Here is a 56,396-nt window from a genome sequence, read left to right on the forward strand (position 1 = left end):
CGCCGCCGTCGAACAGAGCGGCAAGGGCGACCTCGCCGCACTCCTCGCCGGCGGCGACACCTGGACCGTCGTCGGCTGAACCCCGCGACAGACGCACAGGCCCGGGCTCAGGCCCGGGCCTCGTCGTATGCCTCGCGCGCCTGCTCGACCTCCCCCATCCGCCGCTCGGTCCACAGCGCCAGCGCCCGCACCTGCTCCGCGGCCTCGCGGCCGAGCTCGGTCAGGGAGTAGTCGACGCGGGGCGGGATCACGGGTTGCGCGACGCGGTGAACGAACCCGTCCCGCTCCAGGGTCTGCAGTGTCTGGGTGAGCATCTTCTCGCTCACCTGCCGGATCTCGCCGATCGCCCGGCGCAGCTCGCTGAACCGGTGCGGGCGCTCCAGGAGCCGGATCAGCACCAGCACGCCCCAGCGGCTGGTGACGTGCTCCAGAACCAGCCGGTACGGGCACATGGCCTCGCCGTCGGGCCTGCCTGCGGGCTCCCTCACACTCTCTGCCATGTGGGTACCTTACTTCAAAGTGGGTACTTTCCAGCAGTTAGTGCCCCTCCTAGGGTGAGTGGCAACCCCTGCCACATGCACGCGTATGGAGGAAACCCACCATGGGCATCGTCATCACCGGAGCCACCGGACACCTCGGCCGCCATGTCGTCGAGCAGCTGCTGCGGAAGGTCCCGGCCCACGGGATCACCGCCGTCGCCCGGGACGCGGAGAAGGCCCGCGGCCTCGCGGAACGAGGAGTGCGGATCGCGCTCGCCGACTACAACGCGCCCGCGACGTTCGACACCCTGTTCTCCGCCGGCGACAAGGTGCTGCTCATCTCCGGCAACGAGTTCGACAAGGACCGCGTGGCCCAGCACCAGGTCGTGATCGATGCCGCGAAGGCGGCCGGGGTGGCGCTGCTCGCGTACACGAGCGCGCCCGGCAGCCTGACGGCCGCGCTCGCCGACGACCACCGCGCCACCGAGGCGGCGGTGCTGGCGTCGGGCTTGCCGTACGTGCTGCTGCGCAACGGCTGGTACCACGAGAACTACACCGAGAACCTCGCCCCTGTGCTGGAGCACGACGCGGTCGTCTCGGCCGCCGGCGAGGGCCGGGTCGCCTCCGCCTCGCGCGCGGACTTCGCGGCCGCCGCCGTGGCGGTGCTGACCGGCGAGGGGCACGAGAACAGGACGTACGAGCTGAGCGGCGACGAGGCGTGGAGCTTCGCGGAGTACGCGGCCGAGCTGAGCCGGCAGACCGGCAGGGAGATCGCGTACAAGCCGGTGCCGTTGGAGACCTACCAGGGCATTCTGACCGGCGCCGGCCTGCCCGAGCCGATCGCCGCGATCCTGGCCGGGGTGGACGTGTCCATCGCGAAGGGTGAGCTGGCCGTGCGCACCGGCGACCTCTCCCGCCTGGCCGGGCGCCCGGCCACACCGCTCTCCGAGGCGATCGCCACCGCACTCGAGGGCTGACCTGGCACCGCCGGTCCCGGCCGTCATGACCGTATGGCGATACGGCCATGACAGGCGGGCCCGGTCGGCGCTACCTTCGTGCGGTGGGCTGGAGCGCGAAGGAGGAACCGGTGTCCGGAAAGTCGAGGGGCGAGAGCCGCATAGGCCTGCTGAACGGCATCGCGGCCTATGGGATGTGGGGCCTCGTTCCCCTGTTCTGGCCGCTGCTGAAGCCCGCCGGCTCGGTGGAGATCCTCGCCCACCGGATGGTCTGGTCACTCGCCGTCGTCGCCGTCGCGCTGTTCTTCGTCCGCCGCTGGGGCTGGGCCGGGGAACTGCTGCGGCAGCCGCGGCGCCTCGGGCTCATCACCGTCGCCGCGACCGTCATCACCGTCAACTGGGGCGTCTACATCTGGGCCGTGAACAACGGTCAGGTCGTCGAGGCGTCCCTCGGCTACTTCATCAACCCGCTGGTCACCATCGCGATGGGCGTGCTGCTGCTGAAGGAGCGGCTGCGGCCCGTGCAGTGGGCGGCGGTCGGGATCGGCTTCGCGGCCGTGCTCGTCCTCGCCCTCGGCCACGGCCGCCCGCCGTGGGTCTCGCTCGTCCTCGCGTTCTCCTTCGCCACCTACGGCCTCGTGAAGAAGAAGGTGAACCTCAGCGGGCTCGAGTCGCTGACTGCGGAGACGGCGGTCCAGTTCCTGCCCGCGCTCGGCTATCTGGTGTGGCTGAGCACGCACGGCGAGTCGACCTTCCACACCGAGGGCGCCGGGCACGCGGCGCTGCTCGCCGCGACCGGAGTCGTGACCGCGCTTCCGCTGGTCTGCTTCGGCGCGGCCGCGATCCGCGTGCCCCTGTCGACGCTGGGGCTGCTGCAGTACCTGGCCCCGGTGTTCCAGTTCGCGCTGGGCGTCCTCTACTTCCGTGAGGCCATGCCGCCCGAGCGCTGGGCCGGGTTCGCACTGGTCTGGCTGGCGCTGACGCTGCTCACCTGGGACGCCCTGCGGACCGCGCGCCGGGCGGCCCGTGCGCTGAAGGCCGAGAGGATCAAGCCGGCCACCACCATCGCGACCGGCACCGTCAGCGCCGCGCGGAAGGCGGAGAGCGTGGCCTCCGGGCCCGAGGCGGTCGTCGACGCCAAGCCGTAGACGGCGGTCACCGCAGAGATTCCGATCGCCGACCCGAACTGCGTCGCGGTGTTCAGCAGCCCGCTCGCCAGGCCCTGCTCCTGCTCCGCGACGCCGTCCGTCGCCGCGATGGTCAACGGCCCGTAGGCCAGCGCGAACGCGGTGCCCGCGATGATCAGCGCCGGGAACATGGCGGCGTACGACCAGTCCATCCCGACCGGCAGGAACAGCCCGTACGCGACGACCGCCAGCACGAAGCCGCCGAGGATCACGCGGGCGTTGCCGAAGCGGGCGACCAGTTTCGGGGTGAGCGTCGGGGCGAGGACCGCGTCGCAGCCCATGACGACCAGCGCGATCGCGGTCTGCAGTGACGACCAGCCGCGCAGTTCCTGAAGGTACAGCGTCACCACGAACTGGAATCCGAAGAAGGCGCCGACGAAGAGCAGCGCCCCGAGATCCGCGCGCACCACGGAGCCCTTGCGCAGGATGCCGAGCCGGACCAGTGGCGCCGTGGCCCGCCGTTCGACGGCGACGAAGGTGACCGCCAGCGCGGACGCGGCAAGCGCCGCCACGGCGGTGAGCGGCCAGTCGCGCAGTCCGTGTTCCAGCCGTACGACGGTGTAGGCGGCCAGCAGCATGGCGCCGGCGGCGGTGACCGCGCCGAGCAGGTCGAAGCCGCGTCCGTCGCGTGGCACCACGGCCGGCGCGGGCACCAGGCGGACCGCCGCGACCAGCAGCGCGCCCGCCAGCAGCACCGGGGCGAAGAACACCCATCGCCAGCCGATCGCGGTGAGCAGCCCGCCGATGACCAGGCCCAGGGAGAAGCCGCCGGCCGCGGTGCCCGCGAACACCAGCAGGGCCTTGTTGCGCTGCGGGCCTTCCTCGTAGGAGGTGGTGATCAGGGACAGCGCGGCCGGGGTCATGAACGCCGCCGCGACGCCGGTGACGAACCGCGCCAGGACGAGCATCCACCCGTCGGTGGCGAATCCGCCGAGCCCGGAGAAGACCAGGAAGACGGTCAGCCAGATCAGGAACATCCGGCGGCGGCCGAGCAGGTCCGCGGCCCGTCCGCCGAGCAGGGTGAAGCCGGCGTACCCGAGGACGTACGCGCTCATCACCCAGGCCGCGGTGCCCGTCGACAGCGCGAGGTCGGCTCTGATCGTCGGGATCGCGACGGCCATCATCGCGACGTCGATGCCCTCCAGAAAGATCGTTCCGCACAGCACGAGCAGCAGAGCCCAGGCGCGGGTGCCCATGGCAACACTCCAGGAGTAGACGGGGGGTCGGTTACCGGAGTGAGGGTCGGTTCCCTCTTGTAACCATGGCCAGCCTGCGGCAGACTCGGCAGACATGGAAGTAGGCACTTCTAAGTCACCGAGTAACTGCGAGAGCACCGTGGACTACGGCGACGCCGACCCCTTCCAGTGGGACACCCGCGAGGGCTGCGAGGTGCGGCAGATCCTGGACCGGGTCGCCGACAAGTGGTCGCTGCTCGTCATCGCCCTCCTGGAGAACCGCAAGCTCCGCTTCACCGAGCTGCGCCGCGAGATCGACGGCGTCAGCCAGCGCATGCTGACGGTCACGCTGCGCCAGCTGGAGCGGGACGGCCTGGTCACGCGCACGGTCCATCCCGTCGTACCGCCGCGCGTCGAGTACGAGCTCACCCCCCTGGGCGCCACCCTGCACGCCACGATCCAGTCCCTGGTGACATGGACGGAGGAGCATCAGCGGGAGATCGCGGCGGCGCGGGCGGCCTACGACGCACGGGAGACGCGGGCCGCCGAGGCCGGGTAGGACCTGCTCTACTGGACGGTCCTCCGGGCGCGGTGGAGCCGGTGGCGCCCGGGACCCACGCGCGGGTGCCGTCCGGCGCGAGGCGGGCGGCGAGCGAGGGCGGGGCGGCGGCCGCGTTGCCGACATCCAGGTGGCGGGGTGTGAGCGGGCGGCCGTGGGCGCGCTCCGCGGTGATCACGGTCAGGGCGTCGCGCAGGCCACGGGCGCGCGCGAGTTCCTCCTTGGCGACGGTGAGGCCGAGTCCGCCGGCAGCCGGCTGCGTTCGGCCCAGGTGACCAGGTCGGCGGGCCGGTGCAGCGCCTCGTGACGCGCCAGGGCGCCCGGGCCGCCGGTGGTGAGCAGTTCCAGACAGCGCGCGCCGGGATCGAAGCGGTAGGGCCTGCCCGCGTACGAGATCAGGGTCGGCCCGGGTGACGCCGCCCGCGGAACCGGCGCTTCCCATGGACGCTCACTCATGCAACCAATATCAGTGGTCACATGACCGAAAAGGCATCCACTCCCGTGCACTGGAAGCTCGTCATCGACGCCGCCGATCCGCACGCGCAGGCCGACTTCTGGGCCGCCGCGCTCGGCTACGAGGTCGAGGACAACAGCGCCCTGATCGAACGGCTGCTCCAGCTCGGCGCGCTCCCGGTCGCCGCCACCGTGGACTTCCACGGGCGTCCGGCCTTCCGGGACCTGGTCGCCGTACGGCATCCGGACGATCCGTACGAAGAGGAGAGCGGTACCGGGCTGGGGCGCCGGCTGCTGTTCCAGCGCGTTCCCGAGTCCAAGACCGGCAAGAACCGGCTCCACCTGGACCTGCACCCCGGCGAGGGGCGCCGGGCGGACGAGGTGGAGCGGTTGCGAGGCCTGGGAGCGACTTCGGTGCGGGAGGTCAAGGAGGCCGGTGGGGAATGGGTGGGAATGACCGACCCGGAGGGGAACGAGTTCTGCGTGCAGTAGGCCCGGCCCCGGATCGCGGACGGTCGCTGCGGGTGCCGCTCAGCCGCCGGAGGCCCGGCCCGCCCGCGCGGCGAGCCGGTCCATGCGGGCGCGGGCGGATTCGAGCTCCTCCACGTCGTCGGCGGCCGGGCCGGCCTCGGCGGCCAACTCGGTCCACAGACCGAGCAGTTCGTTCCCCAGCTCCAGGCCGAGCTCGGGGTCGCGCACGGCCCGCCAGGCCGTGGCCGCGCTGTACACGTTTCCGTAGGCGCCCTCCGCGTCGTGCGCACGACGGTGACTACGGGCCACGTCCAGGGAGAGCCGGAAGGCACGGACCGGGTCGGCCGCCAGGTAGGCGACGTACGCGGTGAGTTCGAGCAGCCGGAGCAGTTCGGGATGGCCGGGCGGCAGGCCCGACGACGCCTCGCCGACGGCCTGCTCCGCGAGAGCCGCCGCCGTCTCTATACGCCCCGCCTTCACGGCTTCGCCGATGCGGGCCGTGGGCCCGGCGAGCAGGGGGGAGGCGGGGCTCGCACCCTCGTCATCCGGTCCGAGGATGGCCTCGGCGACCGCGTCGAAGCCGCGGGGCGGGGTGGGCTTGGGGTCCGGATCCAGGTCCGCCGCAGCGAGCGGTTCCGGATGCGGCCTCGCGTCCATGACGGGCGGCGGCCCGAACTCGCCCAGAGGCTGCGGCTCCTGGATCGCCCGCAGCCGGAAGGTCGGCGCGGAGGCGGGCCCGGCCGCGGAGGCCGGCGGCGTACGCAGCACGTGCGTGGCGCTGTCCTGCGGCGTCTGGGCCGGGGGCTGTGCGGGCACCTGGTCCGTGGGGGCCGCCTGCGGCGGGTGAGGCGACGCGGGGGCAGGGGCAGACGCCGGCGGCCGATGGGGCGAAGCCGGGGCAGCCGCCTGCGGCGAGTGCGGCGGCGCGGGCCGCGGCGGCGGGGGTACGGCTTCCTGCGCCGAACCCGTCGCACGTGGCGCGTCGCGCTGTGCCTGACCCACCGGCGCGGTGCGCGGCGGCGTGGGTGCGGCTTCCCCCGCCGACCCCGGCGGCACCGGTACGGCTTCTCCCGCGCCGCTCGTCGGCACCGGCTCCGCCGTGAAGCAACTGGACCCGTCCGGGTGAACCTCGAGCGGTACGACGTAGCCGATCCGTTCGTCGTGAACCGTGGCGAGGACGGGACGGCCGGTGGCGAGGGCGATGCGATGGAGGTGGTTCAGGACCGTCTGCTGGAGCTCCTCGCCGGGCGCCGGGAAGACCGGGACGCCGCCGATCGAGGCGCCGGCGGTGCCGGCGGCGCCCGGTCCGGCGCCGGGCACGCGGACGTCGATCACCGCTCCCCCGCTCCCGTACTGCTGTTCCCGCTTCTTCTCGCGGCCTGGTCGAGACATCGGTTTCCTCACTCGCCGGGGTCCACGCCTCGGCGGACCCTACCGTCGAGTCTCACCGCTTTCGCCCGATACACGCGTCACCGGGGCGTCACAGCATCGTCCCAAGACCCGGCACCCCCGTCACGGAGCCCTCCGGCGTCCAGCGAAGATCGGTGGACGGCGATCGCCGGCCGACGACGGAGAGGAGCGGGCATGCGGACGGGTACGCGACAGGGACCGGAGATCTGGATCCGCGGCCCGGTGGCCGCGGCGCCGGCACCGGACCCCTCCCCCGTCTCCTCCCGCACGGTCCGGCGCTTCTCCTGGGTCGGCACGCACGGCGGGGCCGGAGTCTCGACACTGGCCACGGTGTACGGCGGTCAGGACTGCGCACGCGCCTGGCCCGGCGCGGACGATCCGCAGTCGGTACTGCTCGTCGCCCGCACGCACGCGACCGGACTGGCCTGCGCCATCCACGCCCTGGAGCTCTTCCGTCGTGGGGAGGCTCCGGTCGGGCTCGACCTGGACGCCGTCGTCCTGGTCTCCGACGCTCCGGGCCGGCTGCCACGGCCCCTCGCCCAGCGGATCAAGCTGATCGAGTCGGTCATCGACGTGTACCGGGTGCCGTGGGTTCCGGCGTGGCGGCTCGGCGACCTGAGCGGACGGCCGCCCCGCGGGACTGAGGCTCTGGTCCGGCTGACAGCGGCGGCCGGCTGAGGGACACGCCGACGGAGGCCTCCGCTCGGACTCGGCCGCGTCGCTCTTCATCGTGGGCGCCTCCCTGGACACTGGACGCGATCTGCATGCGTGTGCATATACTGCACAAGCGCTTAATCGTCGTACGCCGCACATCCCGGAATCCCTGGGGGACACCATGACCCGACGCTTCCTCTTCGTCCTGGGCAGCAGCCGCAGCGACGGCAACACCGAACTGCTGGCCCGCGCGGCCGCCGATCAGCTCCCCGCCGACGTGGAACAGCAGTGGATCGACCTCGCCGCGCACCCGCTGCCCGACTTCGAGGACCTCCGGCACGACAACGACCACGTCCGCCCCACGGAGGGCGAGGTCGCGCTGCTGCTCGACGCCACGCTCGCCGCGACGGACATCGTGATCGCCTCCCCGCTCTACTGGTACTCGGTGTCCGCACACGTCAAGCGGTACCTCGACTACTGGTCGGGCTGGCTGCGCACGCCCGGCCTCGACTTCAAGGCGACGCTGGCCGACCGCACGCTCTGGGGCGTCACCGCGCTCGCGCACGAGGAGGCCGAGGTCGCCGGCCCGCTGATCGGCACCCTCAGCAACTCGGCCGCCTACATGGGGATGCGCTTCGGCGGAGTCCTGCTCGGCAACGGCAGCAAGCCCGGTGACGTACTGAAGGACACCGAGGCCCTCACCCGCGCCAAGACGTTCTTCGCGCAGGAGGCGCCGCTCGCCCGGTTCCCGTACGAGGCCGCGTAGCGCCCGCGGCTACGCGGTGATGTCCTTCGCCGTGAACCGCGCCCATGCCGCCGAGTACGCCTACGCCCGCTTGCCGGCCGCCGCCGGCAGCCCGACCCTGTCCAGCGCGGCGGCGACGCGGGCACGCCGGGTGCGGGGGTCGGCGGACGGGTCGGCGGCGTCGTACCTCAGGAGGTTGTCGCGTCCGGAGAGGAAGCCGTACAGGGCCGGACCCTCGATGAGGGCGCCCACGTGCGGGAGCACGGCGCGCGGGGCACGGGGCGCCCCAGCACGTGCGCCGTGCCCGACGTGGGCTCGATCAGGCCCATCAGCATGCGGATGGTCGTGGTCTTGCCGGAGCCGTTCGGACCGCGGAGCCGAAGACACTGCCCGCCGGCACCGTCAGGTCGAGACCGTCGACCGCGAGCTGTCCGCCGCGGTAGCGCTTGGTGAGCGCGCGGCTCACCTGCGGCGTCCCGCGAACCCATGCCCCGGCGCCGACTCCGGGCTCTCGTCCCGGAGTCGGCGCCGATCCGGCTCACTTTCCCGGCCGGGCGGTCACCCGGCTCAGCTCCCGGGCTTGGCACTCACCCGGCTCACCGGCTCACCCGCCGGGCCTGGCACTCATCCGGCTCACTTCCCGGAGTCGGCCGCCTTCACCAGCGCGTCCTTGGTGACCGCGCCGACGTAGACCTTGCCGTCGTCCGTGATCAGGGCGTTCACCAGGCGCGTCTTGAAGACCGTGCCCGAGCCGAACTTGCCCTTCACCTCGTCACCCAGCGAACCCAGGAAGCCGCCCGCGGCACCCAGCTCGCCCATGTCACCGCGTCCTGCGCCGGAGGCCGCGCCCTCGGCACCCGAGTCGAGGACCGCGACGGAGGTCCAGCCCTCCCCTATGACGTTCAGCCCTTCGAGGCCCTCGGCGAGCTCCTTCTCCTCGGGGCGCTGCGAGCGCTCCGGCGCCTCCACGCTGCCCTCCTCGGTCACCTTCGCGCCCTTGGGCGGGGTGAAGTCGAAGGTCGACGCGGCGGGCTTGTCGAAGCTGACCTGCGTGAAGCCCGCGTCCACCACGGCGGCGCCGCCGCTCGCCGGGGTCAGCGTGAACTTCAGCGGGGTCCCGGTCTCGGCGTCCACCGCCACGCTGATCGCGCCCACCGTGGAACCGGACTGCTTCGGCTCGATGACCAGCTTGTAAGCGTCACGCCCCGCCACCTGCGCGGTGCCGTCGACCGTCACGGACGTGGTGTCGTCGACCGCCTTCAGCGCCTCGTCGGTCAGGTCCTCGGGCGTGGCCGGGACCTTCTCCTCGCGCCGCTCGGTGCCCTCGGCCGCGGTGCCGTGGTAGACCTCGTTGGACGCGCTGTCGTAGCCCCAGACATCCTTGCCGTTGTGGATCAAGCTGTACTCGGCGGCGTCCTCCAGCAGCGACACCTTCTGCCTGTCGGGGCCGTCGGCCGCGACGCGCAGGGTGTGCGTGCCGGAGGCCAGCTCGGTCAGCTTGGCCGACGGGTCGGCGGAAGAGCCCTCCCCGCCGGACGGGCTCGCGCCGGACATCAGGTCGCCCTCGAGACCGCCCAGATCGGGCAGTCCCAGATCGGTGCTGATCTTCACCGTGCCGGACAGCTGCTGCACGTCCGACGCGGCCATCTTCTCCAGGAGTTCCTGCGCGGTGATCTTCGGCAGGTCGGGGCTGCCGGAGTCGGCGAGCGCGGGGACGAGCCCGATGGTGCCCGCCGCGAGCCCCAGGACCGCCGCCGGGACGACGTAGCGGGTGGCCTTGCGCCGGCGTGCCGCGCGCTGCTCGTCCGCGTCGGCCACGGCCGTGGTGTCGTCGGATTCGTACGGTGCCATGTGTGCCTTACCTCCGTCGTCGGCGGCGGCTGTCTCGTCGCGTCCTCGCATTGGTCCCACCTGAGCCGCCGTTCTCACCCGGTCGGTGAGGAGTGGTGTGTTCCGTCTTCTCCATATGACCAAATCCGGCGGCATGAAGCGTCAGACCGGGGAGCCAACTCCGCGTACTGCTGGGGTATGACACGACACGGCGGCATCTCCCCCGACCCGTAGGGGTACGACGGGGAGTCACAAGTACTACGGGGGTGCCGCGGCCGGACGGCCCGGCCCTCGACGCCCGGAACGGCGACCGGCGAGAGGGCACCGGTCCCAGGTGAAGGGCCTTCAGCCCGCAGCCCTCAGCCCATGCCGCGGCCGGACCACGAGCCTCCGGGGCGGAACTACCCGGCCCGGTGCACCACGGCGTCGCACAGTTCCGTCAGCGCCGCCTTCGCGTCGCACTCGGGCAGCGGGGCGAGGGCCGCCCGCGCCTCCTCCGCGAACCGGACGGTGTCCCGCCGCGCCTGCTCCAGCGCCGGATGCGCACGCAACGCGGCCAGCGCCTCCGCGTGCCGGGCGTCGTCGGTGAGGTCCGAGGCGAGCAGCTCGCACAGCGCGACGTCCTCGGCGAGTCCCAGCCGCGCGGCCCGCTCCCGCAGTCGCAGCACGGGCATCGTCGGGATGCCCTCCCGGAGATCCGTGCCCGGCGTCTTGCCGGACTCGTGCGAGTCGGAGGCGATGTCCAGTACGTCGTCCGCGAGCTGGAAGGCGACGCCCAGCCGCTCCCCGTACTGGGTGAGCACGTCCACCACCGACTCGTCGGCGCCGGACATCATCGCGCCGAACCGGCACGACACCGCCACGAGCGATCCCGTCTTGCCGGCGAGCACGTCGAGGTAGTGCTCGACCGGGTCCCGGCCGTCCGACGGCCCCGCGGTCTCCAGGATCTGACCGGTCACCAGCCGTTCGAACGCCTCGGCCTGCACCCGTACCGCCTCGGGCCCGAGGTCGGCCAGGATGTGCGAGGCGCGGGCGAACAGGAAGTCTCCGGTGAGGACGGCGACGGAGTTGCCCCAGCGGACGTTCGCGCTCGGCACCCCGCGCCGTACCGCGGCCTCGTCCATCACGTCGTCGTGGTAGAGCGTCGCGAGGTGCGTCAGCTCCACCACCACCGCGGAGGGCACGATTCCGGGCGCGTACGGGTCGCCGAACCGGGCGGCGAGCATCACGAGCAGCGGCCGGAACCGCTTCCCGCCGGCGCGCACCAGATGCTGCGCGGCCTCCGTGATGAACGGGACCTCGCTCTTGGTGGCTTCGAGCAACCCTTCCTCGACAGCCGCCAATCCGGCCTGGACATCGGCTTCCAGAGCCTGGTCCCGCACGCTCAGCCCGAACGGCCCGACGACGGTCACGAGGGGTCTCCTGTCTGCTGGTGTCTACTGGCGATTACGCGGAATGTCGATAGGTCGCTGCCTTCACTCAAGTCAGCGTATCCGGTCACGTTTCGATCACCGAGGCCGCCCACCGTTACACCTCAGGCGGTATCGGATCACGGCGGGTATGTTTTTGATCAGTTGATATGAGCAGATATTTATCGACTTAGCCGGAAGAGGTGACCCTTGCCCCGCACCGCCGTCGCCACCGGACCTGAGAGCCTGCCGCCGTCCGGCGACGGCCGCGCCTTCCCCGGCCTCCACCGCGCCGTGCCCTGGGGCGCCGTCCTGATCGCCTTTGGGCTCTACGCCACGGCCGTCCCCGCCGCGGCCGTGACCTGGGCGGGCCTCGGCCTGGTCGGCGCGAGCACCGGGCTCCTCACGCCCCACGTGGCCACCGTGACCGGCTTCCCCCTCCGCTGGGCCACCAGCATCGGCGCCGTCGCGGGCCCGGTGGTCACGGGCCGGCACCGGGGCCGGTACCGGGGCCTCTCGGCTCCCGCGATCGGCATGACGTTCGGCCTCGTCCAGTACGTCACCTGCCGCCGTCACCTGGCCGGGCGTAAACGCGCGACGGAGTTCGCGCTTCCGTCGCGGGCGATACGCCGCGCCGTCCGCCTGGTCACCACAGGGCCGGCTCCCGCCGCCGCTCTCGCGGTGCCGTTCGCGGCAGCACACGCGCTGCCCGGGGGCCTCATCGTCGGCCTGCGCACGCTGGTGTCGATCGCGACGGGCGTGGCCCTCGGCGGCCTGCCCTTCCTCCTGATGGCCCACTCCTTCCGCCCCGCCCGGTCCGGCACCGACGGCGCGATCACCGTCGCCCCCGGCCTGGCGGAGCCGGTCGCAGGACCCCGGCCGCGCCGCACGACGCTCCCGGTCCACTGAAGCCATCCCTGGGGTCACGCTCATGCGCATCCGTACGTCCTTCCCCTACGAGACGACTCATCAGGACCTCCGTATCCCGCTGCCCGACGGAACCCGGTTGTACGCGCGCGTGTGGCGCCCGATCACCGGCGAGCCCGTACCGGCGCTCCTGGAGTACCTCCCGTACCGCCTGACCGACTGGACCGCGCCCCGCGACCATCAGCGCCACCCCTGGTACGCCGGCCACGGCTACGCCTCCGTCCGCGTCGACGTGCGCGGGCACGGCAACAGCGAGGATGTCCCGACGGACGCGTTTTCCGCGACCGAACTGGCCGACGGGGTCGAGGTGGTGAACTGGCTGGCCGCGCAACCCTGGTGCGACGGCAAGGTCGGGATGTTCGGCATCTCCTGGGGCGGCTTCAACTCCCTCCGGATCGCGGCCCTCGCGCCCGAGCCGCTCAAGGCGATCGTCGCGGTCTGCTCCGCGGACGACCGTTACGACAACGACGTGCACTACATGGGAGGTTCCGTCCTCGCCGCCGGCATGCACGCGTGGGCGGCGGCCATGCTCGCCTTCGCCTGCCGCCCGCCCGACCCGCACCATGTCGGCGATGCCTGGCGGGAGATGTGGCTGCGGCGCCTCGAAGAGGTCGAGCCCTTCGTCCACACCTGGCTCGCCCACCAAGGACGCGACGACTACTGGCGGCAGGGCGGCGCCGGCGAGGACTACGGCGCCGTCGGAGCCGCGGTGCTGGCGGTGGGCGGCTGGCACGACCCCTACCGCGACAGCGTGCTCCGCCTGGTCGAGCGCCTCCCGGCGGACCGCGTCCGCGGCCTCATCGGCCCCTGGTCGCACCAGTACCCCGACCGCGGCATGCCGCCCGGCACGGCGATCGGCTTCCTCCAGGAGACCCTGCGCTGGTGGGACCACTGGCTGAAGGGCGAGGACACCGGCGCGATGTCCGAGCCGCTGCTGCGGTCCTACGTCATGGACGCGCATCCCCCGGCCCCCGGGTACGAGACGCTGCCCGGCCGCTGGGTCGGCGAGCCCGCATGGCCCTCACCCCATGTGACGACGGTCACGTACGCCCTGCGGGGCGAGCCCGTGCTCGTCCGGTCGCCCCAGCACACCGGCGTCGACGCGGGGCGCTTCGTCCCGTCCGGGGGCGAGGCCGACCTGCCGCCGGACCAGCGGGAGGAGGACGCGCGCGGGGCAAGCTTCGACTTCGCGGTGCCGGAGGAGACGTGGGTGCTGGGGCGGCCGCGGGTACGGCTGCGGCTGACCTCGCAGGTGCCGCGCGGGCAGGTCGTCGCGCGCGTGTGCGACGTGGCGCCGGACGGCTCCTCGACCCTGGTGACACGGGGCGTGATCAACCTCTCCGCGCGCGAGGGGCGTGACCGGGTCACGCCGTGGGTCCCAGGGGCCACCGGGGACGTCACCTTCGAGCTCAGCGGCATCGGGTACGCCTTCCCACCCGGCCACCGCATCCGCCTCGCCGTCTCCTGTGCGTACTGGCCCTGGATCTGGCCCCAGCCGGACTCGTCAGCCGGCTTCACCCTGGACCCCTCCGGCAGCGCCCTCGAACTGCCGGTACGCGCGCGTGCCGTGGGCCCACCGCTCACCTTCGGCGAACCGGAGCAGTACGGGCCGCTCGGCGTCGCCCAGCCGGCCACGCTCGACGAACCGCGCCCGGAGCGGCTGGTCGTGCGGGACGTGGCCAAAGGCGAGTGGCGGCTGGAGGTCGACCCGCGCTGCGGCGGCACGCGCATGCACCCCGACGGGCTGGAGTACACCGAGGACGCGCTGGAGACGTACACCGTCCGTGAGGACGATCCGCTGTCGGCCCGCACCCGCTCGGACTGGTCGATCCGGCTGCACCGCCCGGAGTTCGCCTGGGACACGACGATCCGCACACGGTCGGAGATCGCCTGCACGGCGGAATATTTTTTGACCTCGAATGAGGTGATTTGCACCGATGGCGCAGAAGTGGTCTTCCACCGCACCTGGGAAGAGCGAATTCCACGGACCGCCGGTTAACTAGGACTTGGGCCTATTGCCCGATTTGCCATTCTTCTGCTCGCGCGTGACTTGGCTCACTCGGACGCCTTCACGATTTCCTTACAGAGGTCCCGCGACCTGCCTTTGCGCACAACCGAGTTGACCGTTGCCGGACGCGAAGGATCAAGGGCGCCAAACAGGCAATTCGAAGATCAAATCCCGCGATATGTGAAATCGCCACTTGTTTCGGACATGTGCTCTCGCATACGTTCCCGGCCAGTCGGGCGGAACGCCGAATCCTGCCGCCGCCCGAGCCACCCATGACGGACTCACTCACCGCACGGCAGGAGCGGGGGACCCAGGTGGATTGCCGGACCGGAGGCCGTACAGCACGGCACACCGGAACGGCTCGGGGTGAAGTCGCACTCGCAAGAGGCGGCCGGGCACCTCCCCGCCCGAACCCGACAGCTCACCTCGCAGGCGCCGGAGAGGACAGTCCCCATGACTGCAAACGGTCAGCACAGCCGCACCGCCCGCATCGCCCGCAGGCTCGCCGTCGCCGGTACCGGCGCCGCCCTGCTCGCCCTGCCGCTCGTCGGCGCCACCACCGCGTCCGCCGCCACGCCCGCGGCCGTCACCTCGGTCACGACGTACCCGAACAACCTGGACGGCTGGATCCGCCAGTCGCTCGACATCATGGCGCAGCAGGGGATCCCGGGCTCGTACGACGGCATCCACCGCAACATCATGCGTGAGTCGTCCGGCAACCCGAACGCCATCAACAACTGGGACTCCAACGCCGCCAAGGGCACCCCGTCCAAGGGTCTGCTCCAGGTCATCGACCCGACCTTCGCGGCCTACCACGTGCCCGGCACGGCGTACGACCCGTACGACCCGGTCGCCAACATCACCGCCGCCTGCAACTACGCGGCCGACCGCTACGGCTCCATCGACAACGTCTTCGGCCCGTACTGAGCCTCGGCCAGCAGCCGTTCGAGGACGACGGCGACGCCGTCGTCCTCGTTCGACAGGGTGATCTCGTCAGCCACCGCCTTGAGCTCGGGGTGGGCGTTGGCCATGGCGACGCCGTGCGCCGCCCAGTCGAACATGGGGATGTCGTTGGGCATGTCCCCGAAGGCGATGGTCCGTTCCGGGCCGAGGCCCAGGTGCCGGACCGCCAGCGCAAGTCCCGTCGCCTTGGTGATGCCGCACGGCTGGAGCTCGACCGTTCCCGGTCCCGACATGGTGACGGTCGCGAGCGAACCGACCACCGCGCGGGCCACCGCCGCCAACTCGTCGTCGGACAGGGTCGGATGACGCAGCAGCACCTTGCTGATCGGCGCGCACCACAGGTCGTCGCGGCGATCGATCCGCACCGCCGGCAGCGTGGGGTGCGGCATGAGATACCCCGGCTCGATCAAGGTGAGCCCGTCGACGCCGTCCTGGTCGACGGCCGCGTACACCTGTCCGACCTCGGCCTCGATCTTGCCGAGCGCGGTCTCCGCGAGTTCCCGGTCCAGCGTCACGGACCACAGCAGCCGATCCGCGCCGGCGTCGTACAACTGCGCGCCCTGCCCGCACACCGCGAGCCCCCCGCCGCCCAGGAGTTCCAGCAGCGGCCGCACCCTCGGCGCCGGCCTGCCGGTCACCACCAGATGCCGGGCTCCGGCCGCCGAGACCCGCGCGAGCGCGGCGAGGACACGGTCGGAGACCGTGTCGTCGCCACGGAGCAGCGTTCCGTCCAGGTCGGTGGCGATGAGGGCGTAGTCGGTGCGCGCGTACTCAGTGCGCGCGGCATATGCGATGGGTGCGGCCATGATCCGAGAATACGGACAGCGGACCCGCACCGTTCATTCCCAACTACCTTCACACCGTCTGCTTTTCACCCTCACGTGGCGCCGGGGAGGACCTGCGCCGGGTTCGCCGTCCGTGCCCGCAGGGTGCCGCCCGCTGTTGTCAGTGGCCGGTGCGATGCTTGCTTTCACTGCGCTGACGGATCGGGGGCGGTCATTGTGACGGGTCGGTGGGACATGCGGCGACGCGAAGGCACAAGGAGCTATTCAGGACATTCAGTGCCTTCAACGCGTTTCACACACTGCCCAAGACGGGTGCCGCAGCCGTAACGTGATCAGCGACCGCATGGACCGCGCGTACGAAAGTGAGGCAGCACCCCATGCCCCCCTTCGATGTCCCCGAGGGTGACCCCTTCGGTCCGCACAACCTTCCGTACGGCGTGTTCTCACCCGCCGGGTCCGCCGAGCGGACGGTGGGTGTCCGCCTCGGCGACCACGTCCTCGACGCCGGCGCGGCCGCCCTGGCGCTCGGCTCCCCGTACGCGGAGCTGCTGGCCCGCCCGACCCTCAACCCGCTGCTCGCCGCCGGCCGCACGGCCTGGTCGGACGTCCGTCGCGCGCTCACCGCCTGGGTCACCGTGCCGTCACACCGCGAGTCCCTCGCCCCGCTGATGCACCCCTTGTCCTCGGTGACCCTGCACCTTCCGTTCGAGGTCGCGGACTACGTCGACTTCTACGCGTCCGAGAACCACGCTCGCAACGTCGGCCAGATCTTCCGTCCCGACGCCGCCGACTCCCTCACACCCAACTGGAAACACCTGCCCATCGGCTACCACGGCCGCTCCGGCACGGTCGTCGTCTCCGGCACCGACGTCGTCCGCCCCTCGGGGCAGCGCAAGGCCCTGGCCGACACCGCGCCGGTCTTCGGTACGTCGGTCCGGCTGGACATCGAGGCCGAGGTCGGCTTCGTGGTCGGCGTCCCGTCGGCGATGGGCACGCCGGTGCCGCAGTCCGGCTTCCGCGACCACGTCTTCGGCCTGTGCCTCCTCAACGACTGGTCCGCCCGCGACATCCAGGCCTGGGAGTACGTCCCTCTCGGCCCGTTCCTCGGCAAGTCCTTCGCCACCTCGGTGTCGGCGTGGATCACCCCGCTGGACGCGCTGGACGAGGCACGGGTGGCTCCGCCCGAACGGACGCACCCCCTGCTGCCGTACCTGGACGACTCCGAGGAGGAGCCCGGCGGCTACGACCTCCGTATCTCCGTCGCCCTCAACGGCCACGTCATCTCGGAGCCGCCGTTCTCCACCATGTACTGGACGGCCGCCCAGCAACTCGCCCACATGACCGTCAACGGCGCCTCCCTGCGCACCGGCGACCTGTACGGCTCGGGCACCGTCAGCGGCCCGGCCGAAGGGGAACGCGGCTCACTCCTGGAGCTGACCTGGAACGGCCGCGACGCCCTCGAACTGCCCGACGGCAAACGGACGTTCCTGGAAGACGGCGACGTCGTGACCATGACCGCCTGGGCCCCGGGGGCCGGCGGCGTGCGCATCGGGCTCGGTGAGGTCACGGGACGTGTCGTGGCGGGGTGAGGTTTGCGCGACAGCGACGGCTTCGGCGCTGACTCCGGCCGCCCGGCACCGTCATACTGACGGGCGGGCGGTGTGCGCCATGTGCGGCGCGGACAGGTGAGGCGTACGGCGCGCGACCGCCGCCCGCACCGCACTTCCAGCCGCCCCACTCCCGACCAGGATCCGGAGCCCGTGGCATGACCGTCTGCCTGCTCCTGCTGAGCGTCGTCGCCCTGACGGCCGCCGTACCGGCCCCTCGTACGCTGGTCCGCGCCGCGTGGCCCGAACGGGAGCCCGTGATCGGGCTGTGGGTGTGGCAGTGCCTGGTCGCCACCGTCCTGCTGTGCTGTCTGACCGCGCTGGTCCTGGGCGCGGCGGCCGTCTTCCAGACCGTGCGGGACCAGGTCTTCGCGCCCGCCCCGCCGCGCGTCGCCGCCGCCTACGACCTCTCGGCGGCGCCGCCCTGGGCCGCCGTCCTGACCCTGTCGCTGGCCTGCGGCGCCGCGTGGACCACGGCCATGCTCGTACGCGAGCTGTTCGAGGCCCGGCGCCGCCGCGGCCAGGCCCGCGCACACCTGGCGGAACGCGCCCCTGACCTGCCGGCCGGCCTGCCCGCTGTCCGGGGGCCGCTGCTCGTCCTGGAGGACGAGTACCCCGACGCCTGGTGGATGCCGGGCAGCCCGCCCCAGCTGATCGTCACCACCGGGGCGCTGCACCGGCTCACCGACCACCAGCTCGACGCCGTCCTCACCCACGAGCGCGGCCATGCCCGCGCCCGCCACGACTGGCTGCTGCACCTGTCCACCGCGCTGGCAACGGGCTTCCCGCGCGTTCCCCTCTTCGCCCACTTCTGCGACCAGACCCACCGCCTGGTCGAACTCTCCGCCGACGACACGGCCTCCCGCCGGTGCGGCCACCTGACCACGGCGCTCGCCCTGATCGAACTGAACCAGCACCGGGGCGTCCTGTCCTGCGCCTCCAGCCACCGCCTCCTGGGCGAACGCGTGGACCGTCTGCTGGAGCCGCCCGCCCGGCTGGACCGCCGGCACCGGGCCCTGACGACGACCGCGGCGGCGCTGGTGCCCCTCCTCCCCCTGCTGATCACCTTCGCCCCCGGCCTGACGGCACTGGCGTAGTGCCGCGCGCCCGGCCGGCTCGATGAAGAAGCTCGGCCCTTCCCGGCCTCGGGACGCGGCCACTTGACTGCCGTCTCGGCGTGCGGCAGCGGCACGGAGCGCCCCGGGCGGCGGTCACCCTGGCCCCCGCGGGGTGGACCCGGACGGCGGCGTCAGGGCCCACGCGGTCAGGGAGGCGCGGGGAGCCTGGGCCGCGTGCGCCGCCCGCGCCCTTCCCGCACCCCGCCCCCTACATCCACTCGTCCGGCTCCGGCTCCGGCTCGGGCCAGTCGTCCGCACCCTGCTCCCCGGTCGGCGTCGCCGCGCCGCCGGATGATCCGTCCAGGGAGGCCAGCACCGCCAGCACACCCTCCCCGTACGTCACCAGCTTCTTCTCACCGACGCCGCTGATGCCGCCGAGCTCGGCCACCGACTTCGGCCACGCCACGGCGATCTCCCGCAGCGTGGCGTCATGGAAGATGACGTAGGCTGGGACGCCCTGCTCCCGGGCCTGCTCGGCGCGCCAGGCGCGCAGCGCCTCGAAGGCGGGCAGCAGCTCCTCGGGGAGCTCCACCGCCGGGGCCTTGGCCTTGCGCTCGCCCCGCCCGGACGAGGAGGACCCCGCCCGCGAACTCACCGGCTTCTTCGGCTCCTTGCGCAGCGGCACCTCCCGCTCCCGCCGCAACACCGCCCCGCTGGCCTCGGTCAGCACCAGCGTGCCGTACTCCCCCTCGACCGCGAGCAGTCCCTGAGCCAGCAACTGCCGGACGACACCCCGCCACTCGCCCTCGGTCAGCTCCTCGCCGATGCCGAACACGGAGAGCTGGTCATGGTCGAACTGGATCACCTTGCCGGTGCGCTTGCCCAGCAGGATGTCGACGATCTGCACCGCGCCGAACTTCTGCCCCCGCTCCCGCTGCAACCGCACCACCGTCGACAGCACCTTCTGCGCCGCCACGGTGCCGTCCCAGGTCTCGGGCGGCGTGAGGCAGGTGTCGCAGTTGCCGCAGGCGGCCGCGTCCGGGTCCTGGCCGAAGTAGGCGAGCAGCTGGCCCCGGCGGCACTGTGCCGTCTCGCACAGCGCCAGCATCGCGTCCAGGTGCGCGGCCGCCCGCCGCCGGAACGCCTCGTCGCCCTCGCCGGACTGGATCAGCTTGCGCTGCTGTACGACGTCGTTGAGGCCGTAGGCCATCCAGGCGGTGGAGGGCAGCCCGTCCCGCCCGGCCCGGCCCGTCTCCTGGTAGTACCCCTCCACCGACTTCGGCAGGTCCAGGTGGGCCACGAACCGCACGTCCGGCTTGTCGATGCCCATCCCGAAGGCGATCGTCGCCACGACGACCAGCCCCTCCTCCCGCAGGAACCGGGACTGGTGTGCCGCACGCGTACCCGCGTCCAGCCCCGCGTGATACGGCACCGCCTCGATCCCGTTCCTGCTCAGGAACTCGGCCGTCGACTCCACCGACTTCCTCGACAGGCAGTACACGATCCCCGCGTCGCCCGCGTGCTCCTCCCGCAGGAAGCTCAGCAGCTGCTTCTTGGGGTCCGCCTTGGGCACGACCCGGTACTGGATGTTCGGCCGGTCGAAGCTCGCCACGAAGTGCCGGGCCGTCGGCATGTTCAGCCGCTGGGTGATCTCCTGGTGCGTGGCCCGCGTGGCGGTCGCCGTGAGGGCGATCCGCGGCACGTCGGGCCAGCGCTCGCCGAGCAGCGACAGCGTCAGATAGTCGGGCCGGAAGTCATGGCCCCACTGGGACACGCAGTGCGCCTCGTCGATCGCGAAGACGGAGATCTTCCCGCGGGACAGCAGATCCAGCGTGGCGTCGAGCCGTAGCCGCTCCGGCGCCAGGTACAGCAGGTCGAGCTCACCGGCGAGGAACTCGGCCTCCACCACCCGGCGCTCGTCGAAGTCCTGCGTGGAGTTCATGAACCCGGCCCGCACACCCAGCGCCCGCAGCGCGTCGACCTGGTCCTGCATCAGGGCGATGAGCGGCGACACGACAATGCCCGTACCCGGTCTGACCAGGGCCGGAATCTGATAGCAGAGCGACTTGCCGCCACCGGTCGGCATGAGCACGACGGCGTCGCCACCGGCCACCACATGCTCGATGACCGCTTCCTGCTCCCCACGAAAGGCCTCGTACCCGAACACCTTGTGGAGCGCGGCCAACGCCTCACTGTCAGCTACCGCCGCCATGGCACCTACCCCGCCTGTCCCACCCATCGCCGTGCCCCCGTACGTCGGATCTCGACCACTGCGTCCACGATAGGCGCCGCCACCGACAGCCCCGGAGTTATCCACAGGCTTCCCCCGCCCCACGCCGCACCCGGTCGAACATGCGAGCGTCTTGATCGGCTCGAGTCACCCCGTGGCAAAGGAACGGCCCTCCCCGATCGAACGAGGAGGGCCGCCGTGGACGGGCTGCGTCAGCGCACGAACACCCCCGCGTCACCCGCCAGCTCCAGGAAGTACTGGGGCGCCACGCCCAGCACCAGCGTGACCGCCACGCCCACGCCGATCGCCGTCACCGTCAGCGGCGACGGGACCGCCACCGTCGGCCCCTCCGGCCTCGGGTCGCTGAAGAACATGAGCACGATCACCCGGATGTAGAAGAACGCGGCGATCGCCGACGAGATCACGCCGATCACCACCAGCGGCGCGGCCCCGCCCTCCGCCGCCGCCTTGAACACGGCGAACTTCCCGGTGAACCCGGAGGTCAGCGGAATACCGGCGAAGGCCAGCAGGAACACCGCGAACACGGCCGCCACCAGCGGCGACCTGCGGCCGAGCCCGGCCCACTTGGACAGATGGGTCGCCTCGCCGCCCGCGTCGCGCACCAGCGTCACCACCGCGAACGCACCGATCGTCACGAACGAGTACGCGAGCAGGTAGAAGAGCACCGAGGACACACCGTCCGGCGTCGTCGCGATGACACCCGCGAGGATGAATCCCGCGTGCGCGATCGACGAGTACGCCAGCAGCCGCTTGATGTCGGTCTGCGTGATCGCGACGATCGCGCCGCCCAGCATCGTGACGATCGCGACGCCCCACATCACCGGCCGCCAGTCCCAGCGCAGGCCGGGCAGCACGACGTACAGGATCCGCAGCAGGGCGCCGAACGCGGCCACCTTGGTGGCCGCCGCCATGAAGCCGGTCACGGGCGTGGGTGCGCCCTGGTACACGTCCGGCGTCCACATGTGGAACGGCACCGCGCCCACCTTGAACAGCAGCCCCATCACGATCAGCGCGGTGCCGATCAGCAGCAGCACGTCGTTGCCCATGGTGTTCGCCAGGGCGGGGGTGATGTCGGTGATGGTGCCGTCCACGACCTGCGCGATCGTGCCGTAGGACATCGAGCCCGAGTAGCCGTACAGCATCGCGATCCCGAACAGCGTGAACGCCGAGGCGAACGCGCCGAGCAGGAAGTACTTGACCGCGGCCTCCTGCGACATGACCCGCTTGCGGCGGGCCAGCGCGCACATCAGGTACAGCGGCAGCGAGAAGACCTCCAGCGCCACGAACAGCGTCAGCAGGTCGTTGGCCGCGGGGAAGAGCAGCATGCCGGAGACCGCGAAGAGCAGCAGCGGGAAGACCTCGGTGGTGGTGAAGCCCGCCTTGATCGCGGCCTTCTCGCTGTCGCTGCCGGGCACGGACGCCGCCTGCGCGGCGAAGGAGTCGACCCGGTTGCCGTGCGCGGCAGGGTCCAGCCGCCGCTCGGCGAAGGTGAACAGGGCGACCAGGCCGGACAGCAGGATGGTGCCCTGCAGGAACAGTGCCGGTCCGTCGACCGCGATCGCGCCCATCGCCGCGATCTGCGCCTTCGTGGTGCCGTATCCGTCCGCCGCGAGGGCGACGACCGCGGCGAAGCCGGCGGCCAGGCCCACGGCGGACACGAACATCTGCGCGTAGTACCGGGACTTGCGCGGGACGAACGCCTCGACCAGCACCCCGATGATCGCCGCGCCGATCACGATCAGCATGGGCGACAGCTGGGCGTACTCGATCTTCGGCGCGTCGATCTTGCCGATGGGATCGGCCGCGGTTGTCCACAGGCTGTGGACGGCTGTTGCACTCACTTGGCCGCCTCCACCTCAGGCCGGGGGTCCTGCTTCTGTACGTCGGACATGGTCTGCTTCACCGCCGGGTTGACGATGTCCGTGAGGGGCTTCGGGTAGACGCCCAGGAAGATCAGCAACGCGACCAGCGGGGCGACGACCACGAGTTCACGCACCCTGAGGTCGGGCATCGCGGAGACCTCCGGCTTCACCGGGCCCGTCATCGTCCGCTGGTACAGGACGAGGGTGTAGAGCGCGGCGAGCACGATGCCGAAGGTGGCGATGATGCCGATCACCGGGTAGCGCGCGAACGTGCCCACCAGGACCAGGAATTCACTGACGAAGGGCGCGAGACCGGGCAGCGACAGCGTCGCGAGGCCACCGATCAGGAAGGTGCCGGCCAGTACTGGAGCGACCTTCTGGACTCCGCCGTAGTCCGCGATGAGCCGCGAACCGCGCCGCGAGATCAGGAAGCCCGCCACCAGCATCAGCGCGGCCGTCGAGATGCCGTGGTTGACCATGTACAGCGTCGCGCCGGACTGGCCCTGGCTGGTCATGGCGAAGATGCCCATGATGATGAAGCCGAAGTGCGAGATCGACGCGTACGCGATCAGGCGCTTCATGTCACGCTGGCCGACCGCGAGCAGCGCGCCGTAGACGATGCTGATCAGCGCCAGGACGAGGATGGCGGGCGTCGCCCACTTCGAGGCCTCCGGGAACAACTGGAGGCAGAAGCGGAGCATCGCGAAAGTGCCCACCTTGTCCACGACCGCCGTGATCAGGACCGCCACCGGAGCCGTGGACTCCTGCATGGCGTTGGGCAGCCACGTGTGCAGCGGCCACAGCGGCGCCTTCACCGCGAAGGCGAAGAAGAAGCCGAGGAACAGCCAGCGTTCGGTGCTGGCCGACATCTCCAGCGAGCCGTTGGCACGGGCCTCGGCGATCTCGGTGAGGGAGAAGTTCCCGGCGACCACGTAGAGGCCGATCACCGCGGCCAGCATGATCAGACCGCCGGCCAGGTTGTAGAGCAGGAACTTCACCGCGGCGTACGACCGCTGCGTCGACGCCACCTGCTCGCCGTGCTCGTGGGCACGGTCCCCGAAGCCTCCGATGAGGAAGTACATCGGGATGAGCATGGCCTCGAAGAAGATGTAGAAGAGGAAGACGTCGGTGGCCTCGAAGGAGAGGATCACCATCGCCTCGACGGCCAGGATCAGCGCGAAGAAGCCCTGCGTGGGCCGCCACCGCCTGCTGCCGGTCTCCAGCGGGTCGGCGTCGTGCCAGCCCGCGAGGATGATGAACGGGATCAGCAGCGCCGTGAGCGCGATGAGCGCCACGCCGATGCCGTCCACACCCAGCTCGTACCGGACGCCGAAGTCCGCGATCCAGGCGTGCGACTCGGTGAGCTGGTAACGGCCGCCGTCCGGGTCGAACCTGACCAGCACGGTGATGGCGAGGGCGAGCGTGGCGAGCGAGACCAGCAGCGCCAGCCACTTGGCGGCGGTGCGCCGCGCGGCCGGGACGGCGGCCGTGGCGATCGCCCCGAGCGCCGGGAGCGCCGCTGTCGCTGTCAGCAGAGGAAAGGACATCGGTATCAGACCGCCCTCATCAGCAGGGTCGCGGCGACGAGAACCGCCGCGCCGCCGAACATCGAGACCGCGTACGACCGCGCGAAGCCGCTCTGCAGCCTCCGCAGCCGCCCGGACAGGCCGCCGACCGAGGCCGCCGTGCCGTTGACGACTCCGTCGACCAGGGTGTGGTCGACGTACACCAGGGACCGCGTGAGGTGCTCGCCGCCGCGGACCAGGACGACGTGGTTGAAGTCGTCCTGGAGCAGGTCGCGGCGGGCGGCCCGGGTGAGCAGCGACCCGCGCGGTGCGACGACCGGGACCGGGCGGCGGCCGTACTGCGCGTACGCGATCGCGACACCGATCACCATCACGGCCACCGTGGACAGCGTGACCGTCAGCGCGCTGACCGGCGGGTGCCCGTGCTCGTAGCCGGTGACCGGCTCCAGCCAGTGCACGAAGCGCTCGCCGATGCTGAAGAACCCGCCGGCGAAGACCGATCCGAAGGCCAGCACGATCATCGGGATCGTCATGGTCCTGGGCGACTCGTGCGGGTGCGGCTCGGCGTGCTCGCCGTGGGTCTGGGCGGCGGGCTCCACGCCGGGCTCGGCCGGGGAGGCGGTCGCGGTGTGCCGCCAGCGCTCCTCGCCGAAGAACGTCATCAGCATCACGCGTGTCATGTAGTACGCGGTGATGGCCGCGCCCAGCAGGGCACAGGCGCCGAGGATCCAGCCCTCGGTGCCGCCCTTGGCGAACGCCGCCTCGATGATCTTGTCCTTGGAGAAGAAGCCGGACAGGCCCGGGAAGCCGATGATCGCGAGGTAGCCGAGGCCGAAGGTGACGAAGGTGATCGGCATGTACTTGCGCAGCCCGCCGTATTTGCGCATGTCGACCTCGTCGTTCATGCCGTGCATGACTGAACCGGCCCCGAGGAACAGCCCGGCCTTGAAGAAGCCGTGCGTCACCAGGTGCATGATCGCGAACGCGTAGCCGATGGGGCCGAGGCCGGCGGCGAGGACCATGTAGCCGATCTGCGACATGGTCGAGCCGGCCAGCGCCTTCTTGATGTCGTCCTTGGCGCAACCGACGATCGCACCGAACAGGAGCGTGACCGCTCCGACGATCGTGACGACCAGCTGGGCGTCGGGCGCGGCGTCGAAGAGCGCTCCGGAGCGGACGATCAGGTACACGCCCGCGGTCACCATCGTCGCGGCGTGGATCAGGGCCGAAACCGGGGTCGGGCCCTCCATCGCGTCCCCGAGCCAGGACTGCAGCGGCACCTGGGCGGACTTGCCGCAGGCGGCGAGCAGCAGCATCAGGCCGATCGCGGTGAGCATGCCCTCGGAGGTGTCGCCGACGAGGCCCGGCTCGTCGTGGCCGCCGAGCACCGGACCGAAGGCGAAGGTGCCGAACGTCGTGAACATCAGCATGATCGCGATCGACAGACCCATGTCGCCGACGCGGTTGACCAGGAAGGCCTTCTTCGCGGCGGTGGCGGCACTGGGCTTGTGCTGCCAGAAGCCGATCAGCAGGTAGGAGGCGAGACCGACGCCTTCCCAGCCGACGTAGAGCAGCAGGTAGTTGTCGGCGAGGACGAGCAGCAGCATCGCTGCGAGGAACAGGTTCAGGTAGCCGAAGAAGCGGCGGCGCCGCTCGTCGTGCTCCATGTACCCGATCGAGTACAGGTGGATCAGCGAGCCGACGCCGGTGATCAGCAGCACGAACGTCATCGACAGCTGGTCGAGCTGGAAGGCGACGTCGGCCTGGAAGCCCTCGACGGGGATCCAGCTGAACAGGTGTTGTGTCAGCGTGCGTTCTTCCGCGCCCTTGCCCAGGAGGTCGGCGAAGAGGACCGCGCCGAGGGCGAAGGAGACGAAGGCGAGGACCGTGCCGATCCAGTGGCCGACGGCGTCGAGCCGCCGGCCGCCGCACAGCAGGACGGCCGCTCCGAGCAGTGGCGCCGCGATCAGCAGCGCAATCAGGTTCTCCACTTCAGCGACCCCTTAGAGCTTCATCAGGCTGGCGTCGTCGACCGAGGCCGAGTGGCGGGAGCGGAACAGCGAGACGATGATCGCGAGACCGACCACGACCTCGGCCGCGGCGACGACCATCGTGAAGAACGCGATGATCTGGCCGTCGAGGTTGCCGTGCATCCGGGAGAAGGCGACGAACGCGAGGTTGCAGGCGTTGAGCATCAGCTCGATGCACATGAACAGCACGATCGCGTTCCGCCGGATGAGCACGCCCGTCGCGCCGATCGTGAACAGCAGGGCGGCCAGGTAGAGGTAGTTGACGGGATTCACTTCGACGCCTCCTCGGTCCGCTTGAACGTCGGCGGCTCGATCTCGTCCCGCTCCAGCCGCTCCTGCGAACGCTGTTCGAGGGCCCGCAGGTCGTTGAGCGCCTCGGTGGACACGTCCCGGATCTGGCCGCGCTCACGCAGCGTCTTGCTGACCGTCAGGTCGGACGTGGTGCCGTCGGGCAGCAGGCCCGCGATGTCCACGGCGTTGTGCCGCGCGTACACACCGGGCGCCGGCAGCGGCGGCACGTGCTTGCCCTCGCGGATGCGCTGCTCGGCCAGCTCACGCTGGGTCTTGGCGCGCTCGGTGCGCTCACGGTGGGTGAGCACCATGGCGCCGACCGCGGCCGTGATCAGCAGGGCGCCGGTGAGCTCGAAAGCGAAGACGTACTTGGTGAAGATGAGGGCGGCGAGGCCCTCGACGTTGCCCCCGGCGTTCGCCTGGCCGATGCCGTTGAACTCCGCCAGGGACGCGTTGCCGATGCCCCCGGCGAGCAGGACGCCGAAGCCGAGGCCACAGAGAAGGGCCAGCCAGCGCTGGCCCTTGATGGTCTCCTTGAGGGAATCCGCTGCGGTGACACCGACCAGCATCACCACGAACAGGAAGAGCATCATGATCGCGCCGGTGTAGACGACGATCTGCACGATGCCCAGGAAGTAGGCACCGTTGGCGAGGTAGAACACCGCCAGGATGATCATGGTGCCGGCCAGGCAGAGCGCGCTGTGCACGGCCTTCTTCATGAAGACGGTGCACAGGGCGCCGATCACCGCGACCGTGCCGAGGATCCAGAACTGGACGGCCTCTCCGGTGGAGGTGGTGTAGGCGGCGAGCTCGGTGGTCATCGGCCGATCACCTTCTCCGAGGCGGGTTCGCCCTCGCCGAAGGTCGAGGCCGCCTCCTGGACCGTCTCGCCCTTGGACAGGGCGATCTGGCGCTCCGTGCCGGGCGCGGCCTCCGTCACCAGGCCCCGGTAGTAGTCCTGTTCGTCCATCCCCGGGTAGATGGCGTGCGGCGAGTCGACCATGCCTTCTTCGAGGCCGGCCAGCAGCTGTTCCTTGGTGTAGATGAGGTCGGCGCGGCTGGAGTCGGCGAGCTCGAAGTCGTTCGTCATGGTCAACGCGCGCGTGGGGCACGCCTCGATGCACAGGCCGCACAGGATGCAGCGGGCGTAGTTGATCTGGTACACCCGCCCGTACCGCTCGCCCGGCGAGTAGCGCTCCTCGTCCGTGTTGTCCGCGCCCTCCACGTAGATGGCGTCGGCGGGGCAGGCCCAGGCGCACAGCTCGCAGCCGACGCACTTCTCCAGGCCGTCCGGATGGCGGTTGAGCTGGTGCCGTCCGTGGAACCGTGGGGCCGTGGTTTTCTGCTGCTCCGGGTACTGCTCGGTCAGCCGCTTCTTGAACATGGCCTTGAAGGTCACGCCGAAGCCGGCCACGGGGTTCTGGAAACCGGGCTTGGTCTCCTTGGGCTCCTCAGCCATCGGACGCCTCCTTTCCATCCGTAGATCCACCCAGAGATCCATCACTCTGAGTATCGGGCCCACCACTGACAATCAGCTCGCGCTCGCGGCGCGAGCGGCGCCTCGGCACCGGCGGCAGCTCCTGTCCGGGAAGCGGCGGCACCGGGAATCCACCGGCCATCGGGTCGAAAGCGGGCTGCTGAGCGGGCGGTTCCGCCGTTTTGGCACGGTCTCGGAAGAAGTCCACGACGAACGAGAGCAGCAGCAGGGCAAGGACACCGCCGCCCACGTAGAGGGCGATGTCGGCGAAGGCGTAGTTCTCGTTCCGTAGCGTCCGCACGGTCGCGACGAGCATCAGCCAGACCACGGAGACCGGGATGAGGACCTTCCAGCCGAGCTTCATCAGCTGGTCGTAGCGGACCCGCGGGAGCGTGCCGCGCAGCCAGATGAAGAAGAAGAGCAGCAGCTGAACCTTGACGACGAACCAGAGCAACGGCCACCAGCCGTGGTTCGCGCCCTCCCAGAAGGTGCTGATCGGCCAGGGCGCCCGCCAGCCGCCCAGAAACAGCGTCACCGACACGGCCGAGACCGTCACCATGTTGATGTACTCGGCGAGCATGAACATCGCGAACTTGATCGACGAGTACTCGGTGTTGAACCCGCCGACCAGGTCACCTTCGGACTCCGGCATGTCGAACGGCGCGCGGTTGGTCTCACCGATCATCGTCACGATGTAGATCAGGAAGGAGACCGGCAGCAGTACCACGAACCAGCGGTCCGCCTGCGCCTCGACGATCGCCGACGTCGACATCGAGCCCGAGTAGAGGAACACCGACGCGAAGGCGGCGCCCATGGCGATCTCGTACGAGATCATCTGCGCGCAGGAGCGCAGACCACCGAGCAGCGGATAGGTGGAGCCGGAGCTCCAGCCCGCCAGCACGATGCCGTAGATGCCGACCGAGGCGACCGCGAGGATGTACAGCATCGCGATCGGCAGGTCGGTCAGCTGCATCGTCGTGCGGTGACCGAAGATCGAGATCTCGTTGCCGGCCGGCCCGAACGGGATCACCGCGATCGCCATGAAGGCCGGGATGGCCGCGACGATCGGCGCGAGGACGTAGACCACCTTGTCCGCGCGCTTGACGACGAGGTCCTCCTTGAGCATCAGCTTCACACCGTCGGCCAGCGACTGGAGCATGCCCCAGGGGCCGTGCCGGTTGGGGCCGATGCGCAGCTGCATCCAGGCGACGACCTTGCGCTCCCAGACGATCGAGAACAGCACGGTCACCATCAGGAAGGCGAAGCAGAACACCGCCTTGACGGCGACCAGCCACCATGGGTCGCGGCCGAACATGGAGAGGTCCTCAGCGGCGACGAAGTACGGGCTCATGCCTCCACCTCCGTGGGGGCCTCACCGGCGAGCGGCGCCGGGCCGATGCGGACGAGGGAGCCGGGCAGCGCCCCGGTGTCGGACGCGACGCCCCCGCCGGCCGAGTTCAGCGGCAGCCAGACCACGCGGTCGGGCATCTCGGTGACCTGCAGCGGCAGTTGCACCGAGCCGGCGGGACCGGTCACGGTGAGCACGTCGCCCTCCGCGACCCCCGCCTCGGCCGCCGTGGCCGGCGACACACGCGCGCGTGCGGCGTGCCGTGTCCCGGCCAGCGCCTCGTCGCCCTGCTGGAGCAGGCCCTGGTCGAGCAGCAGCCGGTGCCCCGCCAGTACGGCCTCCCCGGCGGCCGGCCGCGGCAGCACGCCCGCGCTCTGAAGCGGCTCGGTGGCCCGCGGCCCGCCCCAGGCGCCGAGCCGGTCCAGTTCGGCACGCGTGGTCCGCAGATCCGGCAGACCGAGGTGTACGTCCATCGCGTCGGCCAGCATCTGCAGCACGCGCGCGTCGGTGGGCGCCAGCGGGCGGCTCAGCTGGTCGGGCTTGAGCGCGGCGTCGAAGGAGCGGACCCGGCCCTCCCAGTTGAGGAAGGCGCCCGCCTTCTCGGCGACCGCGGCGACCGGCAGGACCACGTCGGCGAGTTCCGTGACCTCGCTGTGCCGCAGTTCGAGCGAGACCAGGAAGCCGACCTCGCCGAGCGCCGCACGCGCGCGTGCCGGGTCGGGCAGGTCGGCGACCTCCACACCGGCCACCAGCAGCGCCTGAAGCTCACCGCTCGCGGCGGCCTCGACGATCTGGCCGGTGTCACGGCCGTAGCGGAGCGGGAGTTCGGCGACGCCCCAGGCGGTCGCGACCTCGTCCCGCGCGCGCGGATCGGTCGCCGGGCGGCCGCCCGGCAGCAGCGACGGCAGCGCGCCCGCCTCGATGGCGCCGCGCTCCCCGGCCCGCCGCGGGATCCACACCAGCCGCGCGCCGGTGGCGGACGCGGCCCGTACGGCGGCGGTGAGGCCACCGGAGACCCCGGCCAGCCGCTCGCCCACGACGATCACCGCGCCCTCGGCGCGCAGCGCCTCGGCGGCCAGCGCTCCGTCGTCCTCCAGGCCGGCGCCGCTCGCGAGCGCGTCCAGCCATTCGGTCTCGGTGCCGGGAGCGGCGGGCAGCAGCGTGCCGCCTGCCTTCTGCAGGCCTCGCGTGCTGTGCGTGGCCAGCGAGAACACCTTCTGCCCGTGCTTGCGCCAGGCCTTGCGCAGCCGCAGGAAGACGCCGGGCGCCTCCTCCTCCGACTCGAACCCGGCCAGCAGGACCGCGGGCGCCTTCTCCAAAAGCCCGTACGTGACGCCCGTACCGTCGAGGTCGCGGCCACGTCCGGCGACCCGCGCGGCGAGGAAGTCGGACTCCTCGCCGCTGTGCACGCGCGCGCGGAAGTCGATGTCGTTCGTGCCGAGCGCCACGCGCGCGAACTTGCTGTACGCGTACGCGTCCTCGACGGTGAGCCGGCCGCCGGTCAGCACGCCGGTGCGGCCCCGCGAGGCGAGCAGCCCCTGGGCGGCGATCTGCAGCGCCTCCGGCCAGGAGGCGGGCTCCAGCTCACCCTCGGCGTTGCGCAGCAGCGGTGTGTCCAGGCGGTCCTTCAGCTGTGCGTACCGGAACGCGAAGCGCCCCTTGTCGCACATCCATTCCTCGTTGACCTCGGGGTCGTTCGCCGCGAGGCGACGCATGACCTTGCCGCGCCGGTGGTCGGTGCGGGTGGCGCAGCCGCCGGAGCAGTGCTCGCACACGCTCGGGGAGGAGACCAGGTCGAAGGGCCGGGAGCGGAAGCGGTACGCCGCCGAGGTGAGCGCGCCTACCGGGCAGATCTGGATCGTGTTGCCGGAGAAGTACGACTCGAAGGGATCGTCCTCGCCGGTGCCCACCTGCTGGAGCGCGCCCCGCTCCAGCAGCTCGATCATCGGGTCGCCCGCGACCTGGTTGGAGAACCGGGTGCAGCGCGCGCACAGCACGCACCGCTCACGGTCCAGCAGCACCTGCGTGGAGATCGGGACCGGCTTGGCGAAGGTGCGCTTGCGGCCCTCGAACCTCGACTCGGCGTTGCCGTGGGACATCGCCTGGTTCTGCAGCGGGCACTCGCCGCCCTTGTCGCAGACCGGGCAGTCCAGCGGGTGGTTGATGAGCAGCAGCTCCATCACACCGTGCTGCGCCTTCTCGGCGACCGGCGAGGTCAGCTGGGTCTTGACCACCATCCCGTCGGTGCAGGTGATGGTGCAGGACGCCATCGGCTTGCGCTGGCCCTCGACGTCCACGATGCACTGACGGCAGGCACCGACCGGGTCGAGGAGGGGGTGGTCACAGAACCGCGGGATCTCGATGCCGAGTTGCTCGGCGGCCCGGATGACCAGGGTGCCCTTGGGCACGCTGATCTCGGCACCGTCGATCGTCAGCGTGACGAGGTCTTCCGGCGGGACCGCCGCCTCTCCCCCGCCGGAGGGAGCGCTCGTGGTCACAGTCATGCGTTCACCTCCGTACGGTGGTCGGCCCAGGCGGTCGACTTGGCCGGGTCGAACGGGCAGCCACGGCCCGTGATGTGCTCCTCGTACTCCTCGCGGAAGTACTGGAGCGAGGAGAAGATCGGCGAGGCGGCACCGTCACCGAGGGCGCAGAAGGACTTGCCGTTGATGTTGTCCGCGATGTCGGCCAGCTTGTCGAGGTCGCTCATCGCGCCCTTGCCGGCCTCGATGTCCCGCAGCAACTGCACCAGCCAGTACGTGCCTTCACGGCAGGGCGTGCACTTGCCGCAGGACTCGTGGGCGTAGAACTCGGTCCAGCGGGTGACGGCGCGCACGACGCAGGTCGTCTCGTCGAAGCACTGGAGGGCTTTGGTGCCGAGCATGGAACCCGCGGCGCCCACTCCTTCGTAATCAAGAGGGACGTCGAGGTGCTCGTCGGTGAGCAAGGGCGTCGAGGAGCCGCCCGGTGTCCAGAACTTCAGCCGGTGGCCGGGCCGCATCCCGCCGCTCATGTCGAGGAGCTGGCGCAGGGTGATGCCGAGCGGCGCCTCGTACTGGCCGGGGCTCGCGACGTGACCGCTGAGCGAGTAGAGGGTGAAGCCGGGCGACTTCTCACTCCCCATCGACCTGAACCATTCCTTGCCGTTTTTCAGAATGGCGGGAACTGAGGCGATCGATTCGACGTTGTTCACCACAGTCGGGCACGCATAGAGGCCCGCGACCGCAGGGAAGGGGGGACGGAGCCGCGGTTGACCCCGGCGGCCTTCGAGCGAGTCGAGCAGCGCGGTTTCCTCACCGCAGATGTACGCGCCCGCGCCGGCGTGCACCGTGATGTCGAGGTCGAGCCCGCTGCCCAGGATGTTCTCGCCGAGGTAGCCCGCCGCGTACGCCTCGGCGACGGCCGAGTGCAACCGCCGCAGCACGGGGACGACTTCACCACGCAGATAGATGAAGGCATGCGACGACCTGATGGCGTAACACGCGATGATCATGCCCTCGATGAGGCTGTGCGGGTTCGCGAAGAGGAGCGGGATGTCCTTGCAGGTTCCGGGCTCCGACTCGTCGGCGTTGACAACTAGATAGTGCGGCTTTCCATCACCCTGGGGAATGAACTGCCATTTCATTCCCGTCGGGAATCCGGCGCCACCACGGCCGCGCAACCCGGAGTCCTTGACGTACGCGATGAGGTCGTCAGGCGACATCGCGAGCGCCTTGCGGAGTCCCTCGTACCCGTCGTGCCTTCGGTAGACGTCCAGGGTCCAGGACCCGTCCTCGTCCCAGAAGGACGACAGCACCGGTGCGAGCAGCTTCTCGGGGCTGGTGTCCTTCAGCTCGGGTGCCAACGTCATCACTCCCCCTCCTCGGCGGTAGGCCCGGCCGGGTGGGCAGGGTCGGATGCCGATGTCTTCTGCGGCGCGTCGTGCGAGCTGAGGTGCTGGGTCAGCGACGGCTCGTGGACGGCCCCGTCATGCGGCTCGTCGTGCGGGCCGCCCTCCCGCGGGTGGACCACGCGCGCGGGTGCGGCCTCTCCCCTGGCCAGGCGGAGGCCCACCAGCGACGCGGGTCCCGCGCTGCCCGTGGCCTCGACGGCCCCGTCCCGCTCGTCGGGGAAGCCCGCCAGGATCCGGGCGGTCTCCTTGAACGTGCACAGCGGCGCCCCGCGGGTCGGCTCGACCCGTGCCCCCTCGCGCAGGTCGTCCACCAGGCGCTTGGCCGTATCGACCGTCTGGTTGTCGAAGAACTCCCAGTTGACCATCACGACCGGCGCGAAGTCGCAGGCCGCGTTGCACTCGATGTGCTCCAGCGTGACCTTGCCGTCGTCGGTGGTCTCGCCGTTGCCGACGCCGAGGTGCTCCTGAAGCGCCTCGAAGATCGCGTCACCGCCCATCACGGCGCACAGGGTGTTGGTGCAGACACCGACCTGGTAGTCACCGCTCGGCTTGCGCCGGTACATGGAGTAGAAGGTGGCGACCGCGGTGACCTCGGCCGTGGTCAGGTCGAGCACGTCCGCGCAGAACCGCATCCCGGTGCGCGTGACATGGCCCTCCTCCGCCTGCACGAGATGCAGCAGCGGCAGCAGGGCGGAACGGGAGTCCGGGTAGCGGGCGATGATCTCGCGCGCGTCCCGCTCCAGCCGGGCTCGAACGTCGTCCGGGTAGCCGGGCGCGGGCAGCTCCGGCATGCCCAGGCTGACGCCCCGCTCCGAAGAAGAGGTGGTCACCGGTCGACGCCTCCCATCACGGGGTCGATGGATGCGACGGCGACGATGACGTCGGCGACCTGGCCGCCCTCGCACATCGCCGCCATGGCCTGCAGATTGGTGAAGGACGGGTCCCGGAAGTGGACCCGGTAGGGGCGGGTGCCGCCGTCGGACACGGCGTGCACCCCGAGCTCGCCCTTGGGCGACTCGACCGCCGCGTACGCCTGTCCGGGCGGGACGCGGAAGCCTTCGGTCACCAGCTTGAAGTGGTGGATCAGGGCCTCCATGGAGGTGCCCATGATCTTCTTGATGTGGTCCAGCGAGTTGCCCAGTCCGTCCGGCCCCAGGGCGAGCTGGGCGGGCCAGGCGATCTTCTTGTCGGTGACCATGACCGGGCCGGGCTGCAGCCGGTCCAGGCACTGCTCGACGATCCTGAGCGACTGGCGCATCTCCTCCAGGCGGATCAGGAAGCGGCCGTAGGCGTCGCAGGTGTCGGCGGTCGGCACCTCGAAGTCGTATGTCTCGTAGCCGCAGTAGGGCTGGGTCTTGCGCAGATCGTGCGGCAGGCCGGTGGAGCGCAGGATGGGGCCGGTGGCGCCGAGGGCCATGCAGCCGGCCAGGTCGAGATAGCCGATGTCCTGCATACGGGCCTTGAAGATGGGGTTCCCGGTGGCGAGCTTGTCGTACTCCGGGAGGTTCTTGTTCATCTTCTTCACGAACTCGCGGATCTGGTCCACCGCGCCGGGCGGCAGGTCCTGCGCGAGTCCGCCGGGGCGGATGTACGCGTGGTTCATCCGCAGGCCCGTGATGAGCTCGTAGATGTCGAGAATCATTTCACGATCACGGAATCCGTAGATCATGATCGTGGTGGCGCCGAGTTCCATGCCCCCGGTGGCGATGCACACCAGGTGCGAGGAGAGCCGGTTCAGCTCCATCAGCAGCACCCGGATGATCGTGGCCCGGTCCGGGACCTCGTCCTCGATGCCGAGGAGCTTTTCGACGGCGAGGCAGTAGCCGGTCTCGTTGAAGAAGGACGTCAGGTAGTCCATGCGCGTGACGAAGGTGGTGCCCTGCGTCCACGTGCGGAATTCCAGGTTCTTCTCGATGCCGGTGTGCAGGTAGCCGATGCCGCACCGGGCCTCGGTGACCGTCTCGCCCTCGATCTCAAGGATCAGGCGGAGCACCCCGTGGGTGGAGGGGTGCTGGGGCCCCATGTTGACAACGATGCGCTCGTCGTCGGCGCGGGCCGCGGACTGGACGACCTCGTCCCAGTCGCCACCGGTGACCGTGTACACGGTGCCCTCGGTGGTCTCACGCGGAGTTGCGTGCTGCGTGCTCATGAGTACGACCTCCGCTGGTCCGGAGCCGGGATCTGGGCGCCCTTGTACTCGACGGGGATGCCGCCGAGGGGGTAGTCCTTGCGCTGCGGATGGCCCTGCCAGTCGTCCGGCATCATGATCCGCGTCAGTGCCGGGTGACCTTCGAAGACGATGCCGAAGAAGTCGTAGGTCTCGCGCTCGTGCCAGTCGTTGGTCGGGTAGACGGCGACCAGCGACGGGATGCGCCGGTCGCTGTCCGGGGCGCTGACCTCGAGGCGGATCAGCCTGTTGTGGGTGATCGAGCGCAGGTGGTAGACGGCGTGCAGCTCGCGGCCCTTGTCGTTCGGGTAGTGGACGCCGCTGACGCCGGTGCACAGCTCGAAGCGCAGCGCCGGGTCGTCGCGCAGGGTGCGGGCGACGCGGACGAGGTGCTCGCGCTCGATGTGGAAGGTGACCTCGCCCCGGTCGACGACCGTCTTCTCGATGGCGTTCCCGGGGAGCAGTCCCTGTTCCTCCAGGGCCCCCTCGAGTTCGTCGGCGACCTCGTCGAACCAGCCTCCGTAGGGGCGGCTCGCCGGTCCCGGGAGCCGGACCGAGCGGACCAGGCCGCCGTACCCGGAGGTGTCGCCGCCGTTGGTGGCGCCGAACATGCCGCGCTGGACGCGGATCTCCTCACCGCCCTGGCCGCGCCGGCCCGGGAGGTTCTCGGCGGAGAGTTCCTTCTCGGGGTTGACACCGTTCGACGCCCCGCTGTTCGCCTCGCTCATCGCAGCAGCCCCTTCATCTCGATCGTGGGCAGGGCCTTGAGCGCCGCTTCCTCCGCCTCCCGGGCCGCCTCCTCGGCGTTCACACCGAGCTTGGAGCTCTGGATCTTCTGGTGAAGCTTGAGGATGGCGTCCATCAGCATCTCGGGCCGTGGCGGGCAGCCGGGGAGATAGATGTCGACCGGGACGACGTGGTCGACGCCCTGGACGATGGCGTAGTTGTTGAACATGCCGCCGGAGGAGGCGCACACCCCCATGGAGATCACCCACTTGGGGTTCGGCATCTGGTCGTAGACCTGCCGCAGCACCGGCGCCATCTTCTGGCTGACCCGGCCGGCCACGATCATCAGGTCCGCCTGCCGGGGTGACCCGCGGAAGACCTCCATGCCGAACCGGGCCAGGTCGTAGCGGCCGGCGCCGGTGGTCATCATCTCGATGGCACAACAGGCGAGGCCGAACGTGGCGGGGAAGACGGACGCCTTGCGCACCCAGCCCGCGGCCTGCTCGACGGTGGTCAGCAGGAATCCGCTCGGCAGCTTTTCTTCGAGTCCCATGGCTAAAGGCCCCTCAGTCCCATTCCAGGCCGCCGCGCCGCCACACGTACGCGTAGGCGACGAAGACGGTGAGCACGAAGAGCAGCATCTCCACGAGCCCGAACACACCCAGGGCGTCGAAGGTGACGGCCCACGGGTAGAGGAAGACGATCTCGATGTCGAAGACGATGAAGAGCATCGCCGTCAGGTAGTACTTGATGGGGAAGCGCCCGCCGCCGGCCGGCGTGGGGGTCGGCTCGATACCGCACTCGTAGGCTTCGAGCTTGGCGCGGTTGTACCGCTTCGGACCGATCAGCGTGGCCATGACCACGGAGAAGATCGCAAAGCCTGCCCCGAGGGCTCCCAGTACGAGGATGGGCGCATACGCGTTCACCGCTCCTCGCTCCTCTCAGTCGGCGCTGACTGCTGGCGGTTGCATCAGGCTTCACGCCTGACTCACCTGTCCCACGAACCCCGCTCGGCCCGGCGAAGATCGAGAACATGTGAAGCAGGTCACAAGCCCAACTGCCTCGCATCTTATGCCTGCCGCTCTGTGATCTGCGACACGGGGTATTGCACAAGCTTTGTGATCTCCACCACCTGATGAAGGATCATGAAGTCGGATGATCGGCGATCTTCACACGTGAAGCGTCCAAGTGATCACCAGAGGTGACATTTTCGATCGTCACCGCAGCTCACGGGGGGCCTCGGCGGGCGTCTCCATATCAAGAGACTTCCCTTGCATGCAAATTGGCGCAGGGCGTTCCGCCCTGATAGTGCGACGCATTCACACATCAGGGGGAGGCGGAGGCGAGATGTGGACGTGTGCACGCGTTCACGAACGCGGGGCGGCGGTTCCGGCGCGCCGGACGCACGCGGCCCGGAGACCGTTCCGTGACCTCCGCCACATCGATGAGAGGTCCCTGAGAAGCGGGCTTGGCCAACCATGCCAACCAGTGGTAGGCCGGGCGCAATTCGGGCGTAACGAAGAAACCCCATGATCACAGGCTTGGTGACCGACGTCCGCGATGTCCGTTACGGCGTCAATAAAGGGGGAGCCGCCGGGGATTCGGGCCGTCGATTGAACAACTGTGGCGGACCACACGTTTCTTGAAGGTATGGAGGAGCCCCTGATACCGGTTATTCCCATGTCCCACACCGCTCACATACGTAGCCACCGGAAGCCCCGCCCGCGCAGTGCGTCGAAGATGGCGATGCGCGCCGGAGTTGCCGGTGGCATCCTCAGCACCGTGGCAGTGGCCGGCGCATCGGCCTCGGCGACCGCCGCCGAGCCGGTGACGCAGACGCTCGAACTGCCCACCCTCACGGCGGACCTGTCCGCACAGGTCGCCCAGTCCGCGGACGCCACGCAGCTGGCCGCCGCGAACTACGAGCTTCAGGCCGAGCGTGACGCGGCCGCCGCCCAGGCCGCCAAGGAGGCCAAGGCCGACCTGGCCGTGGCCAAGAAGAAGGCGGAGGCCCGCAAGAAGGCCGCCGAGGAGGCGCGCCAGGCCGCCGCGGAGCGCGCCGCGCGTGACGCCGAGCGGGCCACCCTCTCGACCGTCTCCGACGGCTCCGACGCCGTGAGCGTGCCGTCCGGCGGCAGCGTCGCGACCGTCATCGCCTTCCTCCAGGCCCAGGTGGGCGACGCCTACGTGATGGGCGCCAGCGGGCCCAACGCCTGGGACTGCTCCAGCCTGGTGCAGGCGGCGTTCAAGCAGGTCGGTGTGGACCTTCCGCGCGTGTCGCAGGACCAGTCGATGGTCGGCACGGACGTCTCCCTGTCGAACCTCCAGGTCGGCGACATCCTGTACTGGGGTGGCAAGGGCTCGGCGTACCACGTGGGTGTGTACATCGGGAACGGCCAGTACCTGGACGCGGCGAACCCCTCCAAGGGAGTCGTCGTGCAGGACCTCTCCGGCTACCCGGCGTCGGGTGCGGTGCGCGTGCTCTGACGGCAACAGCCGTCCCCACACATACAAAAGGCGCATCGAGGTACGGAAGGGGCCGCAGCCGCTCGGGGGCGGCGGCCCCTCGCCGTCGTTCCGCTCCTCCCCCGCGCCACTCCCGGGCCGCTCCCGCGTGGCGCCGCCGGACATACGTGACGGGTGCCGCTCCTGGAGGAGCGGCACCCGTCGGCGTGGGGCTGAAGGGCCCTCAGGCGGCGGGCGTCAGGCGGTGGTGCCGCCGCCGTGTGCCGCGCGGCGGCGCAGGAACAGGACCAGGCCGGTTCCCAGGCCGAGTGCGAGGACCGCGGCCCCGGCGAGGAGCGTCACACCGCCGGCGCCGGTGAGGGCCAGGCCGCCGTCCGTGCCGGCTCCCGAGTCGCCGCCGGAGGCGTCACCTCCCGTGCCGCCGCCGGAGCCGGAGCCGCCGTCCGTGCCGGAGGAGGAACCGCCGCCCGACGTGCCACCGTTCGACGTGCCACCGTCCGCCGAGCCGGTGCCGCCGTCCGTGGACCCCTCGTCGCCGCTGCCGTTGAGCACGATCCAGGCGGTGTCGTTGGACTTGTCGGATTCGGACGGGTTGTCCCAGTCGGGCAGTGCCACCTTCGCCTTGGCGCCCGCCACGACCCGGTCGATGCGCAGCTCGAACGGGAAGCTCAGCTCCGCGTCCTCCAGCAGTGGAGTGCTCACCCAGCAGAGGTAGCCCTTGGTCCCCTCGGCGATGTCGGTCTCACGACAGGACGTCGGGGCCTTGGTGACCTTCGCGCCCTCGGGAACCTCCACCGTGACGCCGATCGGCTCACCGCCCGAGCGCAGCGAGCTGATCCAGGCGGGGCCGTTGTTGCGGAAGCCGAGCTCCGCCGTGACGGTGTCACCCGCGGCACCCTTGAGCGACGCACCGGTCAGCTCCAGGTCGTAGGTGTTCGTCGTGGGCAGGTCCAGCTCGGCGTACCGGGAGTAGTCCGCCGGGTCGGCGCCCGAGACCTCCTTCAGCTTCAGGTCCGGGCCGCTGCCCGGCTGGTAGTCCTTGGCCGCGCGCAGGCTCTTCGCCTCGGCCGGGCCGACCGCCGTGAAGGAGTAGGTGAAGATGTCGTACAGGGCGAAGTCGGCGGTCTTCACCTTCAGCGGCTCGGTCAGTGCGTACGCGCTCCCGGCCTTGATCGTGTCGGGGAAGGTGCAGATCGCGTCCGTGCCCTGGTGCAGCAGGGATCCGGTGGTCGTCTCGGCGTAGGCGCAGTTGCCGTAGGAGTCGGGGAAGGACACTCCGCGGGAGCCGTGGAAGCGCAGCACCGCGCCCTCGGAGTCCATGCCGCCCTTGTTGCGCAGGCCCACGGGCGCGGCGTAGGTGTCGCCCGCCTGGAGTCCGGCGGGCAGGGAGAGCTGGTGGTTCACGAGCTCGGGGCCGCCCACCAGCACGTCGATGTCGAGCGGCGCGAACTCCAGCCCCTCGCCTTCGCCGGTGACCTTGATGGTGCCGAAGTCGCCGGCCTGGCTGTCGTCGTCGATGTCGAGCCGGATGCCACCGACGCGGTTGTACGTCTCTCCGGCGTACAGCTCGTAGCCGCTGCACACCGCGACGAGGCCGTCGGCGTCGCAGGGCAGCCGCACCGAGGCGACGCCCGCGAGTTCGGAGGCGTCGATACGGATCTTGTACTCGCCGGTGAACACGGGCGGGATGACGCCGTCGCCGTCGAACTCCTCACCCGGGACGTTCAGACGGAGCCGGACCTGCGGCTCCGGGTCCTCTTCGTCGCCGGCGTTCAGCGACAGGTCGACCCGGTCCTCGCCGGTGATCTTCACGGGCAGGGGCGCGGGTGCGGCCTGGGCGGTTCCCACCAGGCCGGCGGCGGCCAGACCCGTGGCGGCCAGCAGGCCGGCCGACCTGAGAAACCAGGTCCGCCACGCTGACTTGAGTGTCATCGGGTGCTCTCTCGTCGACAGGGATGTGCCCGGGCGGGCACACCCCTGTCGACCTGTGACCGACGCGGTCCGTTGCCCACAGGAACATCACAGCGGGATCACATTCCCGCAAACTCCGCCACCATCAAACGCCACATGAACGCAAATGTCCCCCACCTCCCCCATCGGAGCGGAAGGTGGGGTCATGGTCATGCCTTCCGGGCCAGCGCCTTCCGCGCCACGCCGTCCGGGCCAAGCCGTCCGGGCCAGCGCCTTCCGTGCCACCTTGGGCAGCTGCCCGGCCGTCACCGCCCCTTCCGACGACCTTCCTGCTGTGAGGCCGGGTGAGGAGCGGTCCCGCATGATCAGGCTTTCGGGGCCACCTTCGACAGCCCGTTGATGATGCGGTCCATCGCGTCGCCGCCCGTCGGGTCGGTGAGGTTGGCGAGGAGCTTCAGGGTGAACTTCATCAGCACGGGGTGCGTCAGCCCGCGCTGCGCGGCGATCTTCATGACCTTCGGGTTGCCGATGAGCTTCACGAAGGCGCGGCCCAGCGTGTAGTAGCCGCCGTAGGTGTCCTTGAGGACGCGCGGGTAGCGCTGGAGGGCCATCTCACGCCCCGCAGGAGTCGGGCGGGCGTGCGCCTGGACGATGACGTCGGCGGCGATCTGGCCGGATTCCATGGCGTAGGCGATGCCCTCGCCGTTGAAGGGGTTCACCAGGCCGCCGGCGTCGCCGACGAGCAGCAGGCCGCGGGTGTAGTGCGGCTGGCGGTTGAAGGCCATCGGGAGCGCGGCACCCCGGATCGGGCCGGTCATGTTCTCCGGGGTGTAGCCCCAGTCCTCCGGCATCGAGGCGCACCACGCCTTCAGGACCTCGCGCCAGTCCAGTTCCTTGAAGGAGTCGGAGGTGTTGAGCACGCCGAGGCCGACGTTCGAGGTGCCGTCGCCCATGCCGAAGATCCAGCCGTAGCCCGGCAGCAGCCGGTCCTCGCCGGGCCCGCGACGGTCCCACAGCTCCAGCCAGGACTCGAGGTAGTCGTCGTCGTGGCGCGGGGAGGTGAAGTACGTGCGGACCGCGACGCCCATCGGGCGGTCCTCGCGGCGGTGCAGGCCCATCGCGAGGGAGAGCCGGGTGGAGTTGCCGTCCGCCGCGACGACCAGCGGCGCGTGGAAGGTGACCTCACGCTTCTCCTCGCCGAGCTTGGCGTGCACGCCGGTGATGCGGCCGGTGCGGTCGTCCACGATCGGCGCGCCGACGTTGCAGCGCTCGTACAGCCGCGCGCCCGCCTTCTGCGCCTGGCGGGCGAGCTGCTCGTCGAAGTCGTCGCGCTTGCGGACCAGTCCGTAGTCGGGGAAGGAGGCGAGATCCGGCCAGTCCAGCTGGAGCCGCACGCCCCCGCCGATGATCCGCAGGCCCTTGTTGCGCAGCCAGCCGGCCTCCTCGGAGACGTCGATCCCCATCGCCACGAGCTGCTTGACGGCGCGCGGGGTGAGCCCGTCGCCGCACACCTTCTCCCGCGGGAACTCGGTCTTCTCCAGCAGGAGTACGTCCAGTCCGGCCTTGGCGAGGTGGTACGCGGTCGTGGAACCGGCCGGGCCGGCGCCCACGACGATCACATCGGCGGTGTTGTCCGTCAGAGACTCGGCCACGGCGGGATCTCCCCAAGTTCGAAATCTGTGTGCCGACCGGCACTGGACATGGGCAGTCTATTCAGCAGAATTGATCAACCGGCCGAAGGGGATACCCAGTGAACCGAGCTCTGCCCGTGGTACGGCTGCGTGTCCCCACCGACGAGGACGCCGTCGCCTGGCACCGGGTCTTCGACCACCCGGAGGTCATGGAATTCCACGGCGGCAGGTCCGCCGAGCTGTCCGTCTACGAGGAGCTCACCGCCCGCCAGCGCAAGCATGACGCCGAACTGGGCTTCTGCCTGTGGACCGTGCTCGACGCCGACGACCGGGTCGTCGGCTTCACCGGGGCCCAGCCGTGGCCGCGCGAGTGGGGCCCGAAGGGTGAGATCGAGATCGGCTGGCGGCTCGGCCGGGAGCACTGGGGCCGGGGATATGTCACGGCGGCCGCGCGGATGACCCTGGAGCGGGTGCGCGCGGCGGGCATCGGCAGCGTGGTGGCCATGGTCAGCGCGGGCAACACCCGGTCGATCGCGGTCACCGAGCGGCTCGGTATGCGTCTTGCCGAGACCTTCAGCAGTCCGGAAACGGACAAGCTGGGGCACTGTTTCCGACTCGCTCTTTCCGACCGCCCGTGACGGAGAGTAATAGTCGGCTACGGAAAGCCACTTGACGCTTCCGGATCACACCCTCGGGCGGTTACGCTGCCAGTACCTCTGGGGGTGACATCTGTGCGTATAACACCCAAGACACCCGAAGTTCGCGTGCCGAGGTTCGTCGGCCTGATGGCCATGGACGCCCGGGAGGCAGCCAAGGCACAGGGCGTGCTGCTGGCCGCACCCGACCGGCCCGACTTCCATCTCACCGTCGTGGACTACGTCGTACGCCAGTACCCCCCGCCCGGCGTCGAGGTGCCGCGCGGAGCGGTGGTGACGGTGTGGTTCGACCTCGGGGAGGGTGAGGGCGGCGGAGGCGCGGGCGTACGGGAGCCGCGGCTGCCGAGGCCGCCGAGGGGCGGGATGGAGCGCGAGCTCGGGCAGCCGCCCGGGGAGACCTTCGAGGCGATCAGGTGAGCACGGCTCTCACCTGACAGGGGCGGGCCTCCCGGATGAGCCCGCGGCTCATCCCACGGACGAGCCCACGCCTCAGACCTTGAATCCCCGGTGCAGAGCGACCACCCCACCGGTCAGGTTCCGCCACGCGACCTTCGACCAGCCGGCCTTGCCCAGCCGCTCGGCCAGCGCCGGCTGGTCGGGCCAGGCCCGGATGGACTCGGCGAGATAGACGTACGCCTCCGGATTGGACGACACCGCCCGGGCCACCGGCGGCAGCGCCCGCATCAGGTACTCGGTGTAGACCGTGCGGAACGGCTGCCACGTCGGATGCGAGAACTCGCAGATCACCACACGTCCGCCCGGCCGCGTCACCCGGTACATCTCGCGCAGCGCGGCGTCCGTGTCCTGCACGTTGCGCAGCCCGAAGGAGATGGTGACGGCGTCGAACACGTCGTCCTTGAAGGGCAGCCGCGTCGCGTCGCCGGCCGTCAGTGGCAGCCAGGGGTGGCGCTGCTTGCCGACCTGGAGCATGCCGAGGGAGAAGTCACAGGGCACGACGTAGGCACCGGCACGTGTGAAGGGCAGCGAGGAGGTGGCCGTACCGGCGGCCAGGTCCAGCACCTTCTGTGCGGGGCGCGCGTCGACCGCCTTGGCGACCTCCCGGCGCCACACCCGGTCCTGGCCGAGGGACAGCACGTCGTTCGTCAGGTCGTACCGTTCCGCCACGTCGTCGAACATCGAGGCGACTTCGTGCGGCTGCTTGTTCAGGGAAGCGCGGGTCACGAAGACCATTCTTGCAGCACCCTCTCAGGGACAGGGGCGCGGCATCTCCTGGGCGACCAGCGCGGCGCCGCCCTACTTCCGCCGGAACACGATCCGCCCCGCCACCACGGTCACGACACAGCTCCCGCCCCCGCGCTCGGCCAGCTCCGCCTCGTCGCGCACGTCGAACACGGCGAACCGCGCGGCCGAACCACTCTCACGCGCGGGCGGGAAGTCCACGGGCAGCCCGGAGCCGAAGGGGTCGAGGGAGGGCACTCCGCCCGGCACGCCGAGCCGTCCCGTCACACCGATCCCGGACCGCCGGACGGCCGCGACGACGGCGCGGTTGCTGAACGTCCCCGCCACCACGACGGTCCCGCGCGCCAGCATCCGCTGCACTCCGCGCCGCGCGCTGGCACCCCACCGCGTCTCGTCGATCGCCAGCGCGTTCAGGGCGCCCCCGGTGAGCGGCTCGGTGCCGAGTTCGCCGGCCTCCCGCGGGTCCGGGTGGTAGGCCTGTTCGAGCAGTTCGGGCCCGTGCGGGTTGACCAGACCCGAGGTGAGGATGCCGGGCCAGCGCCGCACGCGCGCGAGCGGATGGGCGCCGGTGAGCTCCTCCAGAGGACCGGACGCGAGAACCCATTCGTCACGCACGGCGAGGGCGCGCCCCCTGGAGTCCGCGTGAATCGTCAGCAAGTCAGCTGGAGGCGAGCAGCTTCAGCTCGGGGTGAGCCGTGCCGCCCTCGATCGCGGTGGAGGAGATGTGGGACATGACGCGCTCGTCGACGGGGTCGTTCGCCGGGTCGTCGTGGACGACGAGGTGCTCGTACGTCGTGTTCCGCTGGGCGGGCACGCGGTCCGCCGTGCGGATCATCTCGATCATCTCCAGCAGGTTGGAGCGGTGCTTGGCGCCGGCCGCGGAGACGACGTTCTCCTCCAGCATCACCGAGCCGAGGTCGTCCGCCCCGTAGTGCAGGGTCATCTGCCCGGCGTCCTTGCCCGTGGTCAGCCAGGAGCCCTGGATATGGGCGACGTTGTCGAGGAAGAGCCGGGCGATCGCGATCATCCGGAGGTACTCGAAGATGGTGGCCTGGGTGCGGCCCTTCAGGTGGTTGTTCTGAGGCTGGTAGAGGTACGGGATGAAGGCGCGGAAACCGCCCGTGCGGTCCTGTACGTCCCGGATCATCCGGATGTGCTCGATCCGCTCGGCGTTGGTCTCACCGGTCCCCATGAGCATGGTCGACGTGGACTCGACGCCCATCCGGTGGGCCGTCTCCATGATCTCCAGCCACCGCTCGCCGCTCTCCTTGAGCGGCGCGATGGCCTTGCGCGGCCGCTCGGGCAGCAGTTCGGCACCGGCGCCGGCGAACGAGTCCAGCCCGGCGGCGTGGATCCGCTGAATGGCCTCCTCCACCGACACCTTGGAGATCCGGGCCATGTGCTCGACCTCGCTCGCCCCCAGGCTGTGGATGACGAGCTGCGGGAACTCCTTCTTGATGGCCGCGAAGTGCTTCTCGTAGTACTCGACGCCGTAGTCGGGGTGGTGACCACCCTGGAACATGACCTGGGTCCCGCCCAGTTCGACGGTCTCCGCGCACCGGCGCAGGATGTCGTCCAGATCGCGCGTCCAGCCCTTCGCCTTGTCCTTCGGCGGGGCGTAGAACGCGCAGAACTTGCACGCCGTGACACACACGTTCGTGTAGTTGATGTTCCGCTCGATGATGTACGTCGCGATGTGCTCGGTGCCCGCGTACCGACGGCGGCGTACGGCGTCGGCGGCGGCGCCCAGCGCGTGCAGCGGGGCGTCGCGGTAGAGGTCGAGCGCCTCCTCGGGGGTGATCCGTCCGCCCTCGGCGGCACGGTCGAGGACGGACTGGAGGTCGGCCTTCTCGGTCACCGGGTGTCCCTTTCGTCAAGGGTTGCGGACGGACTGAACCAGCCTACGCCAGCCGTTTTCCCACCCCGCCCTCAGCCCGCCGCTCCCAGCAACAACCCTGCGAAGGCGCCCGCGAGCAGGAACGGACCGAACGGAATGGCGGTCTTGCGCCCCGCCTTCCGTACGACGATCAGGGCACCCCCGTACACCGCCCCGCACACGAAGGCGGCGAAGGTGCCGAGCAGCACCGCCCCCCACCCGTACCAGCCGAGCACCGCACCGGCCCCGAGCGCCAGCTTCACATCGCCGAAGCCCATGCCCGCGGGGTTGATCAGGAAGAGCAGGAAGTAGAAGCCGCCGAGGGCGAGGGAGCCCAGCAGGGCGGTGCCCAGGTCCCCGGCGTGTCCCGGCACCAGCGAGGCGACTCCCAGCAGGGCCAGGGCGCCGGCCGCGAGGGGCAGCGTGAGCGGGTCGGGCAGCCGCTGAACCCGCAGGTCGACGGCCGCGAGCAGCACACCGGCGGGCGTGAACAGCAGCCAGACGCCGAGTTCGGGCCGGGGGCCGGTGACGGTGGCGAGGGCGGCGCACAGGAGCGCGGTGAACAGGGCCGGCCACACCGAGCGGGGGCCGTAGGACGAGACGCCGGCCGCGCACAGAGCGCACCGTGCGGGCCCGGCCCACCCCCGGATCGGATGCCCGCCCGGACACCGCTCACGCCAGCCCTCCCCGGACGGCACGGAGAAGCGGTGGACCGCCCTCGGCAGCAGCGCACCCGCGACGGCGCCCCAGGCAGCGGCCGCGACGATCAGCGTGGCTCCGCTCATCCCCCTGCCGCCGCGCCCTCACGCCAGCTCGGCAGAAGCTCGTCCAGCAGGGCCTCGGTGCGCGGCGGCAGCCCTCGTGCCCCGCTGCGGCCGAGCAGATCCTCGGCGAGCACGTGGAGCCGGGCTGTGTCGCCGGTGCTGTGGGTCGCGCGCAGCAACTCGTGCCAGAGCCGCTCGTCGGAGGGAGCGGTGCGCAGGGCCGCGCCCAGCGCCTCGATGGCCTTCTCCGCGCGGTCCTTCTCCAGATGGAACGCGGACAGGGCGAGCCCGATGTCCGCGACGAGCAGCGGAAGCTGAGCGTCGACGATCTCGTAGGTGAGCCAGCGGTAGCGGCCCTCGGGCCGGTCCGACAGCAGCGGGCCGCGCACCAGACCGAGCGCCTGCGTCAGCAGGCGCCCGCGCACGGCACGGTTGTCGGCGCCGTCGCCCTGTGTGGCCTCGTGATACAGGGAGCGCAGCACGTCCAGGTCGGAGACGACGGATCGGGCGAGCGTGAGCCGCCCGGTCGCGTCGGTACGCAGCCGCGGGCTGCCGTCCGGGTCGGTGCCGAGCCAGGCTCGCAGCCGCTCCAGAAGCGCCTCCCGTACGTCGTCGGTGACGCCCCGCGGCCACAGGGCGGAGGCCAGGACCCGTGGGTTCACCCCTTCCCGGTGCAGGAGCAGCAGCGCGAGCGCCTCGTGAAGCAGGGCACTGCGCTCGCCGTCCGGGGTCTCCAGTCCCGTGATCTCGTACGACCCGACCAGACGCGCGTACACCGCCGGCCGCCCCTGCTCGCTCAGGTCGACGAGGAACTGGGGGGAGTTGTCCGGCCCGTCGGGTCCGCGCTCGGGGTCGGCGTCGGCGAACAACTCGACGACGGCGCGCTGCTGCTCCGACGGCAGCCGTTGCGCGTCGAGCGAGAGACCGAGGAGCGGGGCGGTCAGCTTGCCGGCCTCGTCGATCTCCATCTCCCATGCGGCGCCGGGCAGTTCACCGCTGCCCGTGCCGACGAGGTAGCCGATGCCGAGGCGGCTCGCGTCGGCGGCGAGTTCGGCGAGCTCGACCGCTTCCCCGGCGGACGGCTCAGCCGCCAGCAGGACGAGGTGCGGGGCCCATCGGGTGTGCTGGGCCGGCCCGGTCCGGCCGGTGAGGACGCTGTCGTGGCCTGCGGCGCCCAGCGCCCCACGCCGCTGCCTGGTCTCGGCCCCCATGGTCTCGATCAGATCCTCGATGCCGTCGAGGTGGCGGATCCGGTTGGGAGCGAGGGCTGTCAGATCCTGGCCGAAACCGACGAGGGTGATGGTCATGCGGTCCGACCAGCCGTTGGTGGCCAGTTCGGCCGCGACCGACGCGAAGACGGCGGCGCGGTCGGCCTCGCGTCCGCTCAGCGAGACGATGCCGGGCACGGCCTCCAGGTTGAGCAGCAGACGGGAGCCGTCCATGGTGCCGAGGCTGACGAGGCCGGGGTACGGGGCTGCCGTGTCGGCGTCCTCGTACCGCTCGGCGTTGCTCCTGGCCAGCTGCCAGAACGTCTGGTCCTGCCCGAGCTGCCAGGGAGCGGGGGGCTTGCCGGCCGGCTGAGCGAGCTGGAGATGCAGGTCGCCGTTGCTGAACCAGACGGCGTAGACGGTCGGCAGCGGCCTCGACTCGGCGGCCAGCGACGCGGCAAGTCCGCGCAGCGACCGGTCCAGCAGCCGTACGCCGTCCGGGTCGGCGCCCACCAGCAGCGCGTCCTGCACGTCCAGGGCGTCGCCGGTCGGCGTGGGCGGCTCCATGCCGCGCCGCCCGCCGGCAGCACCCAGCGCGGACTGCCACAGGGCCTGCCGGCGCCGGTGGCCGAGGGCGGCCAGAAGCCCGGCGGCGAGGAGGGGGGCGCCGAGCAGAGCCTCGGGGAGGCCGAAGGCACGGTCGGACTCGGCGGCGGGGGTGGCGTGCTGCTCGCCCTGTTCCGGCCGCGGGGCGGACTGCTCGGGCGCGGGCCGCTGCTCGGGCACGGACACGTGCGCGGAGTCGGCTCCCTGGCGGCCGTGGGCGCCTTGACCACCGGCGCCCTCGGCCTGGTCCCCGGTCCGGGCGTACTCGTTGATCTGCTGCTGCACGTCCTGTGAGACGTCTGCCGCCTCGTCGGGCATCTCGACCAGCTCACCGCCGACCGCGTCGCCGGGCATCTCCATGATCCAGCCCGGCCTGATCAGACTGGCCTCGGCCAGCCTGGAACCGTCGGGCTGCACACGGTCCTTGTTGAGTTCGAAGATCTCCTTGTAGCGGCGCCCGTCGCCCAGGTGCCGCTCGGCGACCTCCCAGAGGGAGTCGTGATGGCGCCCCTCGGGCGGCTGGATCCGGTAGTACTTGGTGTCGCCCTGCTTGGCGGCGCTGCCGTCGACGGCCTGCGCGGCGGCGTCGGACGCCTGCTCGGCGAGGGCGGCGGCGGTGTTCGCCGCCTGCTCCTGCTGCTGGGCGAACAGCCCCGGCGTCTGCTGGGCCGCGGCGACGGTCCCCCTCTGGTTCCCGTCCATGCCTTGCCCGAGCTGTGACAGACCCGGGGTGAAGCCGGCCGCGGTGGCACCGACGAGCAGCAGTGCGGCGACGAGTTGCCGGGCCAGCAGCTGACTGGGACCGGCCCCGGGCACCCGCCCCGGCACGCCCACGCCGGACAGGGCGGCCTTCACCTCGACGAGCACGCAGGCGGTGAACTGGGCCCAGGCGAGCCAGACGACGAAGGTGAGGATGTCGAGGAAGGTCCCGACAGTGATCTCCTGCTGCAACCACTGAAGGCTCGGCGCCTCGGTGGGCAACGGCCAGCCTGCCTGCGTCGCGAGCACGAACGGCACGCCGCCGAGAAGCCCCACGAGTGCCAGGAACGCGAAGAACGCCTTCACGACGTCACCGAAGGTTCGCTGCCGCACACGCAGGGGCTGCGGAGTCCGGTTCCTCGGGCCCGGCGGGTTCGCCGAAGAGCTTCCCGTCGAGCTTGAAGTACGGCGTCGCGGCATGGCGGGTGTCCTGGGGTCGTGTGGGAGGGGGGCAGGGTACGGGCTGCTGAGCCTACAGAGATCCCATGCGATCTTATGGACTCCCTCCGGCACCGTCGAAGCCCGCAAGCCCCAAAGCCTCACCGCTGCAACCGATTTGACACCGACCGCCCGCTACGCCCGACCTGGCGCACCCTCGCTGCTGCCGACGCACCCGCCGTTCGTCGGTAGCCTGGACTTCGGCGCTCAACTGAAACCAACTGGGTCTTCCCGGCTTCGGAGAGGGCCCCTGCACGCAGCACATCAGGGACGCATGATTCGCACACTGGGATTCTTCTCCGAGCTTCATCCCGGATGGGGGCTGCCGCCCGACGGATCGATTCGGGATGCCGTCGGAACAACGGGTGATCCCGATGAGGCCAGTATCGTCGCCTACCTCAGAGGGGGCACGGGCATCTGGAGTGAAATGGGTGCCGAGCCCGACGTTCTGGACCCTGTGGGCCCCAGCCTGACAGGCGCCGCGTCCCTGTACACGGACGGTGAATGGATCTGGCGGGAGGATCTCATCTATTACGTCGTCAAGTATCACGTGACCCTGCCCGAAGATTTTCTCTCACATGTCCGGGCGCGTGATTACATGCCCCGTAAAGTTCCCGAGCGCAGACTGATTGCCATCGCATCAACCGGCCTCGGAATCAAAATGAACTAGCCGTACGGAATGTACGGTTCTCGATGAGTCTCCTGACCGTTTCGCCCAGGTGTGAAGGGCGGCGCCTGGCCGGAAGGTCACCACGGTCGAGCTTCCCGAAGGGCCGCGTGGTCAGCCGACCTGGTTCTCCGCCACCGCCTGTCCGTGGACGGCCACGTCACCGCCGTAGAACAGCCCCGTGAACACCGGTGAGTACGTCAGCTGGATCTCGACCTCCACCTGGTCGGCGTCGGCCGCCACGCAGTGGCTTGCCGCGATGTCGGAGCCGCTCATGTTCATCTCGCGGGCGAAGCTCTTCACCCGGGCGTCGCAGTTCTCGAAGTTGATCGGTGCCGGTCCGCCCTCGTCGTCGTAGAGGGCTTCGAGGTCGATGTCCTGCGCCGCGTACCGGGCGGCCTGTTCCGCGATGTCCGCCGCCCGCTCCCGCTTGGAGATGGACAGACCGCCGTCGATCACGAAGGCGGACAACGACAGGAAGACCAGGGCGAAGATGATGACCGCTCCGGCACCCGAACCCCGGTCGTCCAGCTCCGTCCGGCGAAGAGCCCACCAGGCCCGAACGTCCTTCACGCCGACCTCCGGAACGGGTCCAGCGGTGAGCTGAAGCTGGCCGACAGTGTGGTGGGGATGTCGAGGCCCAGCATCGCCAGGCCGCGCACCTCGCAGCTCACCTCGACCGTGAAGAGGGTGTCGGGCGCGAAGCCCGCGCTGGTCTGCCGTACCGACACCGGGCCCGAGCAGACGTCCGCGAGGTTCGCCTCCGCCGCCTTGCGTGCCTCCGCCATCGCCGTCGCGTGGTCCTTCTGGATGGAGCCCGCGCGGGCCGCGTCCCGGGCGGCCCCGTCGAGCGCGCCACGGCCGTCGACCAATTGCCCGAAAGCGACCAGGACAAGGATGAAGAGGATCATCACCGGGGCGAGGATCACCACCTCGACGGTGGAGAGCCCCCGGTCGTCGCCGTCGCCCGCGAAAGCCGGAGCCATGCTCAGTTCTCCCCCTCCGGAACGAACCTCTCGACCGGTCCCACCGACTGCGCGTGCACCGTGAGGTCCAGCCCCGGGAAGACCGTCGGCACCCGGGCGGTGATCTCCACGCCCACCGTGTTCGCCGCAGGCTGGAGCATGACCACGTCGGGCGACAGGACCAGTTGGGGACCGAGCTGGTCGATGTAGCTGTCCACGACGTCCCGCGCCTCGCCCCGCCAGCCACCCGGCTGTTCGTCGGCCGTGGCCCGCGCCTTGCGAGCGCCGGCCTGCGCCGCGGCCTGGGCCACGTGGTCGGCGAAGAAGTACAGCGCGAACTGGACCGTCGCGAAGATCATGAAGAACAGGATCGGGGTGAGCAGCACGAACTCGATCGCGGTCATGCCGGAGTCGCCACGGGTCGCCGCCGCCTCACGTGCGGTACCGGCCCTGCGGCGCACCCATCTGCCCACACCCACGAACAACCCGCCTACCCCGTCGGACTTCCGGCTCAGCAGGTCTTGCCCGCGTCCGCACCCTTGATGCAGTCGCCGACCTTGTTGGCACCGTCGCTCAGCGCGGTGTTGATGATCGCGGCCACCACGCCGACGATCGCCACGACGACCGCGGAGATGATCACCCACTCGACCGCGGACGCACCGCGGTCCAGCTCGCCGGAGCGGGCGCGCTCCACGCGCGCGCGCAGGAAAGTGACCAGGAAGTCCATCGGCGGGATCCCGGTGCTGAAGTGCCGTCCGTTCATGATGTGTTGTCCTCTCGCTACGAAGTACTGGCTTGTGTCGGGGCTTCGGAACGCTGACGTCAGACCTGGAACACGCGCATCGCCGCCGGGAAGATCAGGAACACCAGGAAGCCGGCACACAGCAGCAGCTGGGCCACGAGCATGGACTGCGACTTCTCCCCCGCGCTGCCCTCGATCTCGGCCAGTTCCCGGTGACGCATGGTCTCGGCACGGGAGGCGAGCGACTCGCGGACCTTGGCGCCGTCGTCGGCGACCAGGGCCAGCGAGGCCGACAGGTCCTTGAGCTCCTCGACCCCGATCTCCTCACCGAGCTGTCCCAGCGCCTGCCACTGGCTGATGCCGGTGATCCGGGCGTCGGCGAGCGCGTTGCGGATCCGCTGGGTCGCCCAGCCGTCCGACACCTCCGCCGCCGCCATCAGGGCCTCGGGGAGACCGCGCCCACCCGCCAGGCTCATCGACACCAGATCCAGGTAGGCACCGATCACCCGCCTCAGGTCCCGGCGCTTCTCCGCCGCGTCCCGTCGTACCTCCAGGTCGGGCAGGAAGAAGAAGACGATCGCGCAGAGCAGCGCCAGCCACACCGGGACGATCAGGCTGCTGCCGAAACCCAGCCGCCAGACCACCGCGAACAGGAACGGGCCGAAGAACAGCCCCGCGACGGCCAGCAGCGCCTTGGTCGCCAGGAACTTCTCCCAGCCACGGTCCAGCACCGCCAGGTCCGCCCGCAGCGAGCGCTGCTCCCACCCCTGCTGCTGGTAGAACTCGGCGACCCGGGACCCGACCTCGGCCCGCAGCGATCCGAAGCGCCCGCCCGAGTCCTGCGCGCTGCGGGCCGACTCGTACGCCGTCCCACGCGCTCGCATCGCATCGATCCGCGCGACCTGCGAGACCGCACTCCGCTTGGCCGGCATCAGTGCGCGGACGAGGACGTAGACACCCAGTCCGATGACCGCGCCGGCCACGATCGGCATCGTCAGGTTCACCGGCGCGTCCCCTCATCCGTCGGGAGTGTCTGAGCGGGGGCCCCGGCCTGCGCCGGCGTCCGCGGCCTGACGAAGCGCACCGACGCCTCGTCCCGTACGAGGAAACGCTCGGGTGTCTCGATCGTCGACAACTTGCGCAGCCACCAGAAGCCCAGCGCGAACAACCCGCAGACGCAGGCGAGGACGAGCTGTCCGACCGGGGTGCCGTACGGCTCGACGAAGTCGCGGTTGAAGATCGCCAGACCGAGCACGAAGGCGATGGAGACGCCGACGACGATCTGCACCGAGCGGCGGGTGGAAGCACGCTGGGCCATCACGCGCTGGCGCATGTCCACCTCTTCGCGCGCCGACTTGGCGAGCGCCCCGAGCACCTGGCGCAGACCGGGACCGCGCAGCCGTGCGTTCAGGATCAGCGCCGCGACGATGATGTCCGCCGAGGCGTCGTCGATCTCGTCGGCGAGCATCTGGAGCGCCTCCGGCAGCGGCGTCCGGGCGCGCAGCCTGTCGACCAGCGCGTCCAGATGGGGGCGCAGGACCGGGGCAGCGGCTCGCGCGGAGGCCGGAATCGCCTGTTCCAGGCCGACGGCGCCCGCGATCGTGTCCCGCAGTGACTCGGTCCAGGAGGCGAGGGCCTCCACCCGCCGCATGGCGGCCCGTTCCTCGGCGGCGCCGCCGAAGAGGCGGTCCCAGAAGAAGACGAGGACACCGGCGGCGATGCCGGCGACCGCCCAGCGGGTCAGCAGCAGTACGGCCAGAGCCACCAGGGCGGCGAGGGAGCCGCGCCGCCCGGCGAAACGGAGCAGCTCGTTCGCGCGCTCGCTCGCCCTCTGCTTCTCGTGCTCCGGTTTCGCGGGCAGTCCGCGTACGGCGACGACGAAGAGCGCGAGACCGCCGCCGACAGCGACACCGCTGACGATCGAGTACAGGACGGTCGCGGAGAACAGTCCGCCCAGGGAGTCGAGTTGGCCGAGGGCGGCGAGATCGAGATTCGTCATGGTCACCCGGTCACCCCCACGTTCCCGTGGGCCGGTAGCCCTGCGCGATCAGGTCCTCCACGCACGCGATGGGCGCGTGCGGCGCGACCCGCCCGTCGGGAAGCTCCGCGAACACCTCGCTGGACAGGACCCGGCCGTCGACGCCGTTGACTTCGCGGACCGAGGTGACCATGCGCTGGAGGCGACCCCCGGTCTGGAAGGCGTTACGGCGCTGGATGAAGACGACGAAATTCACCGCACCGGCGATCAGCATCTGACTGGCCTCGATGGGCAGCCGCTCGGACGCCTGCAACGCGTACGTCGAGATGCGGTTGAAGACCTCGCTGGAGCTGTTGGCGTGGATCGTCGACAGCGAACCGTCGTTGCCCTGCGACATCGCGTTGAGCATCGTGACGATCTCGTCGCCGAGGACCTCACCGACGATGACCCGGGAGGGATTCATACGCAGGGAGCGCCGAACGAGCTCGGCCATCGAAATGGCGCCCTGCCCCTCAGAGTTGGGCAGCCGCTCCTCGAATGCGACGACGTTGGGATGCAGTTCGGGGAAGGTGTCGAGACCCAGCTCCAGGGCTCGCTCCACGGTGATCAGCCGCTCGTGCGGTGGGATCTCGTTCGCCAGAGCGCGCAGCAGCGTCGTCTTGCCGGCGTTCGTCGCTCCCGCGATCATGATGTTCTTGCGGGCGCGGACCGCGCAGGAGAGGAAGTGCCCGATCTCGGGAGTGACGGTGCCGTTGCCGACCAGGTCGGAGACGAACACCTTGCCCATGCGGGCGCGACGGATCGACAGCGCCGGCCGTCGCGCCACGTCCATGACCGCCGACAGCCGTGAACCGTCCGGCAGTCTGAGGTCGAGCTGCGGATTGGCGGAGTCGAAGGGCCGGGAGGACAGTCCGCTGTACGCACCGAGGACCTGGATCAGCTCGATGAGTTCTTCGTCGGTTTCGGCGACCGGATCGCCCTTGACCTCGCGGCCGTCGGCGTACCCGACGAATACCTGGTCACAGCCGTTGATGTCGATGTTCTCGACCTGCTGGTCGTCGAGGAGGGGCTGCAGGCGCCCGACGCCGAACAGCGCGGCGTGCACGGCAGCCGCGTACTGTTCCTCGGTCTCGGCGTCCAGAGGCGTACGACCCGCGTTGATCTCCGTGCGGGCGTACTCCTCCAGGATCTGGGCTATCACCGCACGGGCGTAGTGCCGCTCGTCCTCGCCGGACATCGGCGCGACGCCGTTCACCTGGTCGAGACGGCGCTGTTCGGCGATGCGGTCGCCGGCGTCCTGCCGGAAGCGCTTGACCAGCTGGTGGTCGACAGCGGTCATCGGCCGGCTCCCTGCGGCGCCCCGCCGGGCACCGACCAGGCGGCGCCGTACTGCTGGTACAGATCCGCGGTGACCTTGCGGGCCGAGCGGATGAGCAGCGACTTGTCGAGCCGCCCGCGCTTGCGCCCGGCCAGCTGCTGGGCCCCCGCCGGATCGTCGGCGATGGTTCCCACCACCCGGGCACCGGTCTGCGCGTGCACCAGCATGTCGTTGACCTGACCGGCCAGCTTGCCGCCGTTGTTCGGGTCGGCGATCAGAACGACGCCGATCAGCGGCGTGGCGAGGCTCGCGGCGCCACGCGGACCGCCGTGCAGCTTCGCCGTCAGAGCGGCGGCACGGTCCCGGACGCGGGCGATGGCCTCGGGCTCGGTACGGGAGATGAGCAGCACGAGGGCCGCGTGCGTGAACAGCTCGGCGGCCGGGGTGTCTCCGCTGATCCTGCCGCAGTCGGCGATGACGTCGGCGGGCGCGTGCGGGGAGTCGGCGAGGGAGGCGAAGGCCCGGCCGAGTGTGGGCCACAGTCCGGCGAGACCCGCGGCCTGCTCGGCGATGCCGAGACCGACGAGGACCTCGAGTCCGCCGCTCAACGGCTGGACGTGATCCCAGAGTTGGTCCGGGACGAGGCCTCTTCTGGCCGTGGCGGCGATGGACAGCATGCCGGCGTTCGGGTTGAGCGGACCGCCGTGCGCGGCGGCGGAACGGTAGACCAGGTCACCGCCCGCCGGGTCGGTTTCGGCGAGCAGGACACGGCGGGGCCAGACCGCCGCGAGGGCGACGGCCGTGGTGGTGACGCCGGGGGAACCCTTGTCGGCGGCGAGAGCGATGAGCGCCATGGGTGCTGAGCCGCCTTCTAGTTGCCGGAGACGCGCACGATGGCCACCTCGCCCGCGGACGCGGCCTGGGTGAGGGCTGCGGCGTCGGCCTGGTCGACAAGGAGCGTGAGC

General features: G+C 70.7%; 51 protein-coding genes, 3 pseudogenes and 1 riboswitch (1 of these 55 running past the window's edge). Of the genes and pseudogenes, 15 read left to right on the forward strand and 39 right to left on the reverse strand.

Annotated elements, in window-relative coordinates; all coding sequences use genetic code 11:
- Positions 1-107: 107 nt before the first annotated feature.
- Positions 108-500: a winged helix-turn-helix transcriptional regulator gene (locus ACIHCM_RS30700; protein ID WP_399902923.1), complete on the reverse strand. Its 393-nt coding sequence runs from the start codon at positions 498-500 to the stop codon at positions 108-110.
- A 101-nt stretch (positions 501-601) separates the two neighbouring features.
- On the opposite strand from ACIHCM_RS30700, the gene ACIHCM_RS30705 reads away from it, so the two are divergent.
- On the forward strand, positions 602-1,456 hold the full coding sequence (locus ACIHCM_RS30705; protein ID WP_399902926.1) for an SDR family oxidoreductase: 855 nt from the start codon (positions 602-604) through the stop codon (positions 1,454-1,456).
- A gap of 110 nt (positions 1,457-1,566) precedes the next feature.
- Positions 1,567-2,583, forward strand: coding sequence for an EamA family transporter RarD (gene rarD / locus ACIHCM_RS30710; RefSeq protein ID WP_399902929.1), 1,017 nt, complete (start codon positions 1,567-1,569; stop codon positions 2,581-2,583).
- An 80-nt stretch (positions 2,584-2,663) separates the two neighbouring features.
- On the opposite strand, the pseudogene ACIHCM_RS30715 reads toward rarD, so the two are convergent.
- Positions 2,664-3,914, reverse strand: a pseudogene (locus ACIHCM_RS30715) (MFS transporter); the annotation flags it as partial.
- On the opposite strand from ACIHCM_RS30715, the gene ACIHCM_RS30720 reads away from it, so the two are divergent.
- Positions 3,913-4,356 (forward strand): winged helix-turn-helix transcriptional regulator, encoded by a 444-nt coding sequence (locus tag ACIHCM_RS30720; RefSeq protein ID WP_399902931.1) that lies wholly within the window; start codon positions 3,913-3,915, stop codon positions 4,354-4,356. The pseudogene ACIHCM_RS30715 and the gene ACIHCM_RS30720 overlap by 2 nt on opposite strands.
- Positions 4,357-4,390: 34 nt before the next feature.
- On the opposite strand, the pseudogene ACIHCM_RS30725 reads toward ACIHCM_RS30720, so the two are convergent.
- A pseudogene (locus ACIHCM_RS30725) lies at positions 4,391-4,812 on the reverse strand (ABATE domain-containing protein); the annotation flags it as partial.
- A 21-nt stretch (positions 4,813-4,833) separates the two neighbouring features.
- On the opposite strand from ACIHCM_RS30725, the gene ACIHCM_RS30730 reads away from it, so the two are divergent.
- Positions 4,834-5,301 (forward strand): VOC family protein, encoded by a 468-nt coding sequence (locus ACIHCM_RS30730; protein ID WP_399902934.1) that lies wholly within the window; start codon positions 4,834-4,836, stop codon positions 5,299-5,301.
- 39 nt (positions 5,302-5,340) lie between these two features.
- Here ACIHCM_RS30730 and ACIHCM_RS30735 read toward each other — a convergent pair whose 3' ends face one another.
- Positions 5,341-6,672, reverse strand: coding sequence for a tetratricopeptide repeat protein (locus tag ACIHCM_RS30735; protein WP_399902937.1), 1,332 nt, complete (start codon positions 6,670-6,672; stop codon positions 5,341-5,343).
- A 192-nt stretch (positions 6,673-6,864) separates the two neighbouring features.
- On the opposite strand from ACIHCM_RS30735, the gene ACIHCM_RS30740 reads away from it, so the two are divergent.
- Both ACIHCM_RS30740 and ACIHCM_RS30745 read left to right on the forward strand, forming a co-directional pair.
- A complete protein-coding gene (locus ACIHCM_RS30740; protein WP_399902940.1) occupies positions 6,865-7,368 on the forward strand; it encodes a DUF6668 family protein in 504 nt (167 codons plus the stop codon).
- Positions 7,369-7,525: 157 nt separating this feature from the next.
- The gene (locus ACIHCM_RS30745) at positions 7,526-8,110 is read left to right on the forward strand and encodes a flavodoxin family protein (protein WP_399902943.1); all 585 of its coding nucleotides are present in this window, start codon (positions 7,526-7,528) and stop codon (positions 8,108-8,110) included.
- A gap of 63 nt (positions 8,111-8,173) precedes the next feature.
- On the opposite strand, the pseudogene ACIHCM_RS30750 reads toward ACIHCM_RS30745, so the two are convergent.
- From ACIHCM_RS30750 to ACIHCM_RS30760, 3 genes and pseudogenes are all read right to left on the reverse strand, one after another.
- Positions 8,174-8,555, reverse strand: a pseudogene (locus ACIHCM_RS30750) (ATP-binding cassette domain-containing protein); the annotation flags it as partial.
- A gap of 167 nt (positions 8,556-8,722) precedes the next feature.
- Positions 8,723-9,940, reverse strand: a complete 1,218-nt coding sequence (locus ACIHCM_RS30755) for an outer membrane lipoprotein carrier protein LolA (protein WP_399902945.1) — start codon at positions 9,938-9,940, stop codon at positions 8,723-8,725.
- Positions 9,941-10,320: 380 nt separating this feature from the next.
- Positions 10,321-11,331 carry a polyprenyl synthetase family protein gene (locus tag ACIHCM_RS30760; RefSeq protein WP_399902947.1) on the reverse strand — a complete coding sequence of 337 codons (1,011 nt, stop codon included), beginning with the start codon at positions 11,329-11,331 and terminating at the stop codon, positions 10,321-10,323.
- 207 nt (positions 11,332-11,538) lie between these two features.
- Here ACIHCM_RS30760 and ACIHCM_RS30765 point away from each other — a divergent pair, with 207 nt between their 5' ends.
- From ACIHCM_RS30765 to ACIHCM_RS30775, 3 genes are all read left to right on the forward strand, one after another.
- Positions 11,539-12,237, forward strand: coding sequence for a hypothetical protein (locus tag ACIHCM_RS30765; protein WP_399902950.1), 699 nt, complete (start codon positions 11,539-11,541; stop codon positions 12,235-12,237).
- Between the two features lie 22 nt (positions 12,238-12,259).
- A complete protein-coding gene (locus ACIHCM_RS30770; RefSeq protein ID WP_399902953.1) occupies positions 12,260-14,254 on the forward strand; it encodes a CocE/NonD family hydrolase in 1,995 nt (664 codons plus the stop codon).
- A gap of 281 nt (positions 14,255-14,535) precedes the next feature.
- Positions 14,536-14,713, forward strand: a riboswitch (cyclic di-AMP (ydaO/yuaA leader).
- Positions 14,714-14,716: 3 nt separating this feature from the next.
- A complete protein-coding gene (locus tag ACIHCM_RS30775) occupies positions 14,717-15,190 on the forward strand; it encodes a transglycosylase SLT domain-containing protein (protein ID WP_399902956.1) in 474 nt (157 codons plus the stop codon).
- On the opposite strand, the gene ACIHCM_RS30780 is transcribed toward ACIHCM_RS30775, so the two are convergent.
- Entirely contained in the window at positions 15,154-16,032 is an 879-nt protein-coding gene (locus ACIHCM_RS30780; protein WP_399902959.1) for an HAD family hydrolase, read from the reverse strand. The genes ACIHCM_RS30775 and ACIHCM_RS30780 overlap by 37 nt on opposite strands.
- A gap of 356 nt (positions 16,033-16,388) precedes the next feature.
- Between ACIHCM_RS30780 and fahA the strand changes: the two genes are divergently transcribed.
- Complete coding sequence (gene fahA / locus ACIHCM_RS30785; protein ID WP_399902962.1) at positions 16,389-17,600, forward strand: fumarylacetoacetase; 1,212 nt, start codon at positions 16,389-16,391, stop codon at positions 17,598-17,600.
- Between the two features lie 176 nt (positions 17,601-17,776).
- A complete protein-coding gene (locus ACIHCM_RS30790) occupies positions 17,777-18,715 on the forward strand; it encodes a M56 family metallopeptidase (protein ID WP_399902965.1) in 939 nt (312 codons plus the stop codon).
- A 229-nt stretch (positions 18,716-18,944) separates the two neighbouring features.
- Here ACIHCM_RS30790 and recQ read toward each other — a convergent pair whose 3' ends face one another.
- The 15 genes from recQ to ACIHCM_RS30865 all read right to left on the reverse strand — a co-directional run bounded on the left by recQ (position 18,945) and on the right by ACIHCM_RS30865 (position 37,172).
- On the reverse strand, positions 18,945-20,915 hold the full coding sequence (gene recQ / locus ACIHCM_RS30795; protein WP_399902968.1) for a DNA helicase RecQ: 1,971 nt from the start codon (positions 20,913-20,915) through the stop codon (positions 18,945-18,947).
- 203 nt (positions 20,916-21,118) lie between these two features.
- A complete protein-coding gene (gene nuoN / locus ACIHCM_RS30800) occupies positions 21,119-22,768 on the reverse strand; it encodes an NADH-quinone oxidoreductase subunit NuoN (protein WP_399902971.1) in 1,650 nt (549 codons plus the stop codon).
- Positions 22,765-24,336 (reverse strand): NADH-quinone oxidoreductase subunit M, encoded by a 1,572-nt coding sequence (locus ACIHCM_RS30805; protein ID WP_399902973.1) that lies wholly within the window; start codon positions 24,334-24,336, stop codon positions 22,765-22,767. Before ACIHCM_RS30805 ends, nuoN begins: the two co-directional genes overlap by 4 nt.
- 5 nt (positions 24,337-24,341) lie before the next feature.
- Positions 24,342-26,306 (reverse strand): NADH-quinone oxidoreductase subunit L, encoded by a 1,965-nt coding sequence (gene nuoL / locus ACIHCM_RS30810; RefSeq protein WP_399902976.1) that lies wholly within the window; start codon positions 26,304-26,306, stop codon positions 24,342-24,344.
- A gap of 12 nt (positions 26,307-26,318) precedes the next feature.
- A complete protein-coding gene (nuoK, locus tag ACIHCM_RS30815) occupies positions 26,319-26,618 on the reverse strand; it encodes an NADH-quinone oxidoreductase subunit NuoK (protein WP_053760538.1) in 300 nt (99 codons plus the stop codon).
- A complete protein-coding gene (locus ACIHCM_RS30820) occupies positions 26,615-27,457 on the reverse strand; it encodes an NADH-quinone oxidoreductase subunit J (protein WP_399902979.1) in 843 nt (280 codons plus the stop codon). Before ACIHCM_RS30820 ends, nuoK begins: the two co-directional genes overlap by 4 nt.
- The gene (nuoI, locus tag ACIHCM_RS30825) at positions 27,454-28,095 is read right to left on the reverse strand and encodes an NADH-quinone oxidoreductase subunit NuoI (RefSeq protein WP_399902981.1); all 642 of its coding nucleotides are present in this window, start codon (positions 28,093-28,095) and stop codon (positions 27,454-27,456) included. The genes ACIHCM_RS30820 and nuoI overlap by 4 nt, the downstream gene beginning before the upstream one ends.
- On the reverse strand, positions 28,088-29,464 hold the full coding sequence (gene nuoH / locus ACIHCM_RS30830; protein WP_399902984.1) for an NADH-quinone oxidoreductase subunit NuoH: 1,377 nt from the start codon (positions 29,462-29,464) through the stop codon (positions 28,088-28,090). The genes nuoI and nuoH overlap by 8 nt, the downstream gene beginning before the upstream one ends.
- Complete coding sequence (locus ACIHCM_RS30835) at positions 29,461-31,965, reverse strand: NADH-quinone oxidoreductase subunit G (RefSeq protein WP_399902987.1); 2,505 nt, start codon at positions 31,963-31,965, stop codon at positions 29,461-29,463. Before ACIHCM_RS30835 ends, nuoH begins: the two co-directional genes overlap by 4 nt.
- A complete protein-coding gene (gene nuoF / locus ACIHCM_RS30840) occupies positions 31,962-33,311 on the reverse strand; it encodes an NADH-quinone oxidoreductase subunit NuoF (RefSeq protein WP_399902990.1) in 1,350 nt (449 codons plus the stop codon). The genes ACIHCM_RS30835 and nuoF overlap by 4 nt, the downstream gene beginning before the upstream one ends.
- Positions 33,311-34,183 carry an NADH-quinone oxidoreductase subunit NuoE gene (nuoE, locus tag ACIHCM_RS30845; RefSeq protein ID WP_399902993.1) on the reverse strand — a complete coding sequence of 291 codons (873 nt, stop codon included), beginning with the start codon at positions 34,181-34,183 and terminating at the stop codon, positions 33,311-33,313. The genes nuoF and nuoE overlap by 1 nt, the downstream gene beginning before the upstream one ends.
- Positions 34,180-35,502 (reverse strand): NADH-quinone oxidoreductase subunit D, encoded by a 1,323-nt coding sequence (locus ACIHCM_RS30850; protein ID WP_399902996.1) that lies wholly within the window; start codon positions 35,500-35,502, stop codon positions 34,180-34,182. Before ACIHCM_RS30850 ends, nuoE begins: the two co-directional genes overlap by 4 nt.
- Complete coding sequence (locus ACIHCM_RS30855) at positions 35,499-36,248, reverse strand: NADH-quinone oxidoreductase subunit C (RefSeq protein ID WP_399902999.1); 750 nt, start codon at positions 36,246-36,248, stop codon at positions 35,499-35,501. Before ACIHCM_RS30855 ends, ACIHCM_RS30850 begins: the two co-directional genes overlap by 4 nt.
- Positions 36,245-36,799 carry an NADH-quinone oxidoreductase subunit B family protein gene (locus tag ACIHCM_RS30860; RefSeq protein WP_030174336.1) on the reverse strand — a complete coding sequence of 185 codons (555 nt, stop codon included), beginning with the start codon at positions 36,797-36,799 and terminating at the stop codon, positions 36,245-36,247. The genes ACIHCM_RS30855 and ACIHCM_RS30860 overlap by 4 nt, the downstream gene beginning before the upstream one ends.
- A 13-nt stretch (positions 36,800-36,812) precedes the next feature.
- The gene (locus ACIHCM_RS30865; RefSeq protein ID WP_007383963.1) at positions 36,813-37,172 is read right to left on the reverse strand and encodes an NADH-quinone oxidoreductase subunit A; all 360 of its coding nucleotides are present in this window, start codon (positions 37,170-37,172) and stop codon (positions 36,813-36,815) included.
- Between the two features lie 724 nt (positions 37,173-37,896).
- Here ACIHCM_RS30865 and ACIHCM_RS30870 point away from each other — a divergent pair.
- A complete protein-coding gene (locus ACIHCM_RS30870) occupies positions 37,897-38,733 on the forward strand; it encodes a C40 family peptidase (RefSeq protein WP_399903001.1) in 837 nt (278 codons plus the stop codon).
- Between the two features lie 216 nt (positions 38,734-38,949).
- On the opposite strand, the gene ACIHCM_RS30875 is transcribed toward ACIHCM_RS30870, so the two are convergent.
- Entirely contained in the window at positions 38,950-40,644 is a 1,695-nt protein-coding gene (locus ACIHCM_RS30875) for a hypothetical protein (protein WP_399903004.1), read from the reverse strand.
- A gap of 344 nt (positions 40,645-40,988) precedes the next feature.
- The gene (locus ACIHCM_RS30880; protein ID WP_393112609.1) at positions 40,989-42,275 is read right to left on the reverse strand and encodes a geranylgeranyl reductase family protein; all 1,287 of its coding nucleotides are present in this window, start codon (positions 42,273-42,275) and stop codon (positions 40,989-40,991) included.
- Positions 42,276-42,373: 98 nt separating this feature from the next.
- Here ACIHCM_RS30880 and ACIHCM_RS30885 point away from each other — a divergent pair, with 98 nt between their 5' ends.
- The gene (locus tag ACIHCM_RS30885) at positions 42,374-42,892 is read left to right on the forward strand and encodes a GNAT family N-acetyltransferase (protein ID WP_399903009.1); all 519 of its coding nucleotides are present in this window, start codon (positions 42,374-42,376) and stop codon (positions 42,890-42,892) included.
- Positions 42,893-42,985: 93 nt separating this feature from the next.
- A complete protein-coding gene (locus ACIHCM_RS30890) occupies positions 42,986-43,327 on the forward strand; it encodes a PASTA domain-containing protein (protein ID WP_399903012.1) in 342 nt (113 codons plus the stop codon).
- Between the two features lie 72 nt (positions 43,328-43,399).
- On the opposite strand, the gene ACIHCM_RS30895 is transcribed toward ACIHCM_RS30890, so the two are convergent.
- The 5 genes from ACIHCM_RS30895 to ACIHCM_RS30915 form a co-directional block, all read right to left on the reverse strand.
- Entirely contained in the window at positions 43,400-44,092 is a 693-nt protein-coding gene (locus ACIHCM_RS30895) for a demethylmenaquinone methyltransferase (protein ID WP_399903015.1), read from the reverse strand.
- 72 nt (positions 44,093-44,164) lie between these two features.
- Positions 44,165-44,767, reverse strand: coding sequence for a hypothetical protein (locus ACIHCM_RS30900; RefSeq protein WP_399903018.1), 603 nt, complete (start codon positions 44,765-44,767; stop codon positions 44,165-44,167).
- Between the two features lies 1 nt (position 44,768).
- On the reverse strand, positions 44,769-45,968 hold the full coding sequence (gene mqnC / locus ACIHCM_RS30905; RefSeq protein ID WP_399903021.1) for a cyclic dehypoxanthinyl futalosine synthase: 1,200 nt from the start codon (positions 45,966-45,968) through the stop codon (positions 44,769-44,771).
- 71 nt (positions 45,969-46,039) lie between these two features.
- Positions 46,040-46,771 carry a prepilin peptidase gene (locus ACIHCM_RS30910; RefSeq protein ID WP_399903023.1) on the reverse strand — a complete coding sequence of 244 codons (732 nt, stop codon included), beginning with the start codon at positions 46,769-46,771 and terminating at the stop codon, positions 46,040-46,042.
- Positions 46,768-49,743: a BTAD domain-containing putative transcriptional regulator gene (locus ACIHCM_RS30915; RefSeq protein WP_399903026.1), complete on the reverse strand. Its 2,976-nt coding sequence runs from the start codon at positions 49,741-49,743 to the stop codon at positions 46,768-46,770. The genes ACIHCM_RS30910 and ACIHCM_RS30915 overlap by 4 nt, the downstream gene beginning before the upstream one ends.
- A 292-nt stretch (positions 49,744-50,035) precedes the next feature.
- Here ACIHCM_RS30915 and ACIHCM_RS30920 point away from each other — a divergent pair, with 292 nt between their 5' ends.
- Positions 50,036-50,431: a hypothetical protein gene (locus ACIHCM_RS30920; RefSeq protein ID WP_399903029.1), complete on the forward strand. Its 396-nt coding sequence runs from the start codon at positions 50,036-50,038 to the stop codon at positions 50,429-50,431.
- Positions 50,432-50,542: 111 nt separating this feature from the next.
- Here the strand turns inward: ACIHCM_RS30920 and ACIHCM_RS30925 are convergent, their stop codons facing one another.
- The 9 genes in view from ACIHCM_RS30925 to ACIHCM_RS30965 are tightly spaced (at most 59 nt apart) and all read right to left on the reverse strand, a layout consistent with a single transcriptional unit that may run on beyond the window.
- Positions 50,543-51,001 (reverse strand): TadE/TadG family type IV pilus assembly protein, encoded by a 459-nt coding sequence (locus ACIHCM_RS30925; protein WP_399903031.1) that lies wholly within the window; start codon positions 50,999-51,001, stop codon positions 50,543-50,545.
- The gene (locus tag ACIHCM_RS30930) at positions 50,998-51,414 is read right to left on the reverse strand and encodes a TadE/TadG family type IV pilus assembly protein (protein ID WP_399903033.1); all 417 of its coding nucleotides are present in this window, start codon (positions 51,412-51,414) and stop codon (positions 50,998-51,000) included. Before ACIHCM_RS30930 ends, ACIHCM_RS30925 begins: the two co-directional genes overlap by 4 nt.
- Positions 51,415-51,416: 2 nt before the next feature.
- On the reverse strand, positions 51,417-51,878 hold the full coding sequence (locus ACIHCM_RS30935) for a TadE family protein (RefSeq protein WP_399903036.1): 462 nt from the start codon (positions 51,876-51,878) through the stop codon (positions 51,417-51,419).
- Positions 51,879-51,904: 26 nt separating this feature from the next.
- Entirely contained in the window at positions 51,905-52,156 is a 252-nt protein-coding gene (locus tag ACIHCM_RS30940) for a hypothetical protein (RefSeq protein WP_399903038.1), read from the reverse strand.
- Between the two features lie 59 nt (positions 52,157-52,215).
- Positions 52,216-53,139: a type II secretion system F family protein gene (locus ACIHCM_RS30945; RefSeq protein ID WP_399903041.1), complete on the reverse strand. Its 924-nt coding sequence runs from the start codon at positions 53,137-53,139 to the stop codon at positions 52,216-52,218.
- Positions 53,136-54,134 (reverse strand): type II secretion system F family protein, encoded by a 999-nt coding sequence (locus ACIHCM_RS30950; protein WP_399903044.1) that lies wholly within the window; start codon positions 54,132-54,134, stop codon positions 53,136-53,138. Before ACIHCM_RS30950 ends, ACIHCM_RS30945 begins: the two co-directional genes overlap by 4 nt.
- A gap of 10 nt (positions 54,135-54,144) precedes the next feature.
- Complete coding sequence (locus tag ACIHCM_RS30955; RefSeq protein ID WP_399903047.1) at positions 54,145-55,452, reverse strand: CpaF family protein; 1,308 nt, start codon at positions 55,450-55,452, stop codon at positions 54,145-54,147.
- Positions 55,449-56,285: a hypothetical protein gene (locus tag ACIHCM_RS30960; RefSeq protein WP_399903050.1), complete on the reverse strand. Its 837-nt coding sequence runs from the start codon at positions 56,283-56,285 to the stop codon at positions 55,449-55,451. The genes ACIHCM_RS30955 and ACIHCM_RS30960 overlap by 4 nt, the downstream gene beginning before the upstream one ends.
- 17 nt (positions 56,286-56,302) lie before the next feature.
- Positions 56,303-56,396, reverse strand: partial view of a hypothetical protein gene (locus ACIHCM_RS30965; protein WP_399903053.1) — the 3' portion only. The gene runs 620 nt beyond the window's last position; 94 of the gene's 714 nt are visible here — the last part of the coding sequence; its start codon lies off the right edge, out of view; the stop codon is at positions 56,303-56,305.

Source organism: Streptomyces sp. NPDC052023, from assembly GCF_044548465.1.
GTDB lineage: Bacteria > Actinomycetota > Actinomycetes > Streptomycetales > Streptomycetaceae > Streptomyces.

Excerpts from the sequence above, each read along its gene's own strand:
- ACIHCM_RS30920 (WP_399903029.1), top strand. The coding sequence starts at position 50,036 with ATGATTCGCACACTGGGATTCTTCTCCGAGCTTCATCCCGGATGGGGG.
- ACIHCM_RS30875 (WP_399903004.1), bottom strand. The coding sequence starts at position 40,644 with ATGACACTCAAGTCAGCGTGGCGGACCTGGTTTCTCAGGTCGGCCGGC.
- ACIHCM_RS30700 (WP_399902923.1), bottom strand. The coding sequence starts at position 500 with ATGGCAGAGAGTGTGAGGGAGCCCGCAGGCAGGCCCGACGGCGAGGCC.
- ACIHCM_RS30930 (WP_399903033.1), bottom strand. The coding sequence starts at position 51,414 with ATGGCTCCGGCTTTCGCGGGCGACGGCGACGACCGGGGGCTCTCCACC.
- ACIHCM_RS30910 (WP_399903023.1), bottom strand. The coding sequence starts at position 46,771 with ATGAGCGGAGCCACGCTGATCGTCGCGGCCGCTGCCTGGGGCGCCGTC.
- ACIHCM_RS30835 (WP_399902987.1), bottom strand. The coding sequence starts at position 31,965 with ATGACTGTGACCACGAGCGCTCCCTCCGGCGGGGGAGAGGCGGCGGTC.
- ACIHCM_RS30755 (WP_399902945.1), bottom strand. The coding sequence starts at position 9,940 with ATGGCACCGTACGAATCCGACGACACCACGGCCGTGGCCGACGCGGAC.
- ACIHCM_RS30770 (WP_399902953.1), top strand. The coding sequence starts at position 12,260 with ATGCGCATCCGTACGTCCTTCCCCTACGAGACGACTCATCAGGACCTC.
- ACIHCM_RS30780 (WP_399902959.1), bottom strand. The coding sequence starts at position 16,032 with ATGGCCGCACCCATCGCATATGCCGCGCGCACTGAGTACGCGCGCACC.
- ACIHCM_RS30805 (WP_399902973.1), bottom strand. The coding sequence starts at position 24,336 with ATGTCCTTTCCTCTGCTGACAGCGACAGCGGCGCTCCCGGCGCTCGGG.
- ACIHCM_RS30940 (WP_399903038.1), bottom strand. The coding sequence starts at position 52,156 with ATGAACGGACGGCACTTCAGCACCGGGATCCCGCCGATGGACTTCCTG.
- ACIHCM_RS30860 (WP_030174336.1), bottom strand. The coding sequence starts at position 36,799 with ATGGGACTCGAAGAAAAGCTGCCGAGCGGATTCCTGCTGACCACCGTC.
- ACIHCM_RS30745 (WP_399902943.1), top strand. The coding sequence starts at position 7,526 with ATGACCCGACGCTTCCTCTTCGTCCTGGGCAGCAGCCGCAGCGACGGC.
- ACIHCM_RS30855 (WP_399902999.1), bottom strand. The coding sequence starts at position 36,248 with ATGAGCGAGGCGAACAGCGGGGCGTCGAACGGTGTCAACCCCGAGAAG.
- ACIHCM_RS30870 (WP_399903001.1), top strand. The coding sequence starts at position 37,897 with ATGGAGGAGCCCCTGATACCGGTTATTCCCATGTCCCACACCGCTCAC.
- nuoI (WP_399902981.1), bottom strand. The coding sequence starts at position 28,095 with ATGGCTGAGGAGCCCAAGGAGACCAAGCCCGGTTTCCAGAACCCCGTG.
- ACIHCM_RS30955 (WP_399903047.1), bottom strand. The coding sequence starts at position 55,452 with ATGACCGCTGTCGACCACCAGCTGGTCAAGCGCTTCCGGCAGGACGCC.
- ACIHCM_RS30960 (WP_399903050.1), bottom strand. The coding sequence starts at position 56,285 with ATGGCGCTCATCGCTCTCGCCGCCGACAAGGGTTCCCCCGGCGTCACC.
- ACIHCM_RS30740 (WP_399902940.1), top strand. The coding sequence starts at position 6,865 with ATGCGGACGGGTACGCGACAGGGACCGGAGATCTGGATCCGCGGCCCG.
- nuoF (WP_399902990.1), bottom strand. The coding sequence starts at position 33,311 with ATGACGTTGGCACCCGAGCTGAAGGACACCAGCCCCGAGAAGCTGCTC.
- ACIHCM_RS30720 (WP_399902931.1), top strand. The coding sequence starts at position 3,913 with ATGGAAGTAGGCACTTCTAAGTCACCGAGTAACTGCGAGAGCACCGTG.
- ACIHCM_RS30950 (WP_399903044.1), bottom strand. The coding sequence starts at position 54,134 with ATGACGAATCTCGATCTCGCCGCCCTCGGCCAACTCGACTCCCTGGGC.
- ACIHCM_RS30775 (WP_399902956.1), top strand. The coding sequence starts at position 14,717 with ATGACTGCAAACGGTCAGCACAGCCGCACCGCCCGCATCGCCCGCAGG.
- ACIHCM_RS30735 (WP_399902937.1), bottom strand. The coding sequence starts at position 6,672 with ATGTCTCGACCAGGCCGCGAGAAGAAGCGGGAACAGCAGTACGGGAGC.
- fahA (WP_399902962.1), top strand. The coding sequence starts at position 16,389 with ATGCCCCCCTTCGATGTCCCCGAGGGTGACCCCTTCGGTCCGCACAAC.
- nuoH (WP_399902984.1), bottom strand. The coding sequence starts at position 29,464 with ATGAGCCCGTACTTCGTCGCCGCTGAGGACCTCTCCATGTTCGGCCGC.
- recQ (WP_399902968.1), bottom strand. The coding sequence starts at position 20,915 with ATGGGTGGGACAGGCGGGGTAGGTGCCATGGCGGCGGTAGCTGACAGT.
- ACIHCM_RS30850 (WP_399902996.1), bottom strand. The coding sequence starts at position 35,502 with ATGAGCACGCAGCACGCAACTCCGCGTGAGACCACCGAGGGCACCGTG.
- ACIHCM_RS30790 (WP_399902965.1), top strand. The coding sequence starts at position 17,777 with ATGACCGTCTGCCTGCTCCTGCTGAGCGTCGTCGCCCTGACGGCCGCC.
- ACIHCM_RS30705 (WP_399902926.1), top strand. The coding sequence starts at position 602 with ATGGGCATCGTCATCACCGGAGCCACCGGACACCTCGGCCGCCATGTC.
- ACIHCM_RS30820 (WP_399902979.1), bottom strand. The coding sequence starts at position 27,457 with ATGACCACCGAGCTCGCCGCCTACACCACCTCCACCGGAGAGGCCGTC.
- ACIHCM_RS30915 (WP_399903026.1), bottom strand. The coding sequence starts at position 49,743 with ATGCCGCGACGCCGTACTTCAAGCTCGACGGGAAGCTCTTCGGCGAAC.
- ACIHCM_RS30730 (WP_399902934.1), top strand. The coding sequence starts at position 4,834 with ATGACCGAAAAGGCATCCACTCCCGTGCACTGGAAGCTCGTCATCGAC.